This is a genomic window from Sphingobacterium sp. NPDC055431, from assembly GCF_053644255.1.
Genome location: NZ_JBSHLH010000018.1, coordinates 57672 through 100474, shown reverse-complemented (window position 1 = coordinate 100474; position 42803 = coordinate 57672). Strand labels below are relative to the sequence as shown.

At 41.1% G+C, this 42803-nt stretch carries 43 protein-coding genes and 1 tRNA gene (1 of these 44 only partly in view); 25 read left to right on the top strand and 19 right to left on the bottom strand.

Annotated features, from left to right (window positions below; genetic code table 11):
* Nucleotides 1-107: 107 nt before the first annotated feature.
* Nucleotides 108-1154, bottom strand: coding sequence for a thiamine-phosphate kinase (gene thiL, locus ACWIB3_RS15185; protein WP_454292022.1), 1047 nt, complete (start codon nt 1152-1154; stop codon nt 108-110).
* A 7-nt stretch (nt 1155-1161) separates the two neighbouring features.
* The gene (gene nadA / locus ACWIB3_RS15180) at nt 1162-2160 is read right to left on the bottom strand and encodes a quinolinate synthase NadA (protein WP_185212751.1); all 999 of its coding nucleotides are present in this window, start codon (nt 2158-2160) and stop codon (nt 1162-1164) included.
* A 493-nt stretch (nt 2161-2653) separates the two neighbouring features.
* Here nadA and nadB point away from each other — a divergent pair, with 493 nt between their 5' ends.
* Entirely contained in the window at nt 2654-4246 is a 1593-nt protein-coding gene (gene nadB / locus ACWIB3_RS15175; RefSeq protein WP_185212750.1) for an L-aspartate oxidase, read from the top strand.
* Nucleotides 4247-4266: 20 nt separating this feature from the next.
* Nucleotides 4267-4779 (top strand): gamma carbonic anhydrase family protein, encoded by a 513-nt coding sequence (locus tag ACWIB3_RS15170; RefSeq protein ID WP_185212749.1) that lies wholly within the window; start codon nt 4267-4269, stop codon nt 4777-4779.
* Between the two features lie 8 nt (nt 4780-4787).
* Here ACWIB3_RS15170 and ACWIB3_RS15165 read toward each other — a convergent pair whose 3' ends face one another.
* The 4 genes from ACWIB3_RS15165 to apaG form a co-directional block, all read right to left on the bottom strand.
* Nucleotides 4788-6467 (bottom strand): Ig-like domain-containing protein, encoded by a 1680-nt coding sequence (locus tag ACWIB3_RS15165; protein ID WP_454292021.1) that lies wholly within the window; start codon nt 6465-6467, stop codon nt 4788-4790.
* Nucleotides 6468-6544: 77 nt separating this feature from the next.
* The gene (gene mnmG / locus ACWIB3_RS15160) at nt 6545-8404 is read right to left on the bottom strand and encodes a tRNA uridine-5-carboxymethylaminomethyl(34) synthesis enzyme MnmG (protein WP_454292020.1); all 1860 of its coding nucleotides are present in this window, start codon (nt 8402-8404) and stop codon (nt 6545-6547) included.
* Nucleotides 8405-8465: 61 nt separating this feature from the next.
* On the bottom strand, nt 8466-10310 hold the full coding sequence (locus tag ACWIB3_RS15155; RefSeq protein ID WP_454292019.1) for an ABC-F family ATP-binding cassette domain-containing protein: 1845 nt from the start codon (nt 10308-10310) through the stop codon (nt 8466-8468).
* A gap of 102 nt (nt 10311-10412) precedes the next feature.
* Nucleotides 10413-10799 (bottom strand): Co2+/Mg2+ efflux protein ApaG, encoded by a 387-nt coding sequence (apaG, locus tag ACWIB3_RS15150; RefSeq protein ID WP_454292018.1) that lies wholly within the window; start codon nt 10797-10799, stop codon nt 10413-10415.
* 229 nt (nt 10800-11028) lie between these two features.
* Between apaG and ACWIB3_RS15145 the strand changes: the two genes are divergently transcribed.
* From ACWIB3_RS15145 to ACWIB3_RS15095, 11 genes are all read left to right on the top strand, one after another.
* The gene (locus ACWIB3_RS15145; protein ID WP_454292017.1) at nt 11029-11742 is read left to right on the top strand and encodes an SAM-dependent methyltransferase; all 714 of its coding nucleotides are present in this window, start codon (nt 11029-11031) and stop codon (nt 11740-11742) included.
* Nucleotides 11743-11761: 19 nt separating this feature from the next.
* Nucleotides 11762-12511, top strand: a complete 750-nt coding sequence (locus ACWIB3_RS15140; protein ID WP_454292016.1) for an alpha/beta fold hydrolase — start codon at nt 11762-11764, stop codon at nt 12509-12511.
* Nucleotides 12512-12997, top strand: coding sequence for a hypothetical protein (locus tag ACWIB3_RS15135; RefSeq protein ID WP_454292015.1), 486 nt, complete (start codon nt 12512-12514; stop codon nt 12995-12997).
* Nucleotides 12987-14084, top strand: a complete 1098-nt coding sequence (locus ACWIB3_RS15130; protein WP_454292014.1) for a Nif3-like dinuclear metal center hexameric protein — start codon at nt 12987-12989, stop codon at nt 14082-14084. The genes ACWIB3_RS15135 and ACWIB3_RS15130 overlap by 11 nt, the downstream gene beginning before the upstream one ends.
* The gene (locus ACWIB3_RS15125; RefSeq protein WP_454292013.1) at nt 14084-14821 is read left to right on the top strand and encodes a zinc ribbon domain-containing protein; all 738 of its coding nucleotides are present in this window, start codon (nt 14084-14086) and stop codon (nt 14819-14821) included. The genes ACWIB3_RS15130 and ACWIB3_RS15125 overlap by 1 nt, the downstream gene beginning before the upstream one ends.
* Nucleotides 14822-14983: 162 nt before the next feature.
* On the top strand, nt 14984-18259 hold the full coding sequence (locus ACWIB3_RS15120; protein WP_454292012.1) for a S41 family peptidase: 3276 nt from the start codon (nt 14984-14986) through the stop codon (nt 18257-18259).
* A gap of 72 nt (nt 18260-18331) precedes the next feature.
* Nucleotides 18332-19045: a DsbA family oxidoreductase gene (locus ACWIB3_RS15115; RefSeq protein ID WP_185218620.1), complete on the top strand. Its 714-nt coding sequence runs from the start codon at nt 18332-18334 to the stop codon at nt 19043-19045.
* 6 nt (nt 19046-19051) lie between these two features.
* Nucleotides 19052-19993, top strand: a complete 942-nt coding sequence (locus ACWIB3_RS15110; protein WP_454292011.1) for a CPBP family intramembrane glutamic endopeptidase — start codon at nt 19052-19054, stop codon at nt 19991-19993.
* Nucleotides 19974-20186 carry a putative signal transducing protein gene (locus ACWIB3_RS15105; RefSeq protein WP_185212737.1) on the top strand — a complete coding sequence of 71 codons (213 nt, stop codon included), beginning with the start codon at nt 19974-19976 and terminating at the stop codon, nt 20184-20186. Before ACWIB3_RS15110 ends, ACWIB3_RS15105 begins: the two co-directional genes overlap by 20 nt.
* Nucleotides 20187-20984, top strand: a complete 798-nt coding sequence (locus ACWIB3_RS15100; protein WP_454292010.1) for a phosphatidate cytidylyltransferase — start codon at nt 20187-20189, stop codon at nt 20982-20984. It begins immediately after the preceding gene.
* Between the two features lie 6 nt (nt 20985-20990).
* Nucleotides 20991-21653, top strand: a complete 663-nt coding sequence (locus tag ACWIB3_RS15095) for a DUF2461 domain-containing protein (RefSeq protein ID WP_454292009.1) — start codon at nt 20991-20993, stop codon at nt 21651-21653.
* On the opposite strand, the gene ACWIB3_RS15090 is transcribed toward ACWIB3_RS15095, so the two are convergent.
* Complete coding sequence (locus ACWIB3_RS15090) at nt 21647-22840, bottom strand: anhydro-N-acetylmuramic acid kinase (protein WP_454292008.1); 1194 nt, start codon at nt 22838-22840, stop codon at nt 21647-21649. The two genes, ACWIB3_RS15095 and ACWIB3_RS15090, sit on opposite strands and share 7 nt — an antisense overlap.
* Nucleotides 22841-22913: 73 nt before the next feature.
* On the opposite strand from ACWIB3_RS15090, the gene gcvH reads away from it, so the two are divergent.
* Entirely contained in the window at nt 22914-23294 is a 381-nt protein-coding gene (gcvH, locus tag ACWIB3_RS15085) for a glycine cleavage system protein GcvH (protein ID WP_093099913.1), read from the top strand.
* Nucleotides 23295-23362: 68 nt separating this feature from the next.
* Here gcvH and ACWIB3_RS15080 read toward each other — a convergent pair whose 3' ends face one another.
* From ACWIB3_RS15080 to mqnB, 3 genes are all read right to left on the bottom strand, one after another.
* Nucleotides 23363-24097: a DUF6263 family protein gene (locus tag ACWIB3_RS15080; protein ID WP_185218610.1), complete on the bottom strand. Its 735-nt coding sequence runs from the start codon at nt 24095-24097 to the stop codon at nt 23363-23365.
* A 122-nt stretch (nt 24098-24219) separates the two neighbouring features.
* Nucleotides 24220-25206 (bottom strand): pyruvate dehydrogenase complex E1 component subunit beta, encoded by a 987-nt coding sequence (locus tag ACWIB3_RS15075; RefSeq protein ID WP_093099909.1) that lies wholly within the window; start codon nt 25204-25206, stop codon nt 24220-24222.
* A 110-nt stretch (nt 25207-25316) separates the two neighbouring features.
* Nucleotides 25317-25958: a futalosine hydrolase gene (gene mqnB / locus ACWIB3_RS15070; protein ID WP_254526769.1), complete on the bottom strand. Its 642-nt coding sequence runs from the start codon at nt 25956-25958 to the stop codon at nt 25317-25319.
* 51 nt (nt 25959-26009) lie between these two features.
* Here mqnB and ACWIB3_RS15065 point away from each other — a divergent pair, with 51 nt between their 5' ends.
* From ACWIB3_RS15065 to ACWIB3_RS15030, 8 genes are all read left to right on the top strand, one after another.
* Nucleotides 26010-26423 carry a 6-pyruvoyl trahydropterin synthase family protein gene (locus tag ACWIB3_RS15065; protein ID WP_185212731.1) on the top strand — a complete coding sequence of 138 codons (414 nt, stop codon included), beginning with the start codon at nt 26010-26012 and terminating at the stop codon, nt 26421-26423.
* A gap of 23 nt (nt 26424-26446) precedes the next feature.
* Nucleotides 26447-27079, top strand: coding sequence for a GTP cyclohydrolase I FolE (gene folE, locus ACWIB3_RS15060; protein WP_185212730.1), 633 nt, complete (start codon nt 26447-26449; stop codon nt 27077-27079).
* A gap of 449 nt (nt 27080-27528) precedes the next feature.
* Entirely contained in the window at nt 27529-28164 is a 636-nt protein-coding gene (locus ACWIB3_RS15055) for an O-methyltransferase (RefSeq protein WP_185212729.1), read from the top strand.
* A gap of 21 nt (nt 28165-28185) precedes the next feature.
* Nucleotides 28186-28692, top strand: a complete 507-nt coding sequence (locus ACWIB3_RS15050) for a glycoside hydrolase family 73 protein (RefSeq protein WP_185218612.1) — start codon at nt 28186-28188, stop codon at nt 28690-28692.
* An 18-nt stretch (nt 28693-28710) separates the two neighbouring features.
* Nucleotides 28711-29550 (top strand): glucosaminidase domain-containing protein, encoded by an 840-nt coding sequence (locus tag ACWIB3_RS15045; RefSeq protein ID WP_185212727.1) that lies wholly within the window; start codon nt 28711-28713, stop codon nt 29548-29550.
* Nucleotides 29551-29616: 66 nt separating this feature from the next.
* Nucleotides 29617-30378, top strand: coding sequence for a hypothetical protein (locus ACWIB3_RS15040; RefSeq protein WP_454292007.1), 762 nt, complete (start codon nt 29617-29619; stop codon nt 30376-30378).
* A 1-nt stretch (nt 30379) separates the two neighbouring features.
* Nucleotides 30380-31423 (top strand): DUF3078 domain-containing protein, encoded by a 1044-nt coding sequence (locus ACWIB3_RS15035; RefSeq protein WP_185218614.1) that lies wholly within the window; start codon nt 30380-30382, stop codon nt 31421-31423.
* A 5-nt stretch (nt 31424-31428) separates the two neighbouring features.
* Nucleotides 31429-32355, top strand: coding sequence for an N-acetylmuramoyl-L-alanine amidase (locus ACWIB3_RS15030; protein ID WP_454292006.1), 927 nt, complete (start codon nt 31429-31431; stop codon nt 32353-32355).
* Nucleotides 32356-32390: 35 nt separating this feature from the next.
* Here the strand turns inward: ACWIB3_RS15030 and ACWIB3_RS15025 are convergent, their stop codons facing one another.
* From ACWIB3_RS15025 to ACWIB3_RS15000, 6 genes are all read right to left on the bottom strand, one after another.
* The gene (locus ACWIB3_RS15025; protein ID WP_254526772.1) at nt 32391-34106 is read right to left on the bottom strand and encodes a sodium:solute symporter; all 1716 of its coding nucleotides are present in this window, start codon (nt 34104-34106) and stop codon (nt 32391-32393) included.
* Between the two features lie 105 nt (nt 34107-34211).
* Entirely contained in the window at nt 34212-34409 is a 198-nt protein-coding gene (locus tag ACWIB3_RS15020) for a hypothetical protein (RefSeq protein ID WP_185212722.1), read from the bottom strand.
* Nucleotides 34410-34417: 8 nt separating this feature from the next.
* Nucleotides 34418-36856, bottom strand: a complete 2439-nt coding sequence (locus ACWIB3_RS15015; protein ID WP_454292005.1) for a PIG-L family deacetylase — start codon at nt 36854-36856, stop codon at nt 34418-34420.
* Nucleotides 36857-37155: 299 nt separating this feature from the next.
* Nucleotides 37156-37413: a DUF6952 family protein gene (locus tag ACWIB3_RS15010; protein WP_099369797.1), complete on the bottom strand. Its 258-nt coding sequence runs from the start codon at nt 37411-37413 to the stop codon at nt 37156-37158.
* A complete protein-coding gene (locus tag ACWIB3_RS15005) occupies nt 37394-37708 on the bottom strand; it encodes a thioredoxin family protein (protein WP_185212720.1) in 315 nt (104 codons plus the stop codon). Before ACWIB3_RS15005 ends, ACWIB3_RS15010 begins: the two co-directional genes overlap by 20 nt.
* 71 nt (nt 37709-37779) lie before the next feature.
* Nucleotides 37780-38412 (bottom strand): peroxiredoxin, encoded by a 633-nt coding sequence (locus tag ACWIB3_RS15000; RefSeq protein ID WP_185218618.1) that lies wholly within the window; start codon nt 38410-38412, stop codon nt 37780-37782.
* Between the two features lie 302 nt (nt 38413-38714).
* On the opposite strand from ACWIB3_RS15000, the gene ACWIB3_RS14995 reads away from it, so the two are divergent.
* Nucleotides 38715-38786, top strand: a tRNA-Arg gene (locus ACWIB3_RS14995).
* 41 nt (nt 38787-38827) lie between these two features.
* On the opposite strand, the gene ACWIB3_RS14990 is transcribed toward ACWIB3_RS14995, so the two are convergent.
* Nucleotides 38828-40033: a CynX/NimT family MFS transporter gene (locus ACWIB3_RS14990; protein ID WP_454292004.1), complete on the bottom strand. Its 1206-nt coding sequence runs from the start codon at nt 40031-40033 to the stop codon at nt 38828-38830.
* Here ACWIB3_RS14990 and ACWIB3_RS14985 point away from each other — a divergent pair.
* Nucleotides 40032-40904, top strand: a complete 873-nt coding sequence (locus ACWIB3_RS14985; protein ID WP_214648493.1) for an AraC family transcriptional regulator — start codon at nt 40032-40034, stop codon at nt 40902-40904. The genes ACWIB3_RS14990 and ACWIB3_RS14985 overlap by 2 nt on opposite strands.
* A gap of 35 nt (nt 40905-40939) precedes the next feature.
* Here the strand turns inward: ACWIB3_RS14985 and ACWIB3_RS14980 are convergent, their stop codons facing one another.
* Nucleotides 40940-41617, bottom strand: coding sequence for a hypothetical protein (locus tag ACWIB3_RS14980; RefSeq protein ID WP_454292003.1), 678 nt, complete (start codon nt 41615-41617; stop codon nt 40940-40942).
* A 3-nt stretch (nt 41618-41620) separates the two neighbouring features.
* Nucleotides 41621-42610, bottom strand: a complete 990-nt coding sequence (locus ACWIB3_RS14975) for a hypothetical protein (RefSeq protein ID WP_454292002.1) — start codon at nt 42608-42610, stop codon at nt 41621-41623.
* 159 nt (nt 42611-42769) lie between these two features.
* Between ACWIB3_RS14975 and ACWIB3_RS14970 the strand changes: the two genes are divergently transcribed.
* On the top strand, nt 42770-42803 hold the 5' portion of the coding sequence (locus tag ACWIB3_RS14970) for a DEAD/DEAH box helicase (RefSeq protein WP_454292001.1). 3302 nt of this gene lie beyond the right edge of the window; the window shows 34 of its 3336 coding nt (coding positions 1-34); the start codon lies at nt 42770-42772; its stop codon lies beyond the right edge, outside the window.

The window sequence follows — 42803 nt, the reverse complement described above, 5'->3', positions numbered from 1 at the left end:
TTCGCAATGTGTCTCGAATGAGAGTAAGGTCAAAACAGGATAATCATAAAAAGAAAGAGCCATTTAAAATGGCTCTTTTTATAATATTTTAATAAAGAATTTTATGCTTATTCTTGATTTCCAAAGGCATTCCAACCTTGGGCTTTGATTTCATGTACATTACCCGATTTAGAAACCATGGTACATCCTTCGGCAGCCTCAGTAATATGACCGATAATGCTGATTTCCATATTGTTTTTCAGCTTATCATAGTCACTTTGCGGTACAGTAAACAGTAATTCGTAATCCTCTCCACCACTCAAAGCACATACCGTAGGATCCAGACCAAATTCACGGGCAGTTTCATAGGTCATTGGATCGATAGGGATCTTTTCTTCATATAATTTACAACCTACATTGGAAGCTTTACAGATGTGTAATATCTCCGAAGCCAAACCATCAGAAACATCGATCATCGCATGAGGCTTAACAGCTAAAGCAACCAGTAATTCAACGATATCCTTTCTTGCCTCAGGTCTCAATTGACGCTCGATAATATAATCCTTTCCTTCCAGATCAGGCTGTATATTAGGATTTTCCAAGAAAATCTGTTTTTCTCTTTCTAGGAGTTGTAAACCTACATAAGCACCACCCAGATCACCGGATACACAGATCAGGTCACCTTCTTTAGCAGCGGAACGGTAAGCTATGTTATCCGTTTCGGCATAGCCAATACTGGTCACGGAGATCACCAAGCCTTGGGTTGAGGTACTGGTATCACCACCAATCAGGTCCACATTGTAGTTCTGGCAAGCCAACAGTGCACCTTCATATATTTCTTCAACGGCTTCCAGGGGAAACTTAGAAGATAATCCAATGGAAATGGTCACTTGGCTAGCGATTCCATTCATGGCATAAATATCACTCAAATTAACTTGTATAGCTTTGTATCCCAAGTGTTTAAGCGGAACATAGCGTAGGTCAAAATGTACATTTTCCAATAATAGATCGGTGGAAATCAACGTTTTCTTATTGGAAAAATCCAATACGGCAGCATCATCACCAATCCCTTTAACAGAACTGGGTTGGGTCAATACTACAGATTGGGTCAGGTGATTGATGAGACCAAATTCACCAATTTCGTTTAGGTTCGTTCTATCGCTATTTTCAAATATGCTCATGTTATAATCCTAGTTTTGCGGAAAGTTCAAGCATGCGTTCAATAGGTTTTTGCGCACGTTGAATGATATCTTCATCTAATGTAATTTCTGGTTGTTCGTAGTACAGGCAGTTATATAGCTTCTCTAAGGTATTCAATTTCATGTGCGGGCAATCATTACAAGCACATAAATTGTTTGGAGGAGCAGGGATAAATGTTTTAGAAGGACTGGCTTTTTGCATTTGGTGCAAAATTCCAGATTCAGTTGCTACGATATAAGTGTCGGTTGGATCCTCGATGGTATATTTCAACATCCCAGAAGTAGAACCTATATAATCGGCTTGCGCCAGGATATGGTCTTCACATTCCGGATGGGCGATGAATTTTGCATCTGGATACTCAGCACGCAGGGCATCGATTTTTTCTTGGGAGAAAATCTCGTGGACCATACAGGCACCATTCCAAAGGACAAGGTCACGACCTGTTTTTTTCTTCACGTAATCCCCTAGGTTGCGATCTGGACCAAAAATGATCTTTTGATCAGCTGGAAGACTTTCCACGATCTGTACGGCATTGCTGGAGGTACATACGATATCTGAAAGAGCCTTCAATTCTGCAGTACAGTTCACATAGGTAATCACTAAATGATCCGGATATTTCTCTTTGAATTTAGCAAACAAATGTGGCGGACAACTATCTGATAATGAACAACCTGCTTTTAAATCTGGTAACAGCACCTTTTTGGAAGGTGATAAGATTTTAGCGGTCTCTGCCATGAAATGTACACCAGCAAAAACGATGACATCAGCATCTGTTTTAGCTGCTTGTTGAGATAGACCTAGACTATCTCCTATATAATCTGCTATATCCTGGATTTCAGACTCTTGGTAATAATGTGCTAAGATAACAGCATTCTTTTCCTTCTTAAGTCTTTCAATTTCTTTGACCAAATCTAGGTTAGGATCTATTGCAACATCAATATATCCCTTAGCCACTAAGTCTGTTTCAAATGTTGTATTCATTTGGTTTTTCTAAGTTGATTCCTGCCTGTTTGACTTTCTAACATCACAAAAGTAAAGAAAGAAAACGAAACGAAATCCACATTCCCTTTTTTCAATAAATAATAATCTTTTTTTTAAAGAAGAATCTTGTTGTTTATTAGTCTGTGGAAAATGGGGATAATTCAGGTGATTTTTATTTTTTTTAGTGGATGTTCTATAGTTATTCACAACTTATCCACAGGTTGGGAAGGGTTAAGTGCTGATTTTCAATACTGTCTTTTTTCGGCTTTTATTTTTTGCATATTTTTTTGTGAAATGATAGTTGTGTGTAAGATGTTAATATTTCGGTGATATTGTCTTAATATTTTGGTAATAGATGTGTGAAAATTGCTAGTATTGTGGAAACATAAGAAGTTTTACATTTTAATTCACGAGTTATTTACACGTTTTGCACATATTTTGTTAATTTGTTGGTTCAGTAGTAATTAACCGTAGCATCTACAATATACATTCAATGCTGGATAGAAAAGTTGATTTTTTGATAATAGGTTCGGGTATCGCCGGATTGAGTTTTGCACTTAAAGCTGCGAAGCTTGGAAAAGTACTTATCGTGACGAAAGCCAATGAGGATGAGTCGAATACGAAATATGCACAGGGTGGAGTAGCTGTAGTCACGGATGAAGGGGATAGCTTTGATAAACACATTGAAGATACCTTAATAGCGGGAGATGGCTTATGTGATGCACATGTTGTGGAAAACGTGGTGAAAGAAGGTCCGGAACGTATTGCGGAGCTTATTTCTTACGGTACTACCTTTGATCGTGAGGATTCTGGAGAATATGACCTGGCCAGGGAAGGTGGACATTCTGAACATAGAATCCTTCATTATAAGGACATTACGGGCTATGAGATTGAACGTGCTCTTTTAGAAAAAGTACATGCTGAACCTAACATAGAGATGTTGACGCATTATTTTGCCGTTGACCTGATTACTCAACATCATTTGGGTGTACATGTGGATAAACGTACGGAAGATATCAAATGTTTCGGTATCTATGCCTTTAACACCGAAACGGGACATGTTGAAAAGATACTTTCCAAAATTACCCTGATGGCCACAGGCGGTGCGGGGCATATCTATTCCACCACTACTAATCCGACTATTGCGACAGGTGACGGAATTGCCATGGTGTATCGGGCTAAGGGAAAAGTTAGGAATATGGAATTTATCCAATTCCATCCAACTGCCTTATATAATCCTAAAGAATATCCTGCATTCCTGATCTCTGAAGCTGTACGTGGTTTCGGCGGAATTTTGAAAAGGGTTAATGGTGAGTCTTTTATGGAGGAATATGATGAAAGAGGATCCTTGGCTCCACGGGATATCGTAGCCCGTGCGATCGATTCAGAAATGAAAAAATCGGGTCTTGATTATGTCTATTTAGATATCAGACATCGCTCTAAATCAGATATTTTATCGCATTTTCCAAATATTTACGAGAAATGTCTTTCCATTGGTCTGGATATGACCAAAGACTTGATTCCAGTTACTCCTGCAGCACATTATCTATGTGGAGGAATCATGGTTGATGAATACGGTGCAACCTCGATCAATAACCTTTATGCCTGTGGAGAATGTTCTTCAACGGGACTTCATGGCGCTAACCGTTTGGCTTCCAATTCTTTACTTGAGGCTGCTGTGTATGCCCATAGAATTTTCCAGGATGCGAGTAAACATATTGATAGCATTGATTTTCAGGATCATGTACCCTCTTGGGATGAATCCAATACCCAGTTATTGAACGAAGATATCCTGGTGACGCACAATCTACGTGAAACACAAAAGTTAATGAGTGATTATGTAGGGATCGTACGTTCGGATTTCCGTCTGGAAAGGGCCATGAGACGTTTAGGATTGCTACATGAGGAAACAGAGGCTTTCTATAAGAATACCAAGCTTTCCGTTAAACTTTGTGAGCTGCGAAACGTTATTCAGATAGCTTATCTTGTTGTAAAATCAGCTATGCAGCGCAAAGAGAGCAGGGGACTGCACTATACAACGGATTATCCAAAGCATGCTGATGTACTGGAAGATACCATTCTTTAATTTTAAGTTTTAAACGCTTTATGGCCACGATATTACCTGTTAAGGACAAATACCCCATCATTGAAGAAAACAGCTTTATAGCGCCTAATTGTACCATTGTTGGAGATGTGACTATCGGTTCACATTGTTCGGTTTGGTTCAATGCTGTGGTACGGGGCGATGTGAACTATATCAAGATCGGGGATTATTCCAATATACAGGATAATGTAACCATACATGGGACCTATGAAAAGAATGGGACAGATGTTGGTAACTATGTTAATATCGGTCATAACGCTATTGTACATGGTTGTGTCATAGATGATTATGTGTTGATAGGTATGGGGGCAATCGTGATGGACAGGGCACATATTCAATCGAACGTCATTATTGCTGCAGGTGCGGTGGTATTGGAGAATATGGTTTGTGAGTCTGGTTATCTTTATGCTGGAGTTCCTGCTAAAAAAATTAAGCCACTCACGGAGGAGCAGCTTAATCTATTGAAAAAATTACCGCACAATTACGTGCTTTATTCGTCTTGGTTTACGGAGTAATTTGGGTTTTATTTGAATGATACATCTATGGTTTCATTCTGTTCCCAGTTTGCCCGTATCGTAAATGTTCGATCTAAATACCAGATGGGTTCTGCCTGTCTTTTTTGATAGACATCGCCAGCATCCCATTTACCATTTTTATTGCTATCCTCAATCAGCCTTATGCTGTATTTACCGCCTGGATATTTAATATATCGTAAGACATGGTCGGGTGGGAGGGGGCGTTTATCAAATAGTTTTTCCTTGCTTTCATCGATCAGTTCCACCAAATAATCTGTATTATCCTTCAGACCTGTGAAGGTTAGATTGAAGTCGCCGTAATTCTCGGTTTCATTCAGGGTAAACTGCGATTTGAATTCCTTATTTGTCTCGTCGAATGGACCTAAAATGGCACCTTCCTCCAGCACCAATTCGTAGTTCTTGTTAGGTCTCCAATTGAATCGGATGTGGTACATTTCTCGATTTACCGAATCTTGTTGTAATTGGAAATTTCTACGTGAAACAGAATCTTCCTTGATCAGTACCTTATTTTTATCAATGGATGCAATGGGATAGTCCGAACTCAATTCTATGTGTTTTACTCGGTCTACCTTATTGCTGATATTTAATTTTGGAACAATGCTATTGTCTACTTTTATGTTTCTAGCTTTTCTAAGGTCAATAGTGTCCAAAGGAATATTTCTTTCGCTTACTTCCAATTTCAGGGAATCAAATTCCAAATTTTCTAGATAGATATTAGCGGTATCCTGGGTAGGTTTAAATCTTACCATCTTATTGGCATCCAGTTCATTAGGTGATAATATCCTAATATTACCCTCCTCCAGAGGCCTGTTAAAGGTCAATAGGACCGAACCATTATTATCTACTTTTTTCTCTAAGTTCCTGAAAACCTGCGCAGTACCCTTTGTATATTCTAGCTGTATGCCCGAGACGTTCTGGTTCAGGAAAATACTGTCCTGCTGAAAGCCGATCCATTCATCATTACCGTTATAGATCTTATCGTTGTTCATATCCTTCAGTGCATATACCCTATAGGTATCTTCACGCAGGTTGCTGAACTTGAAATTTCCAGATGAGTCGACTGTTGTATAATAGGAAGCTTTTCTTTTTCCAAAAATGGTGTCTCGGCTGGTTGGGATCAGGATAGCGATGACTTCCTTGTCTTTTTCCAGATTGAAGTCTTTGGTATAACCATTCTTGACCTGTCCGGAGATACTTAGGGAATCGAGTTCATCCCCTGTCGCAAAAACGTAATTGTAATTGATGAACGGATTACCTTCATTGAAGTCGACCAGACCTTTTCCAAAGTTAATGGTGTAGGTGGTGTTGGCTTCCAAGGAATCCGGAAGTTCGATGATGAATCTTTTTTTCCTAACCTTATAGATGGGTTGAGTTTCGACATCTGGGGAAATGTTAAATTCTTTTCCTGGATTTACCGTTTTGATAAATTCATCGAAGGTCATCTCGATCACTTTCTCTTTGAAATTTTTCGAGAGGTTAGGAGGGGTTACCCCCAACAGTTTTGGAGGTAAAGAATCTTTTGGGCCTCCGGTAGGTTTTTGCATGTTGGCACATTGCACAAAACTCAATGCCAAGATCGTAGCAAGACCTAAAAAGATTAGATTTTTAAATAAAGCTGTTTTTAATTGATTTAACGGATTTTTATCTTTTTTGGATACCTGAGTCATAAAATTTAAAATAATGTCTTAAATCGCTTTATTTACGTTTGTTATTTTATTAATGTAATATACTGATATTCAGTTAATTAACTCATATGTACCATTAAAACGCTGATATCGGCCGGAGATACACCTGAAATTCTTGAAGCTTGACCTAAAGTTCTTGGTTTTACTTTCAAGAGTTTTTGGCGGGCTTCAATAGACAGTGAAGTTAATGAATTATAGTCAAAATCAGGATTGATTTCTTTGTCTTCCATTTTCTTCATCTTGCTTACTATCTCCATTTCCTTTTCAAAGTAACTATCGTATTTCACTTTGATCTCCGCCTGTTCGATGGTGTCGGCGTCAAAGTTTGCAATGTAATTTGCAAAGTCCTTATCGGCTTTGATGAGGTCTTCGATTTCAACTTGTGGTCTGCTCAAGATTCCGAAGAGTCTAGATTTTTGTGCAATCGGACTTGAACCTTTTTCTTCTAGGATCGGGTTCATCTCTGAAGTTCCGATAGAATTATTTTTTAGGTAGTCTACAATGTCATCGGAATTGTTGATTTTAGCATTGACCTTTTCAAGTCTCTCATCCGATACCAATCCTAATTTATGTGCCATTGGTGTCAAGCGGATATCGGCATTATCTTGTCTAAGCAGGAGTCTATGTTCAGCTCTTGAGGTGAACATTCTATATGGCTCATCAGTTCCCTTTGTTACCAAGTCATCGATCAAAACTCCGATATAGGATTCCGATCTTTTTAGGATCAGTTCATGCTGATCGTTTATTCTTTGGTGTGCATTGATCCCTGCCACGAATCCTTGTGCAGCTGCTTCTTCGTAGCCAGTAGTTCCATTGATTTGGCCAGCAAAGAAGAGGTGTTTTACGGACAGTGTTTCTAGGGTCAAGTCTAACTGCATAGGAGGGAAGTAGTCATACTCGATGGCGTATCCCGGTCTATACATTTTTGCATTTTCAAATCCTGGGATCAATTGCAATGCTTTCAATTGTACATCTTCCGGTAGGGAGGTCGAGAAACCGTTGACATAGATTTCTACGGTCTTGAATCCTTCAGGTTCTACGAATATCTGGTGTCTTTCTCGTTCTGCAAATCTGTTGATTTTATCTTCGATGGAAGGGCAGTATCGTGGGCCGAGACCTTTGATCCTTCCGGTGAACATCGGAGATTTTTCGAATCCTGTTTTTAAGATTTCATGTACTGCTGAGTTGGTATAAGTGATCCAACAACATCTTTGTTCCTGTGGAATTTCTACATCGGTATAGGAAAATCTTCCACGTGAATCATCTCCCCATTGTTCTTCCATCAGGGAGTAGTTTAAACTTCTTCCGTCCACACGTGGGGGAGTTCCAGTTTTCATCCTTCCTGATTCGAAACCTAGGGAGACCAATTGTTCGGTCAGTCCCGTTGCTGCTTTTTCACCGGTACGACCACCGCCAAATTTCTTCTCGCCCACATGGATGACACCATTTAGAAAGGTACCATTTGTTAGGACGACTGCATCCGCATCGATGCGGATTCCCATTGAGGTTACTACACCTTTTGCTCTTCCGTTTTCTACGATGACTTCTTTGACGGTATCTTGCCACATATCCAGATTGGGAATGGACTCCAGTGTCAGGCGCCATTCCTCCGCAAATCTCATTCTGTCGTTTTGGGTTCTTGGGCTCCACATCGCTGGACCTTTTGATTTGTTCAGCATGCGGAATTGGATGGTAGACTTATCGGCGATGATTCCGGTGTATCCACCCATGGCATCGATCTCGCGGACGATCTGTCCTTTTGCCACTCCGCCGATGGCGGGGTTACAGCTCATTTGGGCAATGACACCCATGTTCATCGTGATGAGTAAAACCGATGAACCTAAATTGGCAGCTGCTGCTGCCGCCTCACATCCGGCATGGCCGGCTCCAACTACAATAACATTATATTTATTAAACATATATCTTTCTCTAGTTTCACGTGAAACTCTTCCTCTATTGATTTTAGTTTCACGTGGAACGCTATATAAACTCTGCTAGTTCCATCCATCTCTCGGTCTTCTCGTCGAGAGTGGTTTTTGTCAGGTCGATCTCCTCGGCTATCTTTTGGAGCTCTACGTGGTCGGTCGTTTTCGACAGGTCTTCGGTCAGGTCGTTGACCTTGTTTTCCAGGTCGGCGATTTCTGTTTCCAGCCCTTCGAATTCTTTTTGCTCCTTGAAGCTCAGCTTCTGTTTCTTCTCTTCTGCCTTTGGCTTTTCAATTTTCTTTTCCGGTTTCTTGTTCAGCTCTTCCTGTTCCAATTTGAAGTCGGCATAGTTACCATTATAGATTACGATGTCGCCATTGCCAGGAAAGATGAAGAGCTGTTCGGTCAACTTGTCGATCAAGTAACGGTCGTGTGAAACCAACACCAAAACACCCGGGTAATTTTCCAGGAATTCCTCCAGGACATTCAGGGTGTCGATGTCCAGGTCATTGGAAGGCTCATCCAGAATCAAGAAGTTTGGGTTCGCCATCAGGACACGCATCAACTGCAATCTCTTCTTTTCACCACCACTCAATTTGCTGACAAATCCAAATTGCTTCTCGGGAGGGAAGAGAAATTTTGTCAATAGTTGGGAAGCCGTAATGACTTCTCCGTTTTTCATTTCTATATAGTCCGCAACATTCTTTACAATGTCCAGGACTCTTTCGTCCGATTTAAAGGATAGACCTTCCTGTTTGTAATATCCATATTTAGTTGTCTCCCCGACAGAAAGTTTTCCTTCGGTCGGTTGGATACTGCCGGTAATCAAATTGAGGAAAGTGGTCTTGCCGCTTCCGTTCTTTCCGGCCAAACCAATTCGGTCTGCCTTCTTGAAAGTATAGGAGAAAGGGGAGAGGATCTTCTTGTTCGGAACGGAGAAACCGGCACCTTCAATTTCCAGGATCTTGTTTCCCTGTCTTGAAATCTGCATGCTCAGTTCTACCTGGTCTTTCTTGCGAGGACCCTTGGATTTTTCCTCAAGATCGTAGAAAGATTCTATCCTGGCCTTTGCTTTTGTACCGCGGGCTTGGGGCTGTCTTCGCATCCAGTCCAATTCCTTTCGCCATAGGTTTCGGGCCTTGTCAGCTGCTAGGATCTCATTCGATTCCCGCTCGGCTTTCTTCTCTAAGAAGTATGCATAGTTTCCTTTATAGATATAGACCTGTCCTTTGTCAAGCTCACGGATCTCGGTACAGATATTATCTAAAAAGTAACGGTCGTGGGAAACAAGGAGGACGGTCTTGCTACCGGTGGTCAACAACTTTTCTAACCACTCAATGGTTTCAATATCCAAGTGGTTGGTCGGCTCATCCAGAATATAGATATCGGGTTCATCGATCAGGAGTTTGGCAAGGGCCAAACGTTTCTTCTGACCACCGCTCAAGGAGTCTATTCGTTGTTCGAAATTTGTTATCTGGAATCTGCTCAGGATGGTCTTGATGTTGTTTTCATATTCCCAAGCATTGAGCGCAGTCAGTTTTTCAGTGACATCAAGGAATTTTTTAGAGGTAACATCCTCATTATCAATTAATTCCTCATATTCCTTGATTAACTGTTGTTGTTCGTTGTCGGCGCTGAATATAAAGTCATTGATGGTCTTGAGGTCAGAGAAATCAGGATCTTGGGGGAGATAGCCTACCCTCAAACCCTTTTCTTTCACAACCTTACCTTTATTAGGAATGACAAGCTCTGCCAATATTTTCAATAAGGTTGATTTTCCTGTTCCGTTGATTCCCACCAATGCTAATCGATCTCCCTTCTGTAAGGCAAAATGAAGATCGGTAAAAAGCCATTTATCATTATAAGAATGGCTAACTTGTTCTGTGCTTAAAATACTCACCTGATATCTTGACGTAATTATCCAAGCACAAAATTATTAAATATTTGTTACTACTTAACTTTTAATATGAAAAGTATACAGTTAGTTGACCTAGATATCGGTCTAGTTGAGACGGTAGTTAGCGATTAGATTGAATCTTGGGATATGTACATGGAAGATGGAATTGTCCATTTCACGGATCATCTCATAATATCCTTCCATAAAGCCCATGTCACTTTTTAAATTACATCCTGAAACATATTGGTGCATTTGCCCCGGTGCGAGTATGGGCTGTTCCCCAACGACTCCATCACCATCAACCTGCTTGTTCAGGCCAATAGAATCATAAATATTCCAATGACGACGCACCAATTGAACGGTGTATTCACTCAGATTCTCAATGGTAATCCGGTAGGCGAACATGAAGTGCTCGTTTTCTGGATTTGAGTATTCTGATTGATACGTCGACTCAACCGAAATCTTAACTCCTGAAGTTGTTTGTGTTGTCATAGTCAACCAAATATATATATTCTGATCATTTACACAAAAATAACCTAATTATGCATTACCTAAATTACAATTAATAGACAAAAAATAATCATAAGTGTTTGAATTAAAGTAACAAACAAAATAGCTTTTTGAAAAAATGTAAGAAAAAATTTCACCATTGTAATTACATAAATAACGATGGAGTCTGTAAATCTGTATAAATTAATCAGCAAATGATTAGGTTTGTAGCATGGCAAAAGGCAATTTATATCTTCTACCTGTTCCCTTAGCTGAACACGCCGACCGCGCATCCTATACGCTGTTGCATCTGGACATCATCAATCATATCAAAGAATATGTGGTGGAGAACGAAAAAACGGCAAGAAAGTTCTTAAAGGAAGCGGGTTTGAAAATCCCTCAGAGTGAATTGATCATCCATGATTATGGAAAACATAGCCGAGAGAAGATTAACTATTATCTTGTTTTCAAGGCGGTGGAACAAGGAGCTGATATCGGTCTTATGTCAGAGGCGGGCTGTCCGGGGGTTGCCGATCCAGGGGCAGATGTTGTTTTTGAAGCCCATAAAAGAGGGATTAAGGTCATTCCTTTGGTAGGACCGAGCTCGATCCTTTTGGGTTTGATGGCGTCGGGATTTAATGGACAGAATTTTAGCTTTAAAGGCTATCTCCCCATTGATAAAGGGGATAGATCAAAGGCAATCAAGGATCTGGAGTTTGTGAGCCATAAGGAAAGGAGTACCCAGATCTTTATCGAAACTCCATTCAGAAACAATCAGATGCTTTCGGAATTACTGAAATCACTTAAACCACAAACCCTTCTCTGTGTAGCCTGCAACGTAACGGGCAAGGATGAATACATCCGCACACAAAGTATTGCCGATTGGAAAAATACGACAGTAGATTTACACAAGAAGCCTTGTATATTTTTATTATTTGCTCCATAAAATTGTATTTTTATAGTTCATGAAAAAACTTATCCTAATTTCCTTTCTATTCCTATGCTTCCCTTTTATCCATTTGAGGGCTCAAGAGGCGACCTATGTCTTGGTGCATGGGGCCTGGGGTGGATCCTGGCAATTCAAGAATACGGCTGAGAGGTTGGAAAGATTAGGAGCTAATGTCTATCGGGTGAACCTGACTGGATTAGGGGAAAGATACCATCTTGCAAACCCAGAAGTGGATCTGAGCACACACATCAAAGATGTAATCAATACTATTTTATTTGAAAGATTGGATTCGGTGATTTTGATGGGCCATAGTTATGGAGGAATGGTGGTAACTGGGGTGGCAGACAGCATTCCTGAAAAGATCAAGAAAGTGGTATATCTGGATGCTTTTGTTCCTGAGGACGGCGAAAGTGTGGCTGCATATTTCAAGGATAATCCGTCGGGTTCATTGTTGAACAGTAAGGATGGTACCTATGTATATCCATCTTGGGTGAAGGACACGACCGAATTCCCTAGGGATGTTCCGCATCCTTTGGCTTCTTTAAAGGAGATCATCCAGCTCAAGAACCCCAAGAGACTGCAGATTCCATCAACCTATATCCTGACCTTCGAATCGTCGCAAGGAGGGGCAGAAAAGGATTCTTTCTACTTCTTTTCTACGAGGGCAAGAAAATACAATTGGAAGGTGATAGAAATGGAAGCGGACCATAACCCGCAAATACACAAGTTAGAAGATTTGGTCACGATATTAAATAATGAAAAATAGATGAACGACGTACTTTCTCCCGAATTGACAGCCGAAATCGAAAGAATCAGTATCTTTTTTGTAGTCGTTATCCTTATTATTTGGGCACTTTTTGCCAATACGGTGAGGAATACCTTGAAATTGATTTCCAAAGAAAACCAATGTATCCTGCCAAACCAAGCCTGGTTTTTGGTCGTTCCGTTTTTTAATATCTATTGGAACTTTGAAGTAGCCAGAAGGCTTTCCTATTCCCTAAACAATGAATTTTTTGACCGCAAGATAGCCGTAGAGCACAACCCTTCCTTAGGGGCTGGTATGACTTATGCTTGGTCATTTTTGATATATAATTTCCCTTTCCCTCTTTTTTGGAGGATACTGGGGATGATCGTTAGTTTCGTTTATTTCATCACCTATTGGTTTAAGATCAATCAATACCGTGTATTGTTGATGGAGCACAACAAGTGGTTGGAAGCGGAAGCAGAGAAAAACAACAGAAATGAGAATTAAAGAGGTAATAGAACATCTGGAGGAATTAGCTCCATTAAATTATCAAGAAAGCTACGATAACTCGGGACTGATCGTCGGAGACCCCAATCAGGAGGTCAGCAAAGCCCTGATATCATTGGATTGCACGGAAGAGGTCGTTGATGATGCAATTGCCAAAGGCTGCAACCTGATTATTTCTCATCATCCAATCGTGTTTTCCGGACTGAAGAAGTTCACCGGAAGGAATTACGTGGAAAGAGTGGTAATCAAAGCGATCAAGAACAATATTGCTCTATATGCGATCCACACCAACCTAGACAATGTCGTTGGGGGTGTGAGCAGCAAGATGGCCGATAAACTTGGTTTAGAAAACCAGGCTGTCCTTCGTCCAAAGGGAGGGCTGTTAAAGAAACTGGTCGTATATGTACCGAGGGCAAATGTTGAAGAAGTGAGACAGGCATTGTTTGATGCTGGCGCTGGAGCAATCGGTGATTATGATCAATGTAGTTATAATACAGCAGGTTATGGTACTTTTCGTCCATTAGATGGAGCAAATCCTGCTATTGGTAAGGTAGGTGACCAGGAGCGTGTCGAAGAAACAAAGATTGAGGTCATCTATCCGGCTCAAGCGGAGCGGAAGATCTTGGTTTCCATGCTTGCCGCACATCCCTATGAGGAGGTTGCCCATCAAATCTTTAACATTGAGAACTCTTTTTCCTATGTAGGATCAGGAGTAATTGGAAATTTAGAGGAGCCCATGGAGGAGTCAGAATTCTTGGCTTTCCTAAAGGACCGAATGAAGCTGAACGTCATCAGGCACACGAAGACCTTGGGCAAGAAAATAAGCCGAGTAGCGGTTTGTGGCGGTGCTGGGGGCTTTTTGTTAGGAGATGCCAAGCGCTCGGGGGCAGATATCTTCATCACTGCTGATTATAAATACCATGAGTTTTTTGATGCAGAAGGCGAAATAATCATTGCAGATATCGGACATTTTGAGAGTGAGCAATTTACCCAAGAATTATTGTTAGATATAATTCAGAAAAAATTTGCTAACTTTGCTGTCCTATTGACGGAAATAGACACAAATCCAATAAAATACTACAGTTAATGGAACAAACCGTAGAACAAAAACTAAAAGCTTTATGGGCGTGGCAATCAATCGAAACACAGATTGACAAAATTCGCCAAGTACGTGGAGAACTACCTATCGAGGTAGCTGACCTTGAAGATGAAATCGCAGGTCTAGATACACGTATCGAAAAAATTCGTAATGAGCTAGACGAATTAGAAGATTCTATTGTGAAGCGCAAAAACATGATCAAAGATGCGCAGACAGCAATCAAAAAATACGAGACACAACTAAACGAAGTAAAAAATAACCGTGAATACGATGCAATTTCTAAAGAGATTGAAATCCAAGGGTTAGAGATTCAAGTTTGTGAGAAACGTATTCGTGAAGCTGAGTTCGAAATCAAAAACAAAACTGAGGCTTATGAAGCAACAGCGAAGAATGTAGATTTCAGCAAAAGTGAATTGGATGCTAAAAAACAAGAATTGGAAACAATTACGTCGGAGACTCAAAAAGACGAAGACAAATTGGTTACAGAAGTAGAGAAATCAGAGAAAAACATCGACGATCGTCTTCTTAAAGTGATCAAGAAATTACGTAAGTCCTTCCGTAACGGGTTGGCAGTGGTATCTATCGAGCGTGATAGCTGTTCAGGTTGTCATAACAAGATTCCACCTCAATTGCAATCGGAAATTCGCCAAAGAAAGAAAATCATTATCTGTGAACACTGCGGTAGGATTTTAGTTGACGAAGAAATTGCGTCTGAAGAAGCATAGTCCTTAAAAAACTATATAGCGAACGCCAGCACATTGTGCTGGCGTTTTTTATTGTCAAACAATTTATCCCACGTTCTTCGAAATATTTTATTGGCCAGAGACCATGGGCTCCAAATTATCCCTATTAATTCCTATTTTTATCCAACACACCAATTTATCACTATGCTGAAAAATGTTTTTTCCATTCTTGCATTAGCTGTCAGTCAAATCAGCTTTGCTCAAAATAGCAATGAGACCTTATTGTTGAGAAATCCAAGCATTAGCCAGAACCATATCAGTTTTGTTTATGGGGGCGACATCTGGATTGCCGATAAGAGCGGTCAGAATGCACGCAGACTTACCGTCAACCCTGCTGTAGAACAGAACCCAGTTTTTTCTCCAGACGGCTCCAAAATAGCTTTTACGGGAAACTATGATGGAAACACCGACGTATATGTAATTTCGATACAGGGCGGTGACCCACAGCGCGTCACGAGCCATCCTTCTGCAGACGTCCTAAGGGGTTGGTTATCCAACGATGAGGTTTACTTCACGACGCAACGCGAACTGAATTATTCACTTGGAGCAAGATTATACCGCAGTAAAATCAATGGTTCTGTAGATTATCCCTTGCTGATGCCAGAGGCAAATCAGGGATCTCCATCTGCTGATGGTAGGTATTGGGCCTATATCAAGAACGGGGATCCTACCGAGAGGGATCGCGTGGCATTTAAGCGTTATCGTGGTGGGGGCATGCCGTCGATTTGGATCTTCGATACCCAGAGCCATGATGTACAGGTCGTACCGGGCGAGAAATGCAATGACGTTAAGCCAATCTGGCTGGGCGACAAGGTTTTCTTCCTGTCGGACCGAGATAAGATTGTCAATGTTTTCAGTTATGATGTCAAATCAAAACAGGTAGAAAAATTAACCAATTTTACTGATTACGATGTTCGCACATTGCAGGGAAGGGGCAATGAATTGATCTTCGAACAGGCCGGCAAGCTGCACTTATTGAATACTACCAATAAATCAAGCAACCCGATTTCCATCAACATCAATGCCGATGCCTTATCCAAGCGAGGACATTATGTCGATATGAAAAAAGATATCCGAAACTTTGAAATATCCTCAACCGGACAAAGGGCACTTTTTGAATCAAGAGGAGAGATCTTCTCGGTGCCTAAGGAAAAAGGTGATGCCCGTAATATTTCAAATTCGCCAGGCTCACATGAGAAGTACCCAGCATGGTCGCCAAACGGGAAATGGGTTTCTTATATTTCAGATAAGAACGGAAAATACGAACTGGTCCTACGTGATCAAAAGGGCATGGATGAACCCAATTATATCAGTTTAGGAAGCAGTAATTTCTATTTCCAACCGACCTGGTCGCCAGACAGCAAGAAATTGTTCTATACAGATTCCCACTTAAATCTCTATTATGTGGATATTGACTCTAAGAAAGTCACCAAAGTAGATGATGATTACCTAGGGTCCCATACCGGACGTAATTATAATTATTTCCAATCCAGCTGGTCACCAGATTCGAAATGGATAGCCTATATCAAGACCCTTAACAATGGTCAGAATGCGGTTTACATGTACAATCTGGATTCCAAGAAAACACAACAGGTTACCGACGGAATGAGTGAGGTTACCCAGCCAATCTTTACCAGAGATGGTAAATACCTGGTGTTCTCGGCGAGCACCAATGTGGGGCTAACCAATTCAGGTCTGCACATGACTGCTTATGACCGTGATACCGAATATTCGCCTTATGCTTTTATCCTATCCAGCGATTCCCCTTCCATCTTCAAGAATGAAAGCGATGAGGAAACCGTGAAATCGGAAGGTTCAAAAGAAGAAAAGGACAAAAAAGATAAAAAGGATAGCTCCAAAAAAGATGATTCCAAAGAAGAAGAATCCAAGGAAACTATCAAACCGATCAAGGTTGATTTTGAACAGATCAATAATCGCATCATTGCCCTTTCCATTCCAAAAGGATCTTATGCATTTGATGGATCGGTTGAAAACATGTTGATCTATAAACGCGGAAGCAACATATATGCTTATGACCTGAAAAAACTGGAAGAGAAAACCATTGTAGAAAATGCGAACGGTTATTCGATCAGTAGTGATGGTAAGCAGATGATCTACAGCAACAAGGACGGGTATTACATCGTCGAGGCAGGAAAGAAGCCCGCTGGAGATGCAGGTAAGCTGAAATTGGATGATATCAAATTACGTGTTGAACCTTCACAAGAGTGGAACCAGATCTTTAATGAGGTTTGGGCGATGCAAAAGGACTTCTTCTATGTAGAGAATATGCATGGTGCAGATTGGGCTGCCGTGAAGACGAAGTATGAAAAATTCCTTCCTTATGTCAATCACCGTTCCGACCTGAGCTATCTGTTGAACGAGATGTTAGGGGAGTTGGTTGTAGGACACAGCTATATCTATCCAGGAGACGAGCCTAGCGCCCCATCTGTAAGCTCAGGTGTATTGGGAGCAGATTTTGTAATAGACAACAATCGTTATAAGATCAAGAAAATCTACAATAGAATGGATTGGAACCCATCATTCAAAGCCCCACTTGCCGAACCAGGTTTGGGTGTGAAAGAAGGTATGTACATTCTGGCCGTAAATGGAAAAGAATTGACTGCAGATATGGATATCTATAGCCTATTTGACTTCACCGTTGACAAACAGATTGGCCTGAAGGTAAATGATAAGCCTAGCTTAGCAGGAGCCAAAGACATTACCGTTAAGCCTATTTCATTTGGAAACGAGGTCGCTCTGAGACGTCAGTACTGGGTAGAAAACAACCGCAAAAAGGTCGATTCATTAAGCAATGGACAGATTGCCTATGTCTACATGCCAAATACAGGCAGAGAAGGCTATGTGTCCTTCAACCGCTATTACTTCTCTCAAATGGACAAAAAAGCCCTGTTGCTGGACGAAAGAAATAACGGCGGAGGATCAGTGGCCGATTATGTCATCGATCTATTGTCGAGAGAATTGATTTCAGGCTGGGGAATCCGCGATGGTAAGAGCTTCACTACACCTGGAAACGGAATCTTTGGTCCAAAAGCTATGATCATCAACGAATTTGCCGGTTCAGGTGGTGATATGATGCCATATATGTTCAGGTTCAAAGGGCTAGGTAAGCTTGTAGGCAGGACCACCATGGGTATTTTGGTCGGTATTTCTGGCTATCCGCAGCTGTTGGACGGCGGAATGGTTACTTCGCCAAACTTCGGAATCTTCGATCTTAACGGTAATTATATCATTGAAAACGAAGGTGTTGCTCCTGATGTTTTCGTAGAGCAGATGCCGAAAGAACTTTTACAGGGTAAAGACCCGCAATTGGAAAGAACTGTTCAGATCCTTTTGGAGGAGATGAAAACCTATCCGTATAAAGAGCTTAAAAAGCCTGCGGATCCAATCCGGGTAAATTAAAAAATAAAGGAAAGCCAGGGGGTAACTCGTGGCTTTCGTTCTTTTTACTGATTTAAAAGAGTATTTTTGAACATGTTAATAGAAATCTGGTCCGACATTATGTGTCCTTTCTGTTATATCGGAAAGCATCACTTCGAAAAAGCGCTTGATTCATTTATTTTTAAAAATGAGATTAAGGTAGAATATAAGAGTTATCAATTAGATCCTAACTATCATTATCAAGATGGCGATAGCACATATTCCTATCTGAGCCGCTCTAAAGGCATGCCAATGGAGCAGGTCAAAGAGATGACCGGGAATGTGGAACAGATGGCAAAAAACGCAGGAATCAACATTGATTTTGCAACAAATATTCCTGCCAATACTTTCAAAGCACATGAACTGATTCATTTTGCGGCTACCCAAGGTAAAGGTGCCGAAATGAAAGAACGCCTATTCCAGGCACATTTCTCCGGCGGGCTGAATATCGAAAAGGATGAGGTATTAGTATCCTTGGCAGAAGAAATCGGATTGGATAAGGAACAAGCCAAAGAGTCGCTGAAGAGCGATCAATATGCTTATGAAGTCAAACAAGACCTTGCAGAGGCACAACAGATCGGTATTCGTGGCGTTCCATTTTTTCTTATTGACCGTAAATATGCGGTATCTGGCGCTCAACCGGTAGATGTTTTCGCTGAAGTTCTAGAAAAAAGCTTTTCAGAATGGAAAGAAAAAAATCCACCCATTATTTTCTTTAAAAGTGATGATTCCGCACCGAGCTGTACGGATGATAAATGCGATATTTAATCTGATATGAACAGCCAAATGTTTGAACCCAAAAAGAATTCAGCTTGGATGTCAATGATGATCCTTTTGGGATTAACATTTGCTTGTGCCTTTGTCGTTCAGGTCATAGTCATTGTTGGCATATTAATCAGTACAGGAGATATTAAAAGCATGCTGGAAGGAGGAGGTAACTCTATCTTTTCAGAAAACACTTATGTTCTCTACACGATATTGGCGGCAAGTAGCATTTCTACCTTTTTATTGCCCTCCGTATTCCTACAGATTAGCGAGAAAAACCAATACCGTTATTTCCCATCTGAACCTTTCCAGCTTAAGAACTATCTAGTCCTTATCTTCTTGTTTCTGTTGGTCTGCAACCCTGCCATGGAGCTGGTGAGCCGTTGGAACATGGATATGAAATTGCCGGATTTCTTAGAGAAAACGGAAACTTGGATGCGTTCGCAAGAGGATCAAATGAAGGAGTTGACCGAGCGATTGGTCATGGTGGACGGCATCGGCATGTTGATGATGAACTTGCTGGTCATGGCGGTCATTCCGGCCATTGTGGAAGAATATTATTTTAGGGGCGCTTTGCAGAACATCTTAGGTAGGCTCTTTAAGAACGTACATGTGGCTATCTGGGTTACTGCGATCATCTTTTCAGCCATTCACGTGCAGTTCTATGGTTTTTTCCCAAGAATGTTATTGGGCTTGATCTTTGGCTATGCCTTTGTGTGGTCCAGGAATATTTGGGTACCGATATTTGCCCACTTCCTGAACAATGCCTCGGTGACCATCATCGCATTTGTATATACGAGAAATGGAAAGACCTATGAAGACCTGCAAAATGCAGATCCGTATACCATCCCTTTTTATATCAGCAGCATCATTATAAGTGTTGCCATCGCTTTCTACTTTTATAAGATTTCGAACCAAAAAACTAAATCAAATGAACTCAAACTGGACTAAAATAAAAGTTTACAACCAAGCCTTTGAGGCTGAAATTGTAAAAAATATGCTTCTTGAAAACAATATTCCTGCTGTGGTATTAAACAAAAAGGACTCATCCTATCTATTTGGTGTGGTGGAACTGTATGTGGAGCATGAAAATGCAGACAAAGCAATGGAATTGATGGGTTCATTTGGAGACGAAGAGGAATAAATGAAAACAAGAGCTATTACAGGATTTTTCTTTGTGGTTGCATTGGTGTGCGCCACGATTTTTAACCAATATGTTTTTGCCACATTCTTCAGCATTGTGGGTGTCCTTTCAGCAAGGGAGTTTTTCACCATCTGTAAAACAGAAGAAACAAAACCCTTAATGGGCTTAGGGATATTGACGGCAACAGTGCTTGCTGCGCTGTCTTCTGCCTATTTCTTGGGCGTGTTGGAGCTGAAATACCTGATGTTGGCTTTGCCACTCTTCTCCCTGTTGTTTATTTCATCTTTATACCTAAAAAGAGAAAAACCCTTTCATGATATAGCCTATACCGTATTGGGAATTTGGTATGGCACAGTTCCATTTCTGTTTTTCATAGGACTGGGCTTCTTAAAGGGAGATTTCAATCCCTATATCCCTATGGGATTCCTGATCATACTATGGTCTAATGATACCGGCGCTTATCTTTCTGGAAGGGCATTAGGAAGAACAAAACTGTTTGAACGGATTTCCCCGAATAAAACCTGGGAAGGGTTCATCGGTGGGGTTATCCTGGCCATGGGGGTGGCCTACAGTTTGGAGCACTTCTTTGGAAGCTTGTCCAAAATAGAATGGATTGCCATTGCAGCCATCATCGGAATCTTTGGAACATTGGGCGACTTGGTCGAATCCATGCTGAAAAGAAGTCTTGGAATCAAGGATTCTGGACAGATATTACCCGGTCACGGCGGCTTTTTAGACCGTTTTGATGGGCTGTTGATTGCCGCGCCTTTAGTCTACGTACTGCTTACTTTATTATAGAAAAACATGAAAATAGAAAAGTCTACCTTCGATTTTCTAAACGACCTGAAAGACAACAACAACAGGGAATGGTTTCAAGAGCACAAGCCTGAATATGAGGAAGCATTGAAAAATGTCACTGAGTTTATTGAGGGTATAATCATGAAACTTTCTGAGCTTGATCCACATATCAACCAGGAGATATCTGCAAAGAAGTGCCTGTTCCGAATCTACAGGGATGTCAGGTTTTCGAAGAATAAAGATCCTTACAAATCATGGTTTGCCGCTGGGATATCTGTTGATGGCAGAAAATTAGCAGGACCAGAATATTATATACATATCGAGCCAAACGGCACTTTCATTGCCGTAGGCTACTGGCGCCCCGAAAAGCACCATTTGGATGCTGTTAGGCAAGAAATTGACTATAATGCCGAAGAACTATTCAAAGCTTTGGAAAAAGGGGGTTGGAAAGCCGAGGATATGTCTGCTGAGGATAGGTTGCAGAGACCTCCAGCAGGATATGCCGCCGACAACGAGCATATAGAGCTCCTGAAGCACCGAAGCTTCATTTTGTCAACCAACCTGAGCCGAAAACAAATGGAAGCGCCTAAGGCCTTAGAAACGGTAATTGAGCATTATGCCAGTATGATTCCTTTCAAGGAATTCATCCATCAGGCAATCGATCAATAGGGTAGACTGATCTTACCCATGCAAACTGCAGGGGAATCCTTGATATTGGAAACAGATTTTGGATCTCCCACCAAGGTTTCATTCGCCAAAACGGCAAACAAACAAGCTTCCTTTGCGTCCGGATCTAAACCAAGGGCCTCAAAAGATTCAACACTCTCAGGGAATTCCTCCTTTAACTGCTCCATCAGCAAGGGATTGTGCAATCCACCACCACTGACATATATCTTCAAGTTCTCCAGGCCTGTTGTGGCTTTTTGTATGCCTTTTACCATTGTTTTTGCCGAGAAACTGTTAAGGCTGGCCATAATATCCTCATGACTTAGTTGAGGAGAACCGATCTTTTCCAGGGCATTATCCAGGTAAGCCAGGTTAAACAATTCGGGACCTGTTGTTTTGGGGAAGTCAAGGTTCAAGAAGGGTTCGCTTTCCAGCTCATGTAGTAAATCCAAATTGGTCTGACCCTTTTTGGCCGCTTCAGCATCTTTATCCATCTCAACCCCCAAATGCTTCTCCATATATTGGTTCATCATCGTGTTTCCTGGACCCAGATCTGTCGCATAGGCCTTTTGTTCGGAACCTAAAGCCGGAAGAAAAGTGAAATTGGAAATGCCACCGATATTTAATAGGATGCGGTTTTCAGTTTCCGAAGAGAACAATAGGTAATCACCATAAGCCGCTAAAGGGGCTCCTTCGCCGCCAGCAGCAAGGTGTTTTTGCCGAAAATCGGACAAGCAGATGATCCCAGTCCTTATCGCCATGTGGTCCCCATCGCCCAATTGCAGTGTACTGTTTGGCAAAGAACGATCATGGGTCAAAGACTGCGGAGCATGAAATACCGTCTGCCCATGGCTAGCGATGGCATCGATTTCGGTGGCTTGTACATTCCATTTCTGGAGCGCTTCTAAAATCAATGCGGCGTGTACCTCGGCGATATAGGGATTAAGCCCACAAAGGACCTGTTGGTCAATGTTTCGTTGAGCAAATATCTTACGGACCCAAGTCCTGAATTCAGGCTTATAATCCATCGTTTCAAAGGCCAGAAGTTCAATTTTACTATGGTTTCCATTTCCTTGAATTTTGCATAGGGCAATATCCAGCCCATCCAAGGATGTTCCGGACATCAAACCGATGATCAGACGATGGTCTTTCTGCGCTATTTCAGCTAATTTGGCAATGCTAGGGTTCATAGGATAAAAATACAATAACTTTTGTATTCTCCTTTCTTAATCCTATTTTTGGAGAAATACAAATAGAAAAGACATGAATTTTCCTTCAGAATTAAAGTACACCAAAGATCACGAATGGGTTCGTGTAGAAGGTGATGAAGCAGTAATTGGTATTACGGACTTTGCTCAAAGAGAGCTTGGTGATATCGTATTTGTTGACATCAACACAGTGGGTGATGAGGTCGCAGCAAATGAAGTGTTTGGTTCAGTAGAGGCGGTTAAAACTGTTTCTGATCTATTTATGCCAGTTACTTCTACTGTATTATCAGTAAACGATGCAATTGATGCAAACCCAGAATTGGTTAACTCTGATCCTTACGGTGAAGGTTGGATCATCCGTGTTAAATTGAACAATGCTGCTGATGTAGACGGATTGATGTCTGCAGATGACTACAAAGCTGAAGTTAACGCTTAATCTAGCGATAAAACATAAAAAAGGCCATTTAGCAATGCTAAATGGCCTTTTTTAATGATATTAATATCTTATTTAAGGACGGTCATCGTAATATCCGAAGTTACTTTTTGTCCTTCTACGTCCATTTGCATTTTGATGGTAGCCGACTTGGTAAACAAAGTTTCCGTGTCTGCAATATAGGTACTGCTCATGGTTCCGATTTTAGTATCTGAATCATTGAACATTTCACCGGTTGTCTCCACTTGGTATCCTTCTGCAGTTTTCCCAACATATTTATTGATCGCTTTGGTCTTGATTCCTTTGTTTGTCGACTCCGAGGTCCAGGTATCACCCGGTTTTACCGGTTTATCAGGGTAGGTGGTGGTCATGGCAAAGTTTTCAAAACTGCTATCCGTTCCTTCAACCCCTTCCATACTGATCATTTTTCCTTTGTCTGACGTAATAATGGTCATTTTTTTGCCTAGCAACTTTTCAAACTGAGCGGCCATGATTGCGGCCGTAGGATCATCCGAAGGTTTTTCAGAATCATAGCTAATGGTCATCATCCCAGCATCCATATCCACCTTAATGGCGTCTGTGGTGTTTTCCATGGTATAGTTCGGACTTTCATATTTAGACACATTTATGGTGCTTTTCATTACCATATCCATGATCATGCTCTGCTCTCCTTCAATATCCATTTTCATGTTGGTAACGGACTTAAATGGCTTGTTCAAAGGCATCTTCATAGTAAAATCAACTTCCTGAGCTTTAGTAACTAACGCTGCTGAAGTAAGTAGGAAAAGGATCAGTAATTTTTTCATTCTTTTGAATTTAGTTCTTTAAAAATACTATTTTTTTGCAGAACACAAAGTTTTCAGTGCAGAAACTCTAAAACAAAAAGCCCCGGTATTTTCATACCAGGGCTTCCATTATCTTGTATTTCTTATTTTTTGATATAAGAAACTTCTTTTACCGCTTTAACCACTTTCGCAATACTTGGCAATGATGCCTCAACTAAAGTAGGCGCATATCCTAGAGGAACGTCAGCTGAAGTAACACGAATTACTGGAGCATCTAGGTAATCGAATGCATGTTTTTGAACATGGAAAGTAATTTCAGAAGAAATTGAAGCCAAAGGCCAAGCTTCTTCTACGATTACTAAACGATTTGTTTTCTTAACAGATTCGATGATGGTAGCGAAGTCGATTGGACGTACCGAACGTAAGTCGATCAATTCCACACTTACACCGTCTTTCTCCAATTCCTCAACTGCTGGAATAACAACACGAGGAACCATCTTACCGAATGAAACTACAGTTACTGCAGTACCTTCTTTTACTACATTTGCTTTACCGATAGGCAAGTAGTATTCCTCTTCAGGAACCTCGCCTTTATCACCGTACATCTGCTCAGATTCCATGAAAATAACTGGATCTGGATCGATGATCGCTGATTTCAACAATCCTTTTGCGTCGTAAGGGTTTGAAGGAACAACCACTTTCAATCCTGGTGTATTCGCATACCAGTTTTCAAAGTTTTGTGAGTGCTGCGCACCTAATTGACCAGCATTACCGGTAGGACCTCTGAATACGATCGGACAAGAGAACTGACCACCACTCATTTGGTGGATCTTTGCCGCAGCGTTGATAACTTGGTCAATAGCAACCAGTGAGAAGTTGAAAGTCATGAATTCAATGATCGGCTTTAAACCGTTCATCGCCGCACCCACGCCGATACCTGCAAAACCAAGCTCAGCAATTGGAGTGTCAATAACACGTTTTGCACCAAACTCATCAAGCATACCTTGACTTACTTTATATGCACCATTATATTCAGCGACTTCCTCGCCCATTAAAAAGATTGTTTCGTCTTTACGCATTTCTTCGTTCATCGCTTCACGAAGCGCTTCTCTGAATTGTATTTCTCTCATCAGTATTACAGATAGTGAATTTTGTTTAGATACGCAAAAATACTATTATTTCTCGAATTTTCGTAGTGGCATTGTACTATTTTCGATGTAAATGGGTCTACACAATCGATTTACAAAAGGGGTTTTTGATCTTGTAGAGCAATTAGGAACCGCTGTAGCCAAGAATTCAGCTCATTTAGCGCCAAAGGGATGTTCCAATTTTCTACATTTCTCTTTTCCACTAGGTTGGAAATTGACCGTACTTGGACACAAGGAATCCTTAATTTATTCGCTGCATAGAAAAAAGCAGCACCTTCCATGCTTTCCAATATGTTCAAGCCATGCTCCTTTTTGATCCTGTCAATGCTGTTTTCAGATCCGTGGGACTTATTGACCGTAATGGCATCCACATAAGGGATTTCATAAAACTCGGCAGGCAAGGCTTGCTCGGGTAAGCTTTCTACAAAGATAGATTGGCCAAAGCCAAGGCTATCGATCGGGATAAAATCCTGATCATTCTCAGCTCCAAACTCAAAAACCTGGTCGGTCTTGATCTTCAGCATTGCCCCTAGTTTATGATAAGGGTTAAATGTTCCGGCAATACCCACGTTGATCAGCAGGTCATAGGATTTACCCTGAAGGTATTGCCCTAAGGAAAAGGCCGTGGCGACCATACCAACGCCAGTTACCAAATAATCTGTCTTCGTTTCTATAAATGTGGGAATGGATGCGGCTATTTCTAGTTCCGTTGCTGCTACTACGAGAGTTTTCATATATGTGGCTCAAAGTACTAATTTACGGTAATTTACTTTATCTTTGTCATTATGATTTATATAACACGACGCGAACGCTTTAATGCTGCCCACAAGCTCTATCGTGAAGACTGGTCACTGGAGGAGAATGAGCGTGTTTTCGGTAATTGCTCAAACCCAAACTGGCACGGTCATAACTATGACTTATTTGTGACTGTTAAAGGCCTGGTCAATCCTGAAACAGGGTTTTTGATCGACCTGAAGTTGATGAAGGATATTATTATCAGAGAGGTTATTGACAAATTGGACCATAAGAACGTCAATCTGGATGTAGATTTCATGCAAGGAAAAATGGCATCTACCGAAGTGATTGCCATTGAAATATTCAATATCCTAAAGCCTTTCTTCGAAAAAGAGAAAGTGTTTTTGCATGCAGTCAGACTCCATGAAACCGAAAATAATTATGTCGAGTACTTCGGCGAATAATTCACCTAAAAACCAATCTTAGAATGAGCAAATTTCAACAATTTGAAGAAGAAGAGCAGGACGGTTATTTAAAGATCGACCAATACAACGAAAAGAATGTTGAACGAATTGCAGAACATTATACAGATATTCTTCAAGCCCTGGGTGAAGACCCTAAGCGTGATGGATTGATCAAAACACCTGAACGTGTAGCAAAAGCCCTTCAGTTTTTAACTCATGGATATGATGTGGATGCTGCTGAGCTATTGCGCAGTGCAATGTTCGAAGAAGAGTACAGCCAAATGGTGGTTGTAAAAGATATAGAGGTCTATTCCATGTGTGAGCACCATATGCTTCCATTCTTTGGAAAAGCCCATATTGCCTATATTCCTAACGGCCATATCGTAGGCTTGAGCAAGATCCCACGTGTTGTGGATGTATTCGCTAGGAGATTACAGGTACAGGAAAGATTGACCAATGAAATCCGTGACTGTATCCAAGAGACCCTAAAACCTGCGGGTGTTGCTGTTGTGATTGAGTGCAAACATATGTGCATGGCGATGCGCGGCGTGCAGAAACAGAACTCTGTAACCACCACTTCAGCATTTACCGGTGCCTTCCAAAACGATGTTACCCGATCTGAATTCCTGAGGTTAATTACCGCTTCTTTAGGATAAAAGAATAAAAAAGATAAAATTAAGGCCTGGATTTACGGAATTCAGGCCTTTTATATGAACAAAAAAGGCATCCTATTTCCAATAATTTCCATTTAGGATAGGAGATTTTTTCACGATTACAGCTTGACTTTACCTTGGTCTCATTCGAGACACATTCCGAATTTTCCGATTGTGTCTCGAATGAGACCAAGTCCATACCTAGAGCATATCCTTCATCCAAAAAAAATTATCGAATGTTGTTGAGGAAGGGTTGAAACCCAAAATACAAAATGGTCAAAATAATGACGTAATTTAAATAAAAGTTTAAAAATTTCACTTTTTGTGACTTGCGTTTAAAGCCTTTAAATGCTGTTTGATACACTTACTGTTACGAACTAACAAGCTGATAATCACTTATTTGTAAAATATCTCTTGTTTGGATGCGGGGCTAATATTTATCTTTGCGCAGTATGTTTGAAGAGTCTAATCCATTAAACAGCTATCTGGAAGATACTACGGACGAGGAAAATTCGTTGTTAAAAAAGGTCAATAGAGAGACCTATCTGAAGGAGACCATGCCCCACATGTTATCGGGGCATTACCAAGGAAGAGTGCTGTCGATGATCAGCAAGATGGTACATCCGAGGTTAGCTTTGGAAATTGGAACTTTTACAGGATATGCTACCCTGTGTTTAGCAGAGGGATTGGAAGATGAGGGTGTTTTGCATAGCATTGATATCAATGAGGAGCAACAAGAGCGGGTTCAGTCTTATTTTGATGAATCGCCCTATGCAAGTCAGATCAAGTATCATATTGGCGATGCAGCGGAGGTGATCCCAAGTATTGAAGGGACTTTTGATCTGGTGTTCATTGATGCCGATAAAAAAAGGAACCTGTACTACTTCAATACATTGATCGACCGAGTGAGGCCTGGAGGGGTGATCTTAGTTGACAATGTGTTATGGAAAGGCAAGGTTTTTGATGAGAACCCCGACAAGCAAACACAGCAAGTAATCGAATTAAATCAAACCTTGGCAGAGGATAAACGGGTTGAAAAACTTATTCTGCCGATTAGAGATGGGCTTTTTGTGCTACGCAAAAAGTAGTGTTAAACTAAAACAAGTTTTATGCTAGAATATTGTAGAAAGATTTTTGTGATATGTATACTTATCACTCTTTCAACTTTAGGGCTTTATGCTCAAGATTATACGACGAAGTCGTACATTGAGAAACATAGTCCGGCAGCTCAAACGCTAATGCGTGAAACAGGGGTTCCGGCCTCTGTCATCTTAGCAGTAGCAATTCACGAAAGTGCCTATGGCAACAGTAGAATTGCACGCTATCTGAACAACCACTTTGGTATCAAAGGGAAGAACAACAGTAAAAAGATCCGTTCTGCTTATAAAGGATATGGTTCGGTGTTGGATTCTTACCGTGATTTTGTGGGGCTTCTCCAAAGAAGAAAGGCTACGCAGCCCTTGTTCGACAAACACAATTCAGAAGACTATAAGGGATGGATAAAGGGAATCGCTAGATCTGGATATTCAGAGACCGGTGATTGGTCGAGAAAAGTAATCTCTACGATCGACACTTATGACCTTGAGAAGTACGACGAAAAAATAAATCTTAATTAAGCGAATTTGTCAGATAAGATGAAGAAGTTTTTATTGGCCAGTTTAATATTGGCCTTATTTTTTGTTTCCTGTGGAACTAAAAGAAACACTACACTGAAGAACCCAAACGGCAGACCGAACAGCTCCGCCAGTTCCAGCTCTTCATCATCTAGCAACAAAGGAACCTCAACAAGTGGTCTGGACTATATCGATCGCTACAAAGGGATCGCCATTGAGGAAATGAACAAATATGGTATTCCTGCCAGCATCAAATTGGCCCAAGCCCTGTTGGAGTCTGGAAATGGCAATAGCTATCTGGCGACCCGTGCCAACAACCACTTTGGAATCAAATGTGGCGGTACCTGGAACGGCAAGTCGGTAAACCGTCCTGATGACAGCAACAATGACTGTTTCAGGGTTTACAATGATCCGGAGCAATCTTTCCGTGATCACTCCCAATTTCTTCTCCGAAAACGCTATGAGAACCTTTTCACCTTAAAAAAGGATGATTACAAAGGCTGGGCAAAGGGATTAAAGGCAGCAGGATATGCGACCAACCCTAGGTACCCAGAACTATTGATCGACCTGATCGAGCGATATAACCTGCAGCAATATGATCGTGCCGAAGCTCCGGTGGAGGTCATTGCCCGCGTGGAGAAAGTCGAAGAAGTGATCGAAGAAAAAGAAGTGGAAGAGCCTCAAGTTCCTGTTGAGGAAATCAAGAAACCGGTAGCCATGCTGATCTATGAGGTTAAGGCGACCGATACCATGTATTCCATTGCCCGAAAATATAATGTAACCGTGGAAACTATCAAACAATTGAATGGCCTGAGCAGCGATGCTGTAACGGTTGGACAGTTATTGGTCGTATCAAAATAGTTACAAGTCCCATTAAAAGATGTTAAATATTAGCAAGCTATTCTTCTAAGACGTAGTTTTATAGGAGTGAAAATTCTTGTCCGTATCTTTATTTTATGCTTTATGCTTTCTCCGGCTTTGCTCTATGCACAACAAAGTCTGGAGGGAATCGTATATGACAAGGATAGCAAGCGAAGGCTCGGGGAAGTGCAAATTAGAAACCTAAACACACAGAAATACATTTATAATGATGCAAGAGGCGAGTTTAAGACGCCTGTACATGCTGGGGATGTCTTGGTCTTTAAGAAGATGGGTTACTTTAGCGATACGGTGGTTGTCAATAACCAGAGTGCGCTGATCATCAATTTGAAGGAGAATGTAGCCAATATTGAAACCGTTACGGTCATTGGTCGCAAGAACCCGGATGATGTTTTAAATGAGATAAAAAGAGATTATGGCAAGGCTTTTGAGTTAGCTAAGCCTGGCGATTTGTTTTCGGTGGGAATGACAGGAGCAGGATTGAATATTAATTCGCTCTATGGCATGATCAGCAAGGAGGGGAAGGACGCGAGGAGATTTACCCAGTTTATTGGGAAGCTCCATGAAGAAAACATTATAGACTTTAATTTTACACCGGAATTAGTACATAGTCTGGTGGGGTTGGAAGGTGATGACCTGAAGGCATTTATGCAGTTATTTAGGCCTACATACGAGTTTGTGTCCACCGCCAACTATTATCAGATGGTAAAATATATAAAAAGTAAATATGAAGTGTTCAAACTACACCCAAATTTACGACCTTTGCGAGAATTGCCAGATATTCAATTAGACGTAAAAAAAGAAAATTAACATGAATATAAAACTTTACCTATTACCTGTTTTCATTTTTATTTTCGGAATCAGTATGATTCAAGCACAGGATTTGCGCGATCTGCGTGTAAAACCGGACAGCAGCATTTCGCCAGAAACGGATGGGAAAGCGCTAGGTATCAAAAATATCAATGTGCCGATCCCTAAGTTGGACCTACAGGTCAATTACTGGAAACATTGGACAAGGCTAGGGGTTAACTTTAACCAAGCGGCCTTTTCTGAAAACTGGAAACTGGGTGGTTTAAATTCATTTGCCATCGGTGGTATCCTTTGGCATAAATCGGAGTTCAACAGGAACAATTTCAACTTTGTTTCCGAGGTGGACCTGAAGTATGGTAAGGTAAAGAATGAGGGACAGTTGGCCAAGCCAAACAATGACCGTATTTTCTGGGATAATAAGTTGGCGTATAAGTTGACCAAATCATGGGCGGTCTATTTATCCCTAACCTATGAAACCCAATTTGATAATGCCTTCCATTATGCGATGCAGGATGGTGAAGAGGTCATTACCGGTTTGAAATCATCATTTATGGCACCTGGATATTTTACGGAATCATTCGGTTTGGAGTATAAGCCAGATGATACATTCTCATTGCGTTTCGGTACAGGTACGGCTAGACAGACCTTAATCTTGGATAACCGTTTGAAGCCTTATAATGCCTATGATTATTATCAGAAACATGGGAGATACTTCGACCCTAACGACGTGACCAAAGGAACCGGACCAATGTTTGGGGTTGCCGAAGGAAAGAACTTTAACAATGAACTGGCTTTCCAGTTAACCGCAAACCTAGATAGGAACCTGACAAAAAACTTGCATTTAAAATCGCGTTACAACCTATTTGCAGACTACGAAGACATTACCGATCCAACCCATCGTTTGGACGCAACCTTAACGGCTAAAGTGACCTCATTGATCAATGTGGCATTGGGTGGTGTTATTTTGTATGATTCTGCATTGGACAGCAAGGTTCAGTGGAACCAGATGCTTTCCATGGGGGTAATGCTTAATTTACCAAAATAAGATAGATGATTAAAATTTCAGTGAGACTGATTGCTGCGTTGTGTGGGGTAATGTTCTTGGTTGGTTGTTCGACGGCCAAGAAGTCGAAGGTTTTGCAATCAAATACAGCTGTAATTACTCCTTCTGTAATCGTTGAGAATTCTGCGCCGAAGCTGGATACCCTGAACAAGCCTGCAGAGGTCATTGAACAGGCAAAAGTAGCGCCTACGCTTTCGGTTAATTCGGAATTGACACCGGAACAGCAAGCTTGGAACATGTTTTTGCAAGGGACCAGCAAACAGTATGACTTTGCAAACGCCATCCATTTTGATGTCCGGAAACCATCCTTTGTGATGATCCACCATACCTCCCAAGCCAATCTGGCCCAAACGATCCGTACCTTTCAGTTGGCACATACCAAGGTCAGCAGCCATTATGTGATCGGTCGTGATGGTCGCGTGGTGCAGATGTTGAATGATTATTTGCGGGGTTGGCATGCCGGAAGAGGCAAGTGGGGAAGCATTACGGACATGAATTCGGTGTCCATTGGGATTGAACTTGACAACAATGGCTCTGAACCTTTTCCAGACGCCCAAATAAACTCCCTGCTGGTCTTATTGGATACCCTGAAGACCAAGTACAGTATTCCTCAAAAAAACTTCATAGGACACGCTGATTTCGCGCCTGGAAGAAAAGATGACCCCAATGTATTCTTCCCATGGCAGCTTTTGGCCGAACGAGGTTTTGGAATTTGGTACAATCCTAATTATTTAATGGCTCCTCCGTCAAACTTTAATCCCATCGATGCCCTTAAGCTCATAGGTTATGACCTGACCAACCAAGATGCCGCCATTAAGTCCTTCAAACGAAAGTTCGTGAAATCTGATCTTTCACCTATCTTGAATGATCGGGACCGAGCGATCTTATATGATCTCTACCGAAAGTATTATTAGAATATTTAAAAAATGATAATTGCTGGTATACGGCATTATACCTGAGTAGGTTCGATATCCTTTTTCGGAGTACTGCCCATGAAGTACTGCAGGATAAGTCCAATGAGGATCAGTAGTACACAACCGATCAGATTCAACCACAGAAAGGCGACAACGTTCATCTGCCAGATCCCAATAACGATAACCTCGGTTATTACAGCAGACCAAAAAACTGCTTTTCCACCGATTCTTCTGATATAAAAAGCCACTAGGAATATTCCAAGAATGGTTCCATAGAAAAGGGAGCCTAAAATATTAACGGCTTCCAAGAGGTTTCCCAATTGACTGGAGTAAAGGGCTATCCCAATGGTAAAAATCCCCCAGAATAAGGTGCTGATACGCGAAGCCTTTAAATAATGGGCATCGTTGGCATCCCGTTTTACGAAGCGTCTATAGATATCGATCACTGTTGTTGAAGAAAGTGAATTGATGGCACTGGCCGTTGCTCCCATGGAGGCTAGGAAGATAATGGCGATCAACAGGCCTATCAAGCCTTTAGGGAAAGTATCGGTAACAAACCTTAGAAAGATATAGTTCGTGTCATTGGTGTCCGCATTTGGATCGTTTTTCTTGATCAGGTCCACCAATTCGGTTCTCAATCCCTGGTCTTTTTCATTGAATTGTTGTAGGTTGATCCTGGCATCGTCGATTTTATCATCTTGCTTTTCCTTCAATGCACTGGTCAGCTGATTGATATAAACGGTTTTTTCCTGGCTTAACTGTTCATGTCTTTGCTTGATATCCTCATACTCCTGTTTATGAGAGCTGTTTTCCAGTTTTTCAATGACTTGCTCATTAAAGAATAGGGGTGGGGTATGGTACTGATAATACGCAAAGACCAAGATACCGATCAAGAGGATACAGAACTGCATAGGCACTTTAAGCAATCCATTCATCAGCAATCCCAATCTGCTCTCTTTTACCGATGATCCTGTCAAATAACGTCCCACCTGGCTCTGATCAGTTCCGAAGTAAGATAGCTGCAAAAAGAAACCACCGATCAATCCGGTCCAGACGGTATACTGATTGTCCAGGTCAAACTTAAAGTCAATGGCATTTGCTTTTCCGGACTTTCCGGCAATGTGTAGGGCTTCTTTAAAGCCTATGTCCTCAGGCAGAAGATGGACCACCAAGACTCCCGCCAATAGCAGGCCGGCGAATATGATGGACATCTGTAAGAGCTGAGTGTATGATACCGCTTTTGTGCCGCCGTATACCGTGTATATTACCACTAAAGTACCGATGCCGATGGTGGTCATCACCAAGTCGATATTCAGGATGGTGGAGAGGATAATGGCCGGAGCGAAGATGGTGATACCTGTAGAGATCCCTCTCTGGATAAGGAAAAGGGATGCGGTCAGGACCCGGGTCTTGATGTCAAACCTTTTTTCCAAGAATTCGTAGGCCGTATAGACCTTGAGTTTATGGAAGATCGGAACGAAGGTGATACAGAGGACAATCATGGCCAAAGGCAGTCCAAAGTAGAACTGGGCGAAGCTCATTCCAGATGAGTAAGCGAGTCCAGGGGCGGAAAGGAAGGTAATGGCACTTGCCTGGGTTGCCATTACGGAGAGTCCTACGGTGTACCAAGGTAAGGAGCGGTCACTGAGGATATAGCCGTCAATGGTTTTGACGTTCTTGCTTTTGTAAATCCCATAGACTACTATGGAAAGCAAGGTAAGGATGAGTACTATCCAATCGATACTACTCATCCAAAATATCTAGTAAAAATATACATTAGAACTATGCAAACGACTAACCAGATGACAATAATCCAATAGAATTGTCTCCAGCTTCGTACGAATGGCGGTAGTCCTTTATCTGTCATGCGATTTTTGTGGCAATAAAGCGGAAATGAAGATGATTGCAAAAATAAAACCACCGATAAGTCCAGCAATTAAGGATAAAAATGTACCACTTGCAACCCAAGCAGTAAGTGCACCTAAGATAGTACCTACTAATAAGATGATGCCTTTTACGTTGATTTCGTTAGAGTTTTCGATTTGATTTTCCATTATATTTATTAATTTTTTTCGTTCTTAGCCAGCAAATTTACAAATAATCTAGTAGCTCCGGGAACACCTGCCGGCAATTGTCTGAAAAAGGCCAAAGGCGCATAGACAAACTTCCCTTTTCCATAATTCGCTACCAATAGGGACCCCTTGTTTTGTTCTTCATTTTTGTCTGCCATACTCAACGGAGTGCGGTATTCTGGGGATATATTGGTTGCAAAATAAAGACCTCGTTCCTGTACCCAACCTTCAAAATCCTTGTCTGTAATTTTGTTGGGATAATTCAGGATGGGGTCATTTGGATCCGTAAAGGTCACTTTTGCATCCTCTTCGGTTACCCTTTCGCGATTGATTTCAAATGGATAGGGACCCAATTTACTGGTACTCATCCTGGAATTCACGTTATATTGTGCCAAGACCGTTCCGCCCTGTTCTGCATAATCCAATAGGATCGGCAACCATTGATTGGTATTCGGACTAACGTTATAGGCCCTAATTCCCACTATGATAGCATCGTATTGTTTTAAGTTAGTGCTAGCAAGCAGATCACTGTTCAATAGGTCGACCTGAATGCCAATGTTTTCCAATGCCAGGGGAACCAGATCCCCCGCACCATGAATATAGCCAATTTTTTTCAAAGGATTGTTAATTTCCAGCGCTTTAACTTTTAGGTTGATTGCCGGAAACCAGGTGATATCTGGAATATGCTGGTAGGCAATTTTTTTGAAACCATAGATTGGCTCACCATTCAGTAGGGGCTGGACCTCACTGCTAGCTGTATTTTTGGGATTAGAGATCTCGAATGTCTTAACGACCAGACCATGTTCAGGGATGTCTATGGAAGCCTTGTTAGGAGCAATATTTAAGCCATCAGACTGCTTAAAGCTTAATTCCGCTTTTTGGGGCTGCTCACTGTTATTGCTGATGGTTAAACTAATGGTTTTCTTATCACCCGTTTGCAGCAGGGCTTGTGATGAGCTGATCGCCGCGGTAAGGACTGGTGATATGGAGACTGGCTGATAGATTTCGCCTTGTACGGGATCTACATATCGGTATTCCACGGGCTTGTCAACTGTTATGGCCAAGCCATCAACCTCAATTACAAACTTAGTCTGCGGATTATTTGTGTTTTCAGGGTTTCCAAAATTACGGTCTTCTATGTCAAATTTGCCTAATGAGTTTGGCTTTTCTAACCAATAGGGCTGTGTCCAATGGTCAACCTTCTTTTCAGAAGCGTATTTTTTGGTTTCATTGGCAGGAAGAGTTTCTTCTATCCGTTTGCCATCAATGGAAATCAATTTTACCGCTACATCTGCGGCTCTCTTGATGATTTCATTGTTTACAGAAAAAGCTTGATTAACCACAAAATTCGGCTTGGAGGCAATGGATTCTGTAACTATGCCGGCACAGGATAGGATAATATCTTCAATATCCTTGATTTTCTGATCCCTGTATACAGAAGGCTTCAATGCTTTAACCAATTGATGCAGGTCTACCAATTCCTGGATTGATTTTTCAGGATGGTTGATATTAAAAGCGCTCTGTATAGATTGGATCTTGGTCTCGATGTTCTTCACGGGTTCGCCTAGGCGCTCCCAATTTGAATTGATGCCGTCAAACAGGTCTTTTGTTGCTTTTTCGCCAGCGACATGGTCAAAATACTCGGTTGTTTTACCTCGGTTGGAGGCAGCACCAAAACCTTGGCTTTTGTGCTGGGATCTGCTCATGGCAGATATTTCTCCATATGAATAGCCCAATAAAGGGTTGTAGTCATTCAGAACGACTTTCAGTTGCTCATCCGATGTATTGTTCATGCCTCCAAAATTGGCGGTATTCCAGACAATACGCTTGGCTTTCCATGGTTTCAGTTCTTTCAGCTGTTCGGGAAAGCGGTTGGGATCTGCCGCTGCTTCGTAGGCCTCCTTGGCCAGGATGGCAGAAGCCTGGTGATGTCCATGGCCGCCACGGCTATCCGGTGGAAAGCGGTTGATGATCACATCCGGTTGGAGCTTACGGATTATATAGACCGCTTCGCGGAGGATATCCTCCTTTTTCCAGAAGCTGAAAGTTTCTTCATGCGTTTTGGAAAAGCCAAAATCGTAGGCTGCGCTGAAGTATTGTTCCCCTTTGTCGATAGCGCGGGCAGCCAATAATTCCTGAGTACGGATCAGACCAAGTTCAATTCCTTGTTCTGTCCCTAGCAAGTTTTGTCCGCCGTCACCACGGGTCAGGGAAAGATATGCAGTTCTATATTTGCGGTCATTGGCTAAATAGGCGATGAGCCTGGTGTTTTCATCATCTGGGTGGGCCGCGAAATAAAGCGCGGTACCTAGTGTTCCAAGTTTATCGATCTTGAGCTTAATTAAGGAAGCCGAATTGCTCTGCTGTGCAAAAGCAACCGAAAAAGATGATAGGAATAGGAAGATTAGGCCTAAGAATCTGTGAATCATCCTTAAAAGTAATAAGATTCGTGTAAAAAAATAAAAGGAATCAAAATAATTTGATTCCTTTTACCAACAATTAAAAATCTTCGACTTTAAACCTTGGTATTAATTCCGTTGGTTTAATTTTTAGCAGGATGATGCGCTTTATTTTGGTCTAACCTTTAATAAATATAAAAGTAATATAAATCAATTTGATTAGTCGCGGTATTTATAAAAAACTTTTCCACAAAAACACAGTTATGCACAGGCTTTTGTGGAAAAGAAAAATGTGGTCAATAGCTTGACCTTATGATTGTTTATGCGAATTACTTGTCAATGGAGCCTAAAACACGCTTCATAAAGGTGTTCAGGGCTTCTTTTTGTGGCATTCCTTCTTGAACCAATTTGTTGACTTCGATGGCGCCGTACATATTGGAGATCAATTCACCAATTACATCTAGCTCTTCGTCTTTCAATTGAGAGACTTCGGTCAACGATTCCAAGGTTTCGATTGTTTCCAATACGAAGTCTGCGTCGTTTTCGGCTATAAATTCCGTAAGATGTTTAATTATTGGTAACTTCATTTAATAGTTCTGTTAATCCTTCGATTTTATTTGTTTGTACTTGATTGATCAACTTTCCGCCTTTGAAAGCAGCGAAAGTTGGTAAGTTGTTTACATTAGCAAGTTTCCTTGATTCTGGGAACTTCTCTGCATCTACGATCACAAATTTCACGTTATCGTTTTCTCCTGCTAATTTTTTGAACTTAGGCTTCATAATGCGGCAGTTACCACACCAAGAAGCAGCATATTGAACCATCACCGTATCATTGCTGTCGATGACCTCTTGTAGATTGTCTGAGCTTAATTCTTCTAACATGATTTTTGATTTAAGAGTTGATCTGAAAAAATAAGAGGAGGTTGTCCCTCCTCTTTCAGTATGGGGGAATATTAATTGTGTGACAAGTATGAAGCAACGCCATCACGTGTAGCGTTCATCGCTTCTTTACCTTCTTCCCAGTTTGCTGGGCACACTTCACCGTGTTTCTGAACGTGCGTATAAGCATCGATCAAACGGATGTATTCTTTTACATTACGGCCTAGAGGCATATCATTTACTGACTCGTGGAATACTTTACCAGTCTCATCGATCAAGTAAGTAGCACGGTAAGATACCGCAGAACCTTCAACTAGAGTTCCGTATTCAGGGTGTTCAACCTCTTTCATTTCTAAGATACCTAATACGCTAGATAGGTTGCGGTTAGTATCAGCAATGATCGGGTATTCAACACCTTCGATACCGCCGTTGTCTTTTGCAGTGTTCAACCATGCAAAGTGAACCTCTGCAGAGTCACATGATGCACCGATTACGATAGTGTTTCTTTTCTCGAATTCAGCAACAGCCTCTTGGAATGCGTGTAACTCTGTAGGACAAACGAAAGTGAAGTCTTTTGGATACCAAAATAATAAGATCTTCTTGTTCTCTTGTTGTGCTTTTTCGAACAAATTCAAAGTGAAATTGTCGCCTAAATAGTCAATTGCATCTACTGTAATGTTCGGGAAATTTTTACCTGTAAAACTCATAATAATTTTCTTTTCTTTTTTGTAGTACAAAGATACACTTTTTAACGCCTAAAAATAATCGATAATACTTATTAACTATCGGTTTTATCTATTTAAAACCAGCATCACATATAAGAATGATTTATATCACAAATAGTCTTCTTTTTGATTGTCAATGGTTTATTTGGTCGGCTGAGCAGGGAAAAATATTTTGATGGGCAGAAGGGTAACTTTGACTGTTAAGTATATTTTTAATAGACCTAAATACAATCAGTTGAAAATAAAATTTGCTCTAAGTCCATAAAATATTAGTTTTGCAGCACGGCCCTGTAGTTCAACGGATAGAATAGATGTTTCCTAAACATTTGATAGCAGTTCGATTCTGCTCGGGGCTACAAAAAAAGCAACTCATTGAGTTGCTTTTTTGCATTCCAGCTTAATGCTCTTCCACAAACCTTGGCCTGGCCGACCTTCTACCAAACACCGTCATCAGTACAATCACCAATAACAGGAAATAAAATGAATAGGACCAAGAGAGGGCATAATCATGCAACTTTCCAAACAAGGGCGGACCAAAGGCTGCAATCAGGTAGCCAATGGACTGCGCCTTCCCTGAAATCTTTATGGTGCCGACCATGGTTTTGCTCCTTGAGGACAGAAACAAAATAGCTAAACTAAATGCCAAGCCTCCTGCTACCCCTAATAGTATGGCCGTAAAATAGATGTATTGATCCTTCAATAACAACAGCATGAGTATACCGGCAGAGTAGAGAACTCCGATTAAATAGATCATCGATTTAGGATCTTTCATCTTACTGGCAACAATTGGACTGATGAGCATAACGGGCAGCATCGCCAACTGAAGGATGGAAAACACCCAGCCTGCAGCGGATTTGCTCATTCCATATTCCATCAGTACGGTCGGTAGAAAAGCGACCAGGCAATAATAAACTAAAGATTGCAAGCCCATAAAGAGGCTTATGTTCCAAGCTTGTTTGGAACGGAATATATTGAACTTTATGTTTTCTGAAGCATTTACTTGCCGGTTTACTGGTTTCTTGCCCCAAAATAATTCAGCAAATACAATCAATAAAGCTATGACCGCGACAACGATCCAGACCGACAGGGAACCTTTCCAGCCGGCTCCGGTCCATTCTCCGATGGAAATACTAAAGCCTGATGCCAGGGCTGCCACCAAGTTCATGGAAACCGAAAAGATACCGGTCATTAGCCCGATCTTTGCAGGGAACTCATTCTTGATATAGGCAGGAGTCAAAACATTACCCACGCATATTCCTAAACCTATTAAAACTGAGCCCAAATAAAGGGTTGTGACACTCCCTGCTACCCTTAAATACAATCCTAAAATCAAGATCGCTAATGAGTAGATCAGGCCATGCCGGATATTTAGTTTTTCAGTGGCTTTATTCACCAAAATAGAACAAGATGCAAATACGATGAGCGGAATGGAGGTCAGAAAGCTGGCCTGAATATTATCCAGATCCATTGCCGATTTGATTTCATCCAAGATGGGACCTACAGCCGTTATAGGCGATCTAAGGTTGCTGCCTACCCAAATGATGAGCAATATTCCCAACCATGAATTCCTTGTCGTATGATTTTGTTGCATTTTTTCGTCCATGATTTTACTTGTATCTGATCTTGGCCACAAAGATAAGCTTGTCGTTTTTATTAACTTTGCCATTTACTACATATACAACGACATGGAAAAGCTAGGTCATCCGGATAAACAGATCGGGGAATACGTAGATAATATCAGTGCTGATACCTATGTATGGTATGATGCGCAATGGAAACATGATGATAAAGAGCATCAGCACCTCAGTTTTCAGTTAAACTATGTGACTGAGGGGTATCAGTATTTTCATATTGACAAAAAGATCTATTTAGTTCCCCAAAACCATATCATCTGGATTCCCAGCGCAAAACCTCATAAAACAACCACAGAGTCAAGTTCAGTGAATTTGATGTCGGTTCTTTTTAAGGAGGTTCCAAAAGGGGATTTTTTCAGGAAGACCCATGTTTTTCCAGCGCCAGCAGTGTTAAAGGAAATGTTGCTATATGCATCAAAATGGAATAGGGTACTTGATATCGACATGGAACAAAAGCTCTTTTTGAAAGCTTTATTATACAGCCTGCCTAACTTTTGCGAAGAGAGCATGGCCCTAGAAATCCCAGTTCCTTCTGATGAAAGGTTGATCCCGCTATGTAATTACATCAATAGCAACTATAAGTTCAGTTTTGATATCCATGCCTTGGCGGAAATGGCAAACCTATCGGTCAGGACCCTGCAAAGGGTCTTTAAGAAAGAAACAGGTATTACATTGCAGAAATATTTGCAGTTAGTGCGGATATTAAAAAGTATCGAACTTCTCGATACCAGGAAATATACCCTGACGGAGATTGCCTATAAAGTAGGGTATCAAAGTCTATCTGCTTTCAGCCTTTCCTATTCCAGTTTAATGAAGGAAGGACCTAAGCTTAAGCAATGATCCTTTCATATGTGGGTGCAGAGAGAAAAGGCCTTCTACCTTCTCTCGGTCAAATTACCATCCACGTCAAAGTAGAGATAAACATCTTTTCTAGCTCCAGAGATGGAAGAATACCAATGGGTCACATCCATATTGGCCACCTTCATGTGGACAAAATAGACATGGTCTGAAGGGGTACCGCCCTCAATATCCTTGGCTTCTTCAATCAAGGTATCGTGGATTTTCTTTACGGTAGAAAACTTAACTTTATCCAATGGGTACAAAAGATCGACCATCTTTAAGTTTCCTGAAATCTTTACAGGCGTAGGATCCAACCACATCCCCTTTGAGTAGGTATAGGTATCGATGTTTTCGGGCTTATCGGGATCTTGTATCTTGATGCTGATTCGGCCACCTTGGAAATCAAAGAAATATAGGTCCTGGTGCATCATGATCTTTTTTCCTTTGAACTTCGGCAGGTTCATCAGTTCTGCCTGGATCTTGTCCAATTCTTCAGCACTTGCATATACGCTTTGCTCCTTTTTTTCATCAGGGGCTGTGACATCAATTGTTACCGAAGAAGAACTGCTTGTCCTTTCCATGGAATGGTCACTTGCTTCCTTTTGTTGGCGAGGTTTCATGGTGTCCTCAAAACTTTTCTTGATCTGCTTACAGGAAGAAAACAATGCAAGGATTGCAATGCAGGATATAATATGATAAAAAGTCCTTTTCATAGATTAATCGACAACTTCAATGGATTGCGGGTCTTCCGCATCGTATAAGATATTTATTTGGTTCCCAACAGCAATTCCGGAAATGTCCAGGAGGCCGTACAACTTCTTAAAAGAAGCTACAATGGTTTTTCCCTTGTCCTGAAACTCTATTGTAACCATTATTTGAGGCTTTTCATTGACTGAAAGGTTCGTTTCTTGAGTCGACACAATGGTCGCGATAGCGGGTTTTCCATAGAGAAGTAAACGATCCGATTTAGTAGATTTAGGCAAAAAAAGATTGATAAAAGAGAAAACCCCGAGATAGATCAATGCCAGAAATGGCGAGAGAATAAAGGGATGCCCAAAGGACAGATAGCGCCATCCAGCATCTTGGCTCTCATAAAGCATTCCATAAATCAATAGCCCTATAGGCGTCAATATCAAAACGGCAAGTACGGAGTAAGCGTAGATCAACATGCTTTTGTCGATTTTTACCTTTGCGTCTTCCAACATTATCCTTGGTTTTTTTGGATCCGTGCTGACCAACAATCCAATATCTTTTCCTACTTGGTAACGGTTCATTTCAGGCTTGGTATCGACAAACGGTAAACTAAATGTCAACTCTGATTTTACTAGGTTCACAAAAGAGATCTTGATCATTTTGCTTTCTCCAGCGGCAGTTTGCTGCAAGATCCTTTGCTCGACTATTTTGCCTTTAATTCTTTTACCCTCTTTTATTAGGTCTTTATAATCTCTTTTAGCTTTTAAAAGGTTGGAAAGGGATCTCTTAAAAAACAGATAGATTACGGTAAGCCAGAGGAGTAGGCCCAATCCTAAATAAAAGAAAGCGGTTGCTGGAGATTTATCTAAATCGTATTTCCAATCGCCTTGTTGTGAATGGATTAGGATCGGAAGGCCGATGGCCATCAATAATAAGAAGATGGTCCCAAAGGATAATCCAAAGACTACATTGAAAGTCTTAGCAGGATTTGGTCTGTGGTTTAAGCTACTCATTTTAAACACAATATAAATAAAATTAATCCATGAATTAAAACAAATGTTATTATTCTATAGATTTTTAATTTTGTTGAATCTTTTGGCAATTAATATCAACAAAGCAATCTCAAAAAGATCAAATTTTCGTATTCTTACTTCCGCATTCAATCCGCTTCCATGGGAATAGATAAAGAACATATTCTTCCAGCCT

What these genes read in the sequence shown, in the direction of transcription:
- ACWIB3_RS15010 (WP_099369797.1), bottom strand. Translation starts at nt 37,413, where the DNA reads ATGAAGTTACCAATAATTAAACATCTTACGGAATTTATAGCCGAAAAC.
- ACWIB3_RS15170 (WP_185212749.1), top strand. Translation starts at nt 4,267, where the DNA reads ATGGCCACGATATTACCTGTTAAGGACAAATACCCCATCATTGAAGAA.
- ACWIB3_RS15165 (WP_454292021.1), bottom strand. Translation starts at nt 6,467, where the DNA reads ATGACTCAGGTATCCAAAAAAGATAAAAATCCGTTAAATCAATTAAAA.
- ACWIB3_RS15075 (WP_093099909.1), bottom strand. Translation starts at nt 25,206, where the DNA reads ATGAGAGAAATACAATTCAGAGAAGCGCTTCGTGAAGCGATGAACGAA.
- apaG (WP_454292018.1), bottom strand. Translation starts at nt 10,799, where the DNA reads ATGACAACACAAACAACTTCAGGAGTTAAGATTTCGGTTGAGTCGACG.
- mnmG (WP_454292020.1), bottom strand. Translation starts at nt 8,404, where the DNA reads ATGTTTAATAAATATAATGTTATTGTAGTTGGAGCCGGCCATGCCGGA.
- ACWIB3_RS15100 (WP_454292010.1), top strand. Translation starts at nt 20,187, where the DNA reads ATGAAAACAAGAGCTATTACAGGATTTTTCTTTGTGGTTGCATTGGTG.
- ACWIB3_RS15090 (WP_454292008.1), bottom strand. Translation starts at nt 22,840, where the DNA reads ATGAACCCTAGCATTGCCAAATTAGCTGAAATAGCGCAGAAAGACCAT.
- ACWIB3_RS15020 (WP_185212722.1), bottom strand. Translation starts at nt 34,409, where the DNA reads ATGGAAAATCAAATCGAAAACTCTAACGAAATCAACGTAAAAGGCATC.
- ACWIB3_RS15135 (WP_454292015.1), top strand. Translation starts at nt 12,512, where the DNA reads ATGAACGACGTACTTTCTCCCGAATTGACAGCCGAAATCGAAAGAATC.
- nadA (WP_185212751.1), bottom strand. Translation starts at nt 2,160, where the DNA reads ATGAATACAACATTTGAAACAGACTTAGTGGCTAAGGGATATATTGAT.
- ACWIB3_RS15005 (WP_185212720.1), bottom strand. Translation starts at nt 37,708, where the DNA reads ATGTTAGAAGAATTAAGCTCAGACAATCTACAAGAGGTCATCGACAGC.
- ACWIB3_RS15115 (WP_185218620.1), top strand. Translation starts at nt 18,332, where the DNA reads ATGTTAATAGAAATCTGGTCCGACATTATGTGTCCTTTCTGTTATATC.
- ACWIB3_RS15000 (WP_185218618.1), bottom strand. Translation starts at nt 38,412, where the DNA reads ATGAGTTTTACAGGTAAAAATTTCCCGAACATTACAGTAGATGCAATT.
- ACWIB3_RS15125 (WP_454292013.1), top strand. Translation starts at nt 14,084, where the DNA reads ATGGAACAAACCGTAGAACAAAAACTAAAAGCTTTATGGGCGTGGCAA.
- ACWIB3_RS15025 (WP_254526772.1), bottom strand. Translation starts at nt 34,106, where the DNA reads ATGAGTAGTATCGATTGGATAGTACTCATCCTTACCTTGCTTTCCATA.
- ACWIB3_RS14990 (WP_454292004.1), bottom strand. Translation starts at nt 40,033, where the DNA reads ATGGACGAAAAAATGCAACAAAATCATACGACAAGGAATTCATGGTTG.
- ACWIB3_RS15105 (WP_185212737.1), top strand. Translation starts at nt 19,974, where the DNA reads ATGAACTCAAACTGGACTAAAATAAAAGTTTACAACCAAGCCTTTGAG.
- ACWIB3_RS15130 (WP_454292014.1), top strand. Translation starts at nt 12,987, where the DNA reads ATGAGAATTAAAGAGGTAATAGAACATCTGGAGGAATTAGCTCCATTA.
- ACWIB3_RS15045 (WP_185212727.1), top strand. Translation starts at nt 28,711, where the DNA reads ATGAAGAAGTTTTTATTGGCCAGTTTAATATTGGCCTTATTTTTTGTT.
- ACWIB3_RS15035 (WP_185218614.1), top strand. Translation starts at nt 30,380, where the DNA reads ATGAATATAAAACTTTACCTATTACCTGTTTTCATTTTTATTTTCGGA.
- ACWIB3_RS15050 (WP_185218612.1), top strand. Translation starts at nt 28,186, where the DNA reads ATGCTAGAATATTGTAGAAAGATTTTTGTGATATGTATACTTATCACT.
- ACWIB3_RS14980 (WP_454292003.1), bottom strand. Translation starts at nt 41,617, where the DNA reads ATGAAAAGGACTTTTTATCATATTATATCCTGCATTGCAATCCTTGCA.
- ACWIB3_RS15015 (WP_454292005.1), bottom strand. Translation starts at nt 36,856, where the DNA reads ATGATTCACAGATTCTTAGGCCTAATCTTCCTATTCCTATCATCTTTT.
- ACWIB3_RS15095 (WP_454292009.1), top strand. Translation starts at nt 20,991, where the DNA reads ATGAAAATAGAAAAGTCTACCTTCGATTTTCTAAACGACCTGAAAGAC.
- ACWIB3_RS14975 (WP_454292002.1), bottom strand. Translation starts at nt 42,610, where the DNA reads ATGAGTAGCTTAAACCACAGACCAAATCCTGCTAAGACTTTCAATGTA.
- ACWIB3_RS15065 (WP_185212731.1), top strand. Translation starts at nt 26,010, where the DNA reads ATGATTTATATAACACGACGCGAACGCTTTAATGCTGCCCACAAGCTC.
- ACWIB3_RS15140 (WP_454292016.1), top strand. Translation starts at nt 11,762, where the DNA reads ATGAAAAAACTTATCCTAATTTCCTTTCTATTCCTATGCTTCCCTTTT.
- ACWIB3_RS15055 (WP_185212729.1), top strand. Translation starts at nt 27,529, where the DNA reads ATGTTTGAAGAGTCTAATCCATTAAACAGCTATCTGGAAGATACTACG.
- ACWIB3_RS15080 (WP_185218610.1), bottom strand. Translation starts at nt 24,097, where the DNA reads ATGAAAAAATTACTGATCCTTTTCCTACTTACTTCAGCAGCGTTAGTT.
- ACWIB3_RS15030 (WP_454292006.1), top strand. Translation starts at nt 31,429, where the DNA reads ATGATTAAAATTTCAGTGAGACTGATTGCTGCGTTGTGTGGGGTAATG.
- ACWIB3_RS15145 (WP_454292017.1), top strand. Translation starts at nt 11,029, where the DNA reads ATGGCAAAAGGCAATTTATATCTTCTACCTGTTCCCTTAGCTGAACAC.
- ACWIB3_RS14985 (WP_214648493.1), top strand. Translation starts at nt 40,032, where the DNA reads ATGATTTTACTTGTATCTGATCTTGGCCACAAAGATAAGCTTGTCGTT.
- ACWIB3_RS15120 (WP_454292012.1), top strand. Translation starts at nt 14,984, where the DNA reads ATGCTGAAAAATGTTTTTTCCATTCTTGCATTAGCTGTCAGTCAAATC.
- mqnB (WP_254526769.1), bottom strand. Translation starts at nt 25,958, where the DNA reads ATGAAAACTCTCGTAGTAGCAGCAACGGAACTAGAAATAGCCGCATCC.
- nadB (WP_185212750.1), top strand. Translation starts at nt 2,654, where the DNA reads ATGCTGGATAGAAAAGTTGATTTTTTGATAATAGGTTCGGGTATCGCC.
- ACWIB3_RS15110 (WP_454292011.1), top strand. Translation starts at nt 19,052, where the DNA reads ATGAACAGCCAAATGTTTGAACCCAAAAAGAATTCAGCTTGGATGTCA.
- folE (WP_185212730.1), top strand. Translation starts at nt 26,447, where the DNA reads ATGAGCAAATTTCAACAATTTGAAGAAGAAGAGCAGGACGGTTATTTA.
- gcvH (WP_093099913.1), top strand. Translation starts at nt 22,914, where the DNA reads ATGAATTTTCCTTCAGAATTAAAGTACACCAAAGATCACGAATGGGTT.